This window comes from Gilliamella sp. CG16 (assembly GCF_046635785.1).
Classification (GTDB): domain Bacteria; phylum Pseudomonadota; class Gammaproteobacteria; order Enterobacterales; family Orbaceae; genus Gilliamella; species Gilliamella apicola_I.
The window spans coordinates 1-57,671 of record NZ_JBIDFL010000011.1; the positions used below are offsets into that span (position 1 = coordinate 1).

General features: G+C 35.8%; 52 protein-coding genes, 3 pseudogenes and 1 riboswitch (1 of these 56 running past the window's edge). Of the genes and pseudogenes, 40 read left to right on the plus strand and 15 right to left on the minus strand.

Going from position 1 to position 57,671, the window contains the following annotated elements; translation table 11 throughout:
- From ACGH47_RS09530 to pmrB, 16 genes are all read left to right on the plus strand, one after another.
- Positions 1 to 1,923: DUF2345 domain-containing protein (locus ACGH47_RS09530; protein WP_411623304.1), on the plus strand; the 1,923-nt coding region annotated here is incomplete at its 5' end.
- 3 nt (positions 1,924 to 1,926) lie between these two features.
- Positions 1,927 to 4,533, plus strand: a complete 2,607-nt coding sequence (locus ACGH47_RS09535) for a hypothetical protein (RefSeq protein WP_411623305.1) — start codon at positions 1,927 to 1,929, stop codon at positions 4,531 to 4,533.
- Positions 4,534 to 5,340: a hypothetical protein gene (locus ACGH47_RS09540; RefSeq protein ID WP_411623306.1), complete on the plus strand. Its 807-nt coding sequence runs from the start codon at positions 4,534 to 4,536 to the stop codon at positions 5,338 to 5,340.
- Positions 5,330 to 6,265, plus strand: a complete 936-nt coding sequence (locus ACGH47_RS09545) for a hypothetical protein (protein ID WP_411623307.1) — start codon at positions 5,330 to 5,332, stop codon at positions 6,263 to 6,265. Before ACGH47_RS09540 ends, ACGH47_RS09545 begins: the two co-directional genes overlap by 11 nt.
- A 1-nt stretch (position 6,266) precedes the next feature.
- Positions 6,267 to 7,079 (plus strand): hypothetical protein, encoded by an 813-nt coding sequence (locus tag ACGH47_RS09550; protein ID WP_411623308.1) that lies wholly within the window; start codon positions 6,267 to 6,269, stop codon positions 7,077 to 7,079.
- Complete coding sequence (locus ACGH47_RS09555) at positions 7,069 to 8,004, plus strand: hypothetical protein (protein ID WP_411623309.1); 936 nt, start codon at positions 7,069 to 7,071, stop codon at positions 8,002 to 8,004. The genes ACGH47_RS09550 and ACGH47_RS09555 overlap by 11 nt, the downstream gene beginning before the upstream one ends.
- Position 8,005: 1 nt before the next feature.
- Positions 8,006 to 8,812 carry a hypothetical protein gene (locus ACGH47_RS09560; protein ID WP_411623310.1) on the plus strand — a complete coding sequence of 269 codons (807 nt, stop codon included), beginning with the start codon at positions 8,006 to 8,008 and terminating at the stop codon, positions 8,810 to 8,812.
- Positions 8,802 to 9,734: a hypothetical protein gene (locus ACGH47_RS09565; protein WP_411623311.1), complete on the plus strand. Its 933-nt coding sequence runs from the start codon at positions 8,802 to 8,804 to the stop codon at positions 9,732 to 9,734. Before ACGH47_RS09560 ends, ACGH47_RS09565 begins: the two co-directional genes overlap by 11 nt.
- 30 nt (positions 9,735 to 9,764) lie before the next feature.
- Positions 9,765 to 10,025: a PAAR domain-containing protein gene (locus tag ACGH47_RS09570; protein ID WP_267380768.1), complete on the plus strand. Its 261-nt coding sequence runs from the start codon at positions 9,765 to 9,767 to the stop codon at positions 10,023 to 10,025.
- Positions 10,025 to 11,425, plus strand: a complete 1,401-nt coding sequence (locus ACGH47_RS09575; RefSeq protein ID WP_411623312.1) for a hypothetical protein — start codon at positions 10,025 to 10,027, stop codon at positions 11,423 to 11,425. The genes ACGH47_RS09570 and ACGH47_RS09575 overlap by 1 nt, the downstream gene beginning before the upstream one ends.
- Before the next feature lie 539 nt (positions 11,426 to 11,964).
- Positions 11,965 to 12,792: an ABC transporter substrate-binding protein gene (locus ACGH47_RS09580; protein WP_411623313.1), complete on the plus strand. Its 828-nt coding sequence runs from the start codon at positions 11,965 to 11,967 to the stop codon at positions 12,790 to 12,792.
- Positions 12,793 to 12,796: 4 nt separating this feature from the next.
- Entirely contained in the window at positions 12,797 to 13,522 is a 726-nt protein-coding gene (locus ACGH47_RS09585) for an amino acid ABC transporter permease (protein WP_411590519.1), read from the plus strand.
- 15 nt (positions 13,523 to 13,537) lie between these two features.
- Positions 13,538 to 14,221, plus strand: a complete 684-nt coding sequence (locus ACGH47_RS09590; protein ID WP_411623331.1) for an amino acid ABC transporter permease — start codon at positions 13,538 to 13,540, stop codon at positions 14,219 to 14,221.
- Between the two features lie 143 nt (positions 14,222 to 14,364).
- On the plus strand, positions 14,365 to 14,892 hold the full coding sequence (locus ACGH47_RS09595; RefSeq protein WP_267352451.1) for an undecaprenyl-diphosphatase: 528 nt from the start codon (positions 14,365 to 14,367) through the stop codon (positions 14,890 to 14,892).
- Positions 14,893 to 15,026: 134 nt separating this feature from the next.
- A complete protein-coding gene (gene pmrA / locus ACGH47_RS09600; protein ID WP_411623314.1) occupies positions 15,027 to 15,689 on the plus strand; it encodes a two-component system response regulator PmrA in 663 nt (220 codons plus the stop codon).
- 30 nt (positions 15,690 to 15,719) lie between these two features.
- On the plus strand, positions 15,720 to 16,823 hold the full coding sequence (gene pmrB / locus ACGH47_RS09605; RefSeq protein ID WP_267360153.1) for a two-component system sensor histidine kinase PmrB: 1,104 nt from the start codon (positions 15,720 to 15,722) through the stop codon (positions 16,821 to 16,823).
- Here pmrB and ACGH47_RS09610 read toward each other — a convergent pair.
- Positions 16,795 to 17,415: a YrbL family protein gene (locus ACGH47_RS09610; RefSeq protein WP_267380756.1), complete on the minus strand. Its 621-nt coding sequence runs from the start codon at positions 17,413 to 17,415 to the stop codon at positions 16,795 to 16,797. The genes pmrB and ACGH47_RS09610 overlap by 29 nt on opposite strands.
- Positions 17,416 to 17,689: 274 nt before the next feature.
- Between ACGH47_RS09610 and rplM the strand changes: the two genes are divergently transcribed.
- The 6 genes from rplM (at position 17,690) to glnE (ending at position 24,992) form a co-directional block, all read left to right on the plus strand.
- Positions 17,690 to 18,118, plus strand: coding sequence for a 50S ribosomal protein L13 (gene rplM, locus ACGH47_RS09615; RefSeq protein ID WP_034901369.1), 429 nt, complete (start codon positions 17,690 to 17,692; stop codon positions 18,116 to 18,118).
- A gap of 11 nt (positions 18,119 to 18,129) precedes the next feature.
- Positions 18,130 to 18,522 carry a 30S ribosomal protein S9 gene (rpsI, locus tag ACGH47_RS09620; RefSeq protein ID WP_034901366.1) on the plus strand — a complete coding sequence of 131 codons (393 nt, stop codon included), beginning with the start codon at positions 18,130 to 18,132 and terminating at the stop codon, positions 18,520 to 18,522.
- Positions 18,523 to 18,840: 318 nt separating this feature from the next.
- The gene (locus ACGH47_RS09625) at positions 18,841 to 19,473 is read left to right on the plus strand and encodes a glutathione S-transferase N-terminal domain-containing protein (protein ID WP_267352456.1); all 633 of its coding nucleotides are present in this window, start codon (positions 18,841 to 18,843) and stop codon (positions 19,471 to 19,473) included.
- Positions 19,474 to 19,520: 47 nt separating this feature from the next.
- The gene (locus ACGH47_RS09630; RefSeq protein WP_411623315.1) at positions 19,521 to 19,931 is read left to right on the plus strand and encodes a ClpXP protease specificity-enhancing factor; all 411 of its coding nucleotides are present in this window, start codon (positions 19,521 to 19,523) and stop codon (positions 19,929 to 19,931) included.
- A 153-nt stretch (positions 19,932 to 20,084) separates the two neighbouring features.
- Positions 20,085 to 21,029, plus strand: coding sequence for an inorganic triphosphatase (locus ACGH47_RS09635; RefSeq protein ID WP_411596864.1), 945 nt, complete (start codon positions 20,085 to 20,087; stop codon positions 21,027 to 21,029).
- A gap of 1,134 nt (positions 21,030 to 22,163) precedes the next feature.
- A complete protein-coding gene (gene glnE / locus ACGH47_RS09640) occupies positions 22,164 to 24,992 on the plus strand; it encodes a bifunctional [glutamate--ammonia ligase]-adenylyl-L-tyrosine phosphorylase/[glutamate--ammonia-ligase] adenylyltransferase (RefSeq protein ID WP_411623316.1) in 2,829 nt (942 codons plus the stop codon).
- A gap of 168 nt (positions 24,993 to 25,160) precedes the next feature.
- Here glnE and ttcA read toward each other — a convergent pair whose 3' ends face one another.
- Positions 25,161 to 26,057 carry a tRNA 2-thiocytidine(32) synthetase TtcA gene (gene ttcA / locus ACGH47_RS09645; protein WP_267360163.1) on the minus strand — a complete coding sequence of 299 codons (897 nt, stop codon included), beginning with the start codon at positions 26,055 to 26,057 and terminating at the stop codon, positions 25,161 to 25,163.
- 14 nt (positions 26,058 to 26,071) lie between these two features.
- Entirely contained in the window at positions 26,072 to 26,644 is a 573-nt protein-coding gene (gene yeiP / locus ACGH47_RS09650; protein WP_411623317.1) for an elongation factor P-like protein YeiP, read from the minus strand.
- Between the two features lie 116 nt (positions 26,645 to 26,760).
- Between yeiP and ACGH47_RS09655 the strand changes: the two genes are divergently transcribed.
- Positions 26,761 to 27,027 (plus strand): YkgJ family cysteine cluster protein, encoded by a 267-nt coding sequence (locus ACGH47_RS09655; protein ID WP_267360165.1) that lies wholly within the window; start codon positions 26,761 to 26,763, stop codon positions 27,025 to 27,027.
- 213 nt (positions 27,028 to 27,240) lie between these two features.
- Entirely contained in the window at positions 27,241 to 28,683 is a 1,443-nt protein-coding gene (locus tag ACGH47_RS09660; RefSeq protein WP_411623318.1) for an amino acid permease, read from the plus strand.
- Positions 28,684 to 28,805: 122 nt separating this feature from the next.
- On the opposite strand, the gene infA is transcribed toward ACGH47_RS09660, so the two are convergent.
- From infA to leuS, 5 genes are all read right to left on the minus strand, one after another.
- Positions 28,806 to 29,024 carry a translation initiation factor IF-1 gene (infA, locus tag ACGH47_RS09665; RefSeq protein WP_025315083.1) on the minus strand — a complete coding sequence of 73 codons (219 nt, stop codon included), beginning with the start codon at positions 29,022 to 29,024 and terminating at the stop codon, positions 28,806 to 28,808.
- A gap of 231 nt (positions 29,025 to 29,255) precedes the next feature.
- Positions 29,256 to 29,912: a nicotinate-nucleotide adenylyltransferase gene (nadD, locus tag ACGH47_RS09670; RefSeq protein WP_411604733.1), complete on the minus strand. Its 657-nt coding sequence runs from the start codon at positions 29,910 to 29,912 to the stop codon at positions 29,256 to 29,258.
- On the minus strand, positions 29,906 to 30,931 hold the full coding sequence (gene holA / locus ACGH47_RS09675) for a DNA polymerase III subunit delta (protein ID WP_411623319.1): 1,026 nt from the start codon (positions 30,929 to 30,931) through the stop codon (positions 29,906 to 29,908). Before holA ends, nadD begins: the two co-directional genes overlap by 7 nt.
- On the minus strand, positions 30,918 to 31,412 hold the full coding sequence (gene lptE, locus ACGH47_RS09680) for an LPS assembly lipoprotein LptE (RefSeq protein WP_267352465.1): 495 nt from the start codon (positions 31,410 to 31,412) through the stop codon (positions 30,918 to 30,920). Before lptE ends, holA begins: the two co-directional genes overlap by 14 nt.
- A 33-nt stretch (positions 31,413 to 31,445) precedes the next feature.
- The gene (leuS, locus tag ACGH47_RS09685; protein WP_411623320.1) at positions 31,446 to 34,028 is read right to left on the minus strand and encodes a leucine--tRNA ligase; all 2,583 of its coding nucleotides are present in this window, start codon (positions 34,026 to 34,028) and stop codon (positions 31,446 to 31,448) included.
- Between the two features lie 227 nt (positions 34,029 to 34,255).
- On the opposite strand from leuS, the gene ACGH47_RS09690 reads away from it, so the two are divergent.
- Complete coding sequence (locus ACGH47_RS09690; RefSeq protein ID WP_267360175.1) at positions 34,256 to 34,873, plus strand: hypothetical protein; 618 nt, start codon at positions 34,256 to 34,258, stop codon at positions 34,871 to 34,873.
- 474 nt (positions 34,874 to 35,347) lie between these two features.
- Positions 35,348 to 35,968, plus strand: coding sequence for a hypothetical protein (locus ACGH47_RS09695; RefSeq protein WP_065559308.1), 621 nt, complete (start codon positions 35,348 to 35,350; stop codon positions 35,966 to 35,968).
- 177 nt (positions 35,969 to 36,145) lie between these two features.
- Here ACGH47_RS09695 and bamD read toward each other — a convergent pair.
- Positions 36,146 to 36,868, minus strand: a pseudogene (bamD, locus tag ACGH47_RS09700) (outer membrane protein assembly factor BamD); the annotation flags it as partial.
- A gap of 89 nt (positions 36,869 to 36,957) precedes the next feature.
- Between bamD and rluD the strand changes: the two are divergent.
- Both rluD and pgeF read left to right on the plus strand, forming a co-directional pair.
- Positions 36,958 to 37,932, plus strand: a complete 975-nt coding sequence (rluD, locus tag ACGH47_RS09705) for a 23S rRNA pseudouridine(1911/1915/1917) synthase RluD (protein WP_411590537.1) — start codon at positions 36,958 to 36,960, stop codon at positions 37,930 to 37,932.
- A gap of 10 nt (positions 37,933 to 37,942) precedes the next feature.
- Positions 37,943 to 38,710, plus strand: a complete 768-nt coding sequence (gene pgeF / locus ACGH47_RS09710) for a peptidoglycan editing factor PgeF (protein WP_411623332.1) — start codon at positions 37,943 to 37,945, stop codon at positions 38,708 to 38,710.
- A gap of 354 nt (positions 38,711 to 39,064) precedes the next feature.
- Here pgeF and ACGH47_RS09715 read toward each other — a convergent pair whose 3' ends face one another.
- Together ACGH47_RS09715 and queD are read right to left on the minus strand one after the other, a co-directional pair.
- Positions 39,065 to 39,679, minus strand: a complete 615-nt coding sequence (locus ACGH47_RS09715) for a 7-carboxy-7-deazaguanine synthase QueE (protein ID WP_267380740.1) — start codon at positions 39,677 to 39,679, stop codon at positions 39,065 to 39,067.
- Between the two features lie 2 nt (positions 39,680 to 39,681).
- The gene (queD, locus tag ACGH47_RS09720; protein WP_267380739.1) at positions 39,682 to 40,104 is read right to left on the minus strand and encodes a 6-carboxytetrahydropterin synthase QueD; all 423 of its coding nucleotides are present in this window, start codon (positions 40,102 to 40,104) and stop codon (positions 39,682 to 39,684) included.
- Between the two features lie 3 nt (positions 40,105 to 40,107).
- Positions 40,108 to 40,153, minus strand: a riboswitch (PreQ1 riboswitch).
- A gap of 283 nt (positions 40,154 to 40,436) precedes the next feature.
- Here queD and clpB point away from each other — a divergent pair.
- Both clpB and ACGH47_RS09730 read left to right on the plus strand, forming a co-directional pair.
- Positions 40,437 to 43,007 (plus strand): ATP-dependent chaperone ClpB, encoded by a 2,571-nt coding sequence (gene clpB, locus ACGH47_RS09725; RefSeq protein WP_267352474.1) that lies wholly within the window; start codon positions 40,437 to 40,439, stop codon positions 43,005 to 43,007.
- Between the two features lie 341 nt (positions 43,008 to 43,348).
- On the plus strand, positions 43,349 to 44,152 hold the full coding sequence (locus ACGH47_RS09730) for a Cof-type HAD-IIB family hydrolase (protein ID WP_411623321.1): 804 nt from the start codon (positions 43,349 to 43,351) through the stop codon (positions 44,150 to 44,152).
- A 37-nt stretch (positions 44,153 to 44,189) separates the two neighbouring features.
- Here the strand turns inward: ACGH47_RS09730 and ACGH47_RS09735 are convergent, their stop codons facing one another.
- Positions 44,190 to 44,951 (minus strand): DeoR/GlpR family DNA-binding transcription regulator, encoded by a 762-nt coding sequence (locus ACGH47_RS09735; RefSeq protein ID WP_267352476.1) that lies wholly within the window; start codon positions 44,949 to 44,951, stop codon positions 44,190 to 44,192.
- Between the two features lie 242 nt (positions 44,952 to 45,193).
- Between ACGH47_RS09735 and alr the strand changes: the two genes are divergently transcribed.
- Together alr and mltG are read left to right on the plus strand one after the other, a co-directional pair.
- Positions 45,194 to 46,282 carry an alanine racemase gene (alr, locus tag ACGH47_RS09740; RefSeq protein ID WP_411623322.1) on the plus strand — a complete coding sequence of 363 codons (1,089 nt, stop codon included), beginning with the start codon at positions 45,194 to 45,196 and terminating at the stop codon, positions 46,280 to 46,282.
- A gap of 6 nt (positions 46,283 to 46,288) precedes the next feature.
- Entirely contained in the window at positions 46,289 to 47,302 is a 1,014-nt protein-coding gene (mltG, locus tag ACGH47_RS09745) for an endolytic transglycosylase MltG (protein ID WP_411596888.1), read from the plus strand.
- A gap of 99 nt (positions 47,303 to 47,401) precedes the next feature.
- Here the strand turns inward: mltG and ACGH47_RS09750 are convergent, their stop codons facing one another.
- Together ACGH47_RS09750 and ampD are read right to left on the minus strand one after the other, a co-directional pair.
- A complete protein-coding gene (locus tag ACGH47_RS09750; RefSeq protein WP_411623333.1) occupies positions 47,402 to 47,719 on the minus strand; it encodes a YqcC family protein in 318 nt (105 codons plus the stop codon).
- Positions 47,720 to 48,262, minus strand: a pseudogene (gene ampD / locus ACGH47_RS09755) (1,6-anhydro-N-acetylmuramyl-L-alanine amidase AmpD); the annotation flags it as partial.
- A gap of 200 nt (positions 48,263 to 48,462) precedes the next feature.
- Here ampD and ppdD point away from each other — a divergent pair.
- The 5 genes and pseudogenes from ppdD to ACGH47_RS09780 all read left to right on the plus strand — a co-directional run bounded on the left by ppdD (position 48,463) and on the right by ACGH47_RS09780 (position 53,311).
- On the plus strand, positions 48,463 to 48,894 hold the full coding sequence (ppdD, locus tag ACGH47_RS09760) for a prepilin peptidase-dependent pilin (protein WP_411623323.1): 432 nt from the start codon (positions 48,463 to 48,465) through the stop codon (positions 48,892 to 48,894).
- Positions 48,895 to 48,938: 44 nt separating this feature from the next.
- A pseudogene (locus ACGH47_RS09765) lies at positions 48,939 to 50,030 on the plus strand (GspE/PulE family protein); the annotation flags it as partial.
- On the plus strand, positions 50,027 to 51,202 hold the full coding sequence (hofC, locus tag ACGH47_RS09770) for a protein transport protein HofC (RefSeq protein WP_267380727.1): 1,176 nt from the start codon (positions 50,027 to 50,029) through the stop codon (positions 51,200 to 51,202). The pseudogene ACGH47_RS09765 and the gene hofC, both read left to right, overlap by 4 nt.
- Positions 51,202 to 51,951 (plus strand): prepilin peptidase, encoded by a 750-nt coding sequence (locus ACGH47_RS09775; RefSeq protein WP_267380726.1) that lies wholly within the window; start codon positions 51,202 to 51,204, stop codon positions 51,949 to 51,951. Before hofC ends, ACGH47_RS09775 begins: the two co-directional genes overlap by 1 nt.
- Positions 51,952 to 52,156: 205 nt before the next feature.
- On the plus strand, positions 52,157 to 53,311 hold the full coding sequence (locus tag ACGH47_RS09780; protein ID WP_411623324.1) for a M20 aminoacylase family protein: 1,155 nt from the start codon (positions 52,157 to 52,159) through the stop codon (positions 53,309 to 53,311).
- Between the two features lie 139 nt (positions 53,312 to 53,450).
- Here the strand turns inward: ACGH47_RS09780 and ygfZ are convergent, their stop codons facing one another.
- Positions 53,451 to 54,329 (minus strand): tRNA-modifying protein YgfZ, encoded by an 879-nt coding sequence (ygfZ, locus tag ACGH47_RS09785; RefSeq protein ID WP_411623325.1) that lies wholly within the window; start codon positions 54,327 to 54,329, stop codon positions 53,451 to 53,453.
- Positions 54,330 to 54,600: 271 nt separating this feature from the next.
- On the opposite strand from ygfZ, the gene ilvI reads away from it, so the two are divergent.
- The 3 genes from ilvI to ACGH47_RS09800 form a co-directional block, all read left to right on the plus strand.
- Positions 54,601 to 56,319 (plus strand): acetolactate synthase 3 large subunit, encoded by a 1,719-nt coding sequence (ilvI, locus tag ACGH47_RS09790; RefSeq protein ID WP_411598745.1) that lies wholly within the window; start codon positions 54,601 to 54,603, stop codon positions 56,317 to 56,319.
- A complete protein-coding gene (ilvN, locus tag ACGH47_RS09795; RefSeq protein ID WP_267352487.1) occupies positions 56,319 to 56,816 on the plus strand; it encodes an acetolactate synthase small subunit in 498 nt (165 codons plus the stop codon). The genes ilvI and ilvN overlap by 1 nt, the downstream gene beginning before the upstream one ends.
- 75 nt (positions 56,817 to 56,891) lie before the next feature.
- Positions 56,892 to 57,671: the beginning of an IgaA/UmoB family intracellular growth attenuator gene (locus ACGH47_RS09800; RefSeq protein WP_411623326.1), read on the plus strand. It continues 930 nt past the right edge of the window; only the first 780 of its 1,710 coding nucleotides appear in the window; the start codon lies at positions 56,892 to 56,894; its stop codon lies beyond the right edge, outside the window.

Here is a 57,671-nt window from a genome sequence, read left to right on the forward strand (position 1 = left end):
TATTTCGAAACGCATCCTAAGCACCACTGTGATGTTATCGTGATGAGTGATTATGAACAAGGACTGGAAGATGCCGGCAGTATTATAATCAAACAGCCAAGTGGACTGACAGATAATCAACGTCATAGCATATGGGACTTACAATTCAGTAGTAAAACCAAACCTAAGCAAGTTAGTGTTAACGACTACAATTATCGCATGGCAAACAGTCAACTACATGGCTCAGCCAATAGCCAGCCTAAAGATATCACAACCCATGGCGATGACTACCGTTATGAAGAGCATTATAAAGTATTGGGTGATAAACAAACCGTTGAAAGCGGTCAATGGTATGCGCACATACGTCACCAACACTATATATCAGAACAATTCATTATCTATGGTAAATGTAATGATTATCAACTGGTGCCGGGTCAACGTCTTATTATTGAAGAATGTCCGATTTATGACATAAAAGAAGGTATTATTATTATTGCTTCCGAAAGTCATGGTAATCGAACAGACTCTTACGAAACCCATTTTACTGCCATTCCATATGATGTATTAAAACCTTATCGCCCTTTGCCACTTCCTTGGCCACAAGTTAGCGGTACTTTACCGGCACGGGTAACCAGTCCGGATGATGATACTTATGGTTATATCGATACAAAAGGGCGCTATCGCATTAAATTCAATTTTGATTTAAAAAGTTGGAAAAAAGGCGAAGAAAGTTTATGGGTAAGACTGGCAAAACCTTATTCGGGTAATACGTACGGCTTTCATTTTCCGTTAATAGACGGTACAGAAGTGGCGGTTGCATTTACTAATGGTAACCCAGACAGACCTTATATTGCCCATGCTATGCATGACAGTACTCACCCCGACCATGTCACCACAATCAACAAACACCGCAATGTAATTCGTACACCAGCGAACAACAAACTGCGCATGGATGACAAACGTGGGCAAGAACATATCAAGCTTGCCACTGAGTACGGTAAAACCCAGCTCAACATTGGTCATTTAGTGGATAGCGAAAAACATAAACGTGGTGAAGGCTTTGAGTTACGCACTGATGAATGGGGGGCAATGCGTGCTGCTAAAGGGGTCTATATCAGCACCATATCGCAAGAAAAGGCTGAAGGTCAACAACTTGATATGAAACAATCAATCCAACAGGTAGAAAAATCTTTAGAGATTTCTTACACATTGATTGAATGTGGCAAATTAAGTGGTGCTGAACCGGCTGACATTAACGAACAACAAACACTGCTTAGCGCAACAAATCAATTACAAGAATCAACGGTCGTCATTCACGGTGAAAAAGGGATTGCCCAAACTTCACCAAAAAGTATTCAAAGTGCAGCCAGTGAAAATATTATTGTCACAGCAGGTAAAAATGCCAGCGTCAATATTTTAAAAAAATTATCCATGGCTGCTGGCGAAATGGTATCGATATTCGCACAAAAATTAGGGATCAAACTGATTGCGGCATCGGGTCGCATTCAAATTCAAGCGCAATCTGACGAAATGGAAGTAATATCCCAAAAAAATATGTTTATAACCAGTACCGATGGCAAAGTCACGATCAATGCCAATAAAGAATTATTACTACTCAGTGGTGGGGCAGGCATACGCATTAAAGATGGGACCATTGAGTTAATTGCACCAACCAGTATTTTACAAAAAACCGCACTATTGTCTTATTCTGGGGCGGAAAGTATAAAAGAAGTTACACCTTCTTTCCAAAAAGGCGATTTTGGGCGTAAGTTTAAGTTACGTGTAAATGGATCACCCACTCAAGTACTTAAAAATCATCCTTATCGAATTCATTTTAGTGACGGTAGTACACAAGACGGCATGACGGATGAAAGTGGTAACACCGAACAATTACCGATGACTGAATTAGATGATTTAAAAATTGAAATATTAACAAAGGAATGATGAATGTCGAATAAAACAGACTCAGATAAAGTACTTCATTCAGTTGAAAAGGTGAGTGGCGTTCCATCAAATTCGACCGATGCAATGTTGACCTGTAACGTTGATGTACCGGCACCATTACCTTGTATAGTTATTTTAATCCATGGGGTAAATGATATTGGTGAAGCATTTGAAAATCAGGATCAAGGTATCTGTAAAGGATTAAATAAGCGATTAGGTCGTTGTGATTTAATTCCCAATGAATGGGCGACGATTCAAGAGGAAAGTGACAACTTTGCACCAAGAATAGCAATAACCAAAAGTCACTACTCCCCAGTTATTCCCTTTTTTTGGGGGTATCGTCCGGTCGATAAACAAATGTATGATGAAGATCAACGCGCTTATGAAAAAAGACTCAAAGATCCGTCGGTGATTGATCCTGAATTACCCTACAGCAGTTATTGGCTAGATCGGGAATTTAAATTAGATACCGGTACCCTTGCTGTCGATAAACTCAATAGCGATAATTTTTTTAATTGGATCGATTATGGTTATCACCGTAATGGGGGGCCGTTTGCCAATGCGACCACCTCGATCCCCGATATGTATGGACCAGGCATGTCAGGTTTACTTGCCTTTGGCGGAAAAAAATTGACCCCTGAAGGTTCAAAAAGTTATGATAACCCGCATCGTATCTATTTTGCATTTGCGGCTTATCGGTTAGCAGAATTGATTAAAAAAATTAGGAAGGATACCGACGGGCAAGATATTCCGATTAATATTGTGGCGCACAGTCAAGGTACTATTATTACTATGCTGGCAACTTTTTTATTAGCAAAAGACAATGTTTTGCCTGCTGATTGCGTAATTTTGGCACACTCACCTTATGCCTTTGAACCGTCGTCTGCTGAAAAGGTATCTAAAGATTTGGCTATGGGCATTCAAAGTAAACAAAGTCGGGAACAGACGTTTATCAACTTTGTTAAAAAAATTAAAGATTTGCAAAAATTAAGAGGTAAGGAATTTACGCCTGAAACACTAAAAGAAAACTACATTATTAATACCACCGTTAACCCTGATGAAAAATATATGCAAGCCGACGGCAGCGAAAAGCAGTATGATCGCTTGGGCAAAGACGAGGAGATGTTTTATCGTGATAACTTCGGCAAAGTGTATCACTATTTTAGTCCCAATGATCACGTGGTTTCGTTATGGAATGTGCAAGGGATGGGGTGGAAAGGGATTCCTGATCATATCATTAAAGCGTGCCATGAAAATTTAAGGCAGCGAGTGTTTTCTCACCAAGTCATCGCCGGTAACAATCCGATCAATCCAAATTTTATTCTTCCTTTAGTGACCATGACCATTGACGAGCAAGACTACCCGCACTATATCAGTTTTGAGGATTATAAACAACGAGTTACGTATTTTACTGTCCGTGAAGAAAAAATAGCGAACGCAGTTGAATTACTTCCTGAACAGTTGCAAAAACTGAAGCAAGAACCGTTATTCAGCAAATTTGAGGGGATAATCGAACATGGTCAATATATTAAATACGGTCGCAAAGTGAGAGTGGTATATCGCCCGACTTTTGCCGAAATGTCAAAAGACCACCCAGAACAAACCTATAATAAGGTATCGGCTAGTGAAATGAAAAAACAGGGTGCAATGTGTTCAAGTCCGGACGTGCTATTGCGCGATAATCCAAGTTTAAAAATCAGACCCAATAATTCACTCGATGCATCGATACAAATGTTGAAATTTACAACGGCACAATGTGATAACTATGCTACCGGTGACATTCAAACTGCGCCTTTTATCCTTACAGAGCGGATTATCAATGGTGAAGAAGTGCCCGAAACCATGATTTATCAAGTTGATCAGCCCGGTGATAAAACTAAATTGAGCCGAGCCATACATTATGGGGATATCTACAATAAAAATCCTCAAAAAATAGAAAAACTAAAACAAGGGACAATCAAATTAACTGTGCCCCGACCAAGTTATATACCGCCGTCTAACCCGATTGATCTATTCGGGAAACCAGTTATTACCGATCCGGTTTTATTAAAAAAACTTAACGATGATTTGCAACTGTCGGATCGGGGGATTAAATATTTTAGGTATATCGGTAATAACGATATGGGTAAAGATAAAGACCAAATTCGAATTTATTATTATCTATCAAATCAACAATTAAAGGATGCCATTCGTGAACTGGTGGACAGTAAAAAGGATGAAAGTAGTCACCATTCAGGCATCACCAACAGCAAAGATGCACCGGCAAAAATTATGGCTTACGATCTAGCCCTTGGCGTGGTGAATGGCATTACCCCGCAAAAACAGCAACTACTTTTTGAATGGCGCGCTATAGCCGATTGGCGCCACCCCGAAAATAATGATACGGAAACAGTCTTATATAGTCGTTATGGCATTTTGCCAGACGATTTAAAAAAAGCGATGAATTATCCAACTAAACATATGCCAATTAAACAGGATTTGGTCGTCAATAGTTTTTATCATGTATCTCCCAATCCAATTGTGTATAGAGAATTAAAGAAAGAAAAATATCAAAAATTAAGCGAAGAGCCACAATGGCAATTACCCGATCCCGATATTAAGGAGCCTTAAATGTTAGCATTTTGTTATCTTTTAGTGACAACAGGGTTAGTCATTTACAGTTACGTCCAAAAAAAGCGAGGGTTAATGGCGATTAGCTATTGCGCTTTTATAATCTGTTTTTTGGCATTAATGCCGATACCGGGTCAAGACCGCACGGTTTTAGGAGCGCCCACTCAAATGGTGTTTAAATTTGACAACTACCGTTCGTTGCAGCTAACCGGCTTACGATGTCAAGGGCGGTTATATTATATTGACGAACAAAAACAGATCTATTCGGAATTAGCGCTACATTCAGCCCGAGCGCTAACCGAACCGTTTAGCCATATGCCCGAAGATTATATTTTTGTCCCTTTAAGAGATTATTCAGGGATTGACTATTCCCGTGACGGCGGGCGTACCTTTCAAACCACCCATTTTGAAACTTCGGATAAGGTAAAAGGGTATTACCGCCCAATGGTTGATACGGTTGAACAAATTGTGGTGCTGAATAATCAAATATTTGTGTTGGATAAAAACAGAGGCATATATCGCTCGCCGCAGCCTTATGGTACAAGAATTGGCTATGACTTATTATCGCCAACCAACCAAGCTATTTTAGAACGGCATACCCGTTATATGGGCCCCCGCTGGGACAATCCGCCTGCAAGCCTGCCAACAATGCCAGACCAGTATACGGGCTGGGACCGTTGGCAGTGTGACCCAAGTCTAAAGCAAGAGGTGATAATCCAAAGTCGCTTTAAACCGTTTCATCAATGGCAAAACAAGTTGCGAGCGGTAATAGGATTAAGTCATGACGAGGTAACGCATGAATCATAAATTAAAAGGGCTATTTTTGCTGCTGGTTGTGGTGCCGGCAATAATCTGGTTGTCAGTTTATTTGGTTGGGAGTTCTCGACCCGATCAGGTTAAGAAAGTGGGGTTAGATATTCCAATGGCTGAGCCACGAGAAGGATATGAAATCGTCTACCCATATATGTATGATTCTCCGAATGAACTCACAATAAGTACCATAACTCATTACGAAAAGGCAACATATTATTATTTAAGCCAAAAACGTCAGGTGGTTTATCGTTACGACGAACACCGCTATTTAGAGTTACAAGGTGAAAACTGTGAAGGGTTAATGTGGTATCACGATGATGCTAACAATATTCATACCCGAATCAATATTCCGTTTTTCACCAAAACACAATTGCCAACGTTTCACTATTACAATCCGGGCAAAAAATATATTGCTATTCCGGCAAATGATATGTCATTTGTTCTGTTTTCGTTAGATCAAGGGCGAACGTTTCACATTGGTGAAGTCACAAGCTATGCCGCAGTGCCGGCAGAAAAAGTCGAGCGTTTTATTGGGGTGGATGATAGTCCACTTAATGTAACATTTGAAGATATAAGAAAGAATGATTCAAATGGATTTACCAAAACCATCACCATTCCGGGCAATACCGGTTATTTTATATTAAAAAATGGTAATGTACTGTTTGGGGAAACCGTATTCTATGATAATGACAGGTTTGGAACAAAAAATCAGCAATCATTTCACTCTTTGCAAGATATCGACCTAAGCCTTATTCAGCAAAAAGATCCTAATTTATTAGGTATGCAATCATTTGGAGCATATTGGCGAATATATCACACATCTCATTATTTAGAACGGGTGCAAGCTGCACGAACTATTCAACCCGAACCTTACCAAGGCTGGGATAAGATTCGCTGTGTTGTCGGGGCGGAAAAGTAATATGTTAGCATTTTGTTATCTTTTTGTGACAACAGGGTTAGTCATTTACAGTTATGTCCAAAAAAAGCGAGGATTAATGGCGATTAGCTATTGCGCTTTTCTAATCTGTTTTTTGGCATTAATGCCGATACCGGGTCAAGACCGCACGGTTTTAGGAGCGCCCACTCAAATGGTGTTTAAATTTGACAACTACCGTTCGTTGCAGCTAACCGGCTTACGATGTCAAGGGCGGTTATATTATATTGACGAACAAAAACAGATCTATTCGGAATTAGCGTTGCATTCAGCCCAAGCACTAACCGAACCGTTTAGCCATATGCCCGAAGACTATATTTTTGTGCCTTTAGATGATTATTCAGGGATTGACTATTCCCGTGACGGTGGGCGAACCTTTCAAACTACGCATTTTCATGATACTTCGGATAAGCTAGAAGGATATTATTACCGCCCAAGGGTTGATACGGTTGAACAAATTGTGGTGCTGAATAATCAAATATTTGTGTTGGATAAAAACAGAGGCATATATCGCTCGCCGCAGCCTTATGGTACAAGAATTGGCTATGACTTATTATCGCCAACCAACCAAGCTATTTTAGAACGGCATACCCGTTATATGGGCCCCCGCTGGGACAACCCGCCTGCAAGCCTGCCAACAATGCCAGACCAGTATACGGGCTGGGACCGTTGGCAGTGTGACCCAAGTCTAAAGCAAGAGGTGATAATCCAAAGTCGCTTTAAACCGTTTCATCAATGGCAAAACAAGTTGCGAGCGGTAATAGGATTAAGTCATGACGAGGTAACGCATGAATCATAAATTAAAAGGGCTATTTTTGCTGCTGGTTGTGGTGCCGGCAATAATCTGGTTGTCAGTTTATCTGGTTGGGAGTTCTCGACCCGATCAGGTTAAGAAAGTGGGGTTAGATATTCCAATGGCTGAGCCACGAGAAGGGTATGAAATCGTCTACCCATATATGTATGACTTACCTAATGAACTCACAACAAGAACCATAACTCATTATGAAAAGGCAACATATTATTATTTAAGCCAAAAGCGTCAGGTGGTTTATCGTTACGACGAGCACCGTTATTTAGAGTTACAAGGTGAAAACTGTGAAGGGTTAATGTGGTATCACGATGATGCTAACAATATTCATACCCGAATCAATATTCCGTTTTTCACCAAAACACAATTGCCGACGTTTCACTATTACAATCCGGGCAAAAAATATATTGCTATTCCGGCGAATGATATGTCATTTGTTCTGTTTTCGTTAGATCAAGGGCGAACGTTTCACATTGGTGAAGTGACAAGCTATGCCGCAGTGCCGGCAGAAAAAGTCGAGCGTTTTATTGGGGTGGATGATAGTCCACTTAATGTAACATTTAAAGATGTAAGAAAGAGTGATCCAAATGGATTTATGAATACTATCGCCATTCCGGGCAATACCGGTTATTTTATATTAAAAAATGGTAATGTACTGTTTGGGGAAACCGTATTTTATGATAATGACAAGTTTGGAACAAAAAATCAGCAGTCATTTCATTCATTAAATGATATTGATCCAAGCCTTATCCAGCAAAAAAATCCTAATTTTTTAGGTATGCAACCATTTGGAGCATACTGGGAAATATATCACAAACCTAATTATTTAGAACGGGTGCAAGCTGCACGAACTATTCAACCCGAACCTTACCAAGGCTGGGATAAGATTCGCTGTGTTGTCGGGGCGGAAAAGTAATATGTTAGCATTTTGTTATCTTTTTGTGACAACAGGGTTAGTCATTTACAGTTATGTCCAAAAAAAGCGAGGATTAATGGCGATTAGCTATTGCGCTTTTCTAATCTGTTTTTTGGCATTAATGCCGATACCGGGTCAAGACCGCACGGTTTTAGAAGCGCCAACCCAAATAGTGTTTAAATTTGATAATTACCGTTCGTTGCAGCTGACCGGTTTAGGATGTCAAGGGCGGTTATATTATATTGACGAACAAAAACAGATTTACTCGGAATTAGCGCTACATTCAGCCCGAGCACTAACCGAACCGTTTAGCCATATGCCCGAAGACTATATTTTTGTTCCTTTAAGAGATTATTCAGGGATTGACTACTCCCGTGACGGTGGGCGAACCTTTCAAACCACCCATTTTGAAACTTCGGATAAGGTAAAGGGGTATTACCGCCCAATGGTTGATACGGTTGAACAAATAGTGGTGCTGAATAATCAAATATTTGTGTTGGATAAAAACAGAGGTATATATCGTTCGCCACAGCCTTATGGTACAAGAATTGGCTATGATTTATTATCGCCAATCAACCAAGCTATTTTAGATCGGCATACCCGTTATATGGGCCCCCGCTGGGACAATCCGCCTGCAAGCCTGCCAACAATGCCAGACCAGTATACGGGCTGGGACCGTTGGCAGTGTGACCCAAGTCTAAAGCAAGAGGTGATAATCCAAAGTCGCTTTAAACCGTTTCATCAATGGCAAAACAAGCTGCGAGCGGTAATAGGATTAAGTCATGACGAGGTAACGCATGAATCATAAATTAAAAGGGCTATTTTTGCTGCTGGTTGTGGTGCCGGCAATAATCTGGTTGTCAGTTTATTTGGTTGGGAGTTCTCGACCCGATCAGGTTCAAAAAGTGGGGTTAGATATTCCAATGGCTGAGCCACGAGAAGGGTATGAAATCGTCTACCCATATATGTATGATTTTCCAAATGAACTCACTATAAGTACCATAACTCATTATGAAAAGGCAACATATTATTATTTAAGCCAAAAGCGTCAGGTGGTTTATCGTTACGACGAGCACCGTTATTTAGAGTTACAAGGTGAAAATTGTGAAGGGTTAATGTGGTATCACGATGATGCTAACAATATTCATACCCGAATCAATATTCCGTTTTTCACCAAAACACAATTGCCGACGTTTCACTATTACAATCCGGGCAAAAAATATATTGCTATTCCGGCGAATGATATGTCATTTGTTCTGTATTCGTTAGATCAAGGGCGAACGTTTCGTATTGGTGAAGTGACAAGCTATGCCGCAATGCCGGCAGAAAGGGTTGAGCGTTTTATTGGTGTGGATGATAGTTCACTTAATGTAACATTTAAAGATGTAAGAAAGAGTGATCCAAATGGATTTATGAATACTATCGCTATATCAGGCAATACCGGTTATTTTATATTAAACAATGGCGATGTGCTTTTTGGGGAAACTGTATTATATAATCATGAAGCGCTTAGAACGTTTGAACAAGCCTTTCACTCTCTTAAAGGTATTGATCCAAGCCTTATCCAGCAAAAAAATCCTAATTTTAAAGGTATGCAATTTTTCGGAAAATATTGGCAAATATATCACAACCCCAATTATTTAGAACGGGTGCAAGCCGCGCGAAGCATTCGCCCCGAACCTTACCAAGGCTGGGATAAGATTCGCTGTGTTGTCGGGACGGAAAAGTAAAAATATATAAAAAAAGGAGTTATTAATATTATGAAAGGTGTGATTCGCTTGGGTGATCCCCATTCACATGGTGGAAATGTTATTAGTGCGTCAGGCGCTAAATTTGAGGGAAAACCGGTTGCTTTAGTTGGTGATCAAGTTTCGTGTCCCAAAAAAGGTCATGGGGTGAATAATATTGTTGAAGGCCATCCTACTTGGAAAATGTTTGATCGCAATGTAGCTGTGAATGGTTGTAAAACTGCTTGTGGTTGTTCTTTAATCTCAACTTTACCCGTAGCAGGAAGCGAATAATGCAGTGGAAATTTCCTAATATACCCGAAAAAGCATTGCCTAAAAACTTTTCTATCTTTTTATATTTATTAGTTTTTGTGGTAAGTATTGCTATTTTTGCTTTTGCTGTAGTACTTATCAATGCTGAAAACATATTACCTAGTCTAGGGTTAAGTTGCTTATATTTTGTTATTGCACCACTATGTTTTGGTTTGTCGATAACGGGGATAGTGTATAATATTTATCATCATAAATTACTTTACGTACTTTTTTTTAATAAAAAAATCGAAAGTAAACACGAACAGTGGCAAAATTGGACTCGTCAATCAATTTGGTTAGTTGATTCACAATATCTTACCGATATTGAAAATCTAGGCTTGAAAATTATGGGTTTAGAAGGTAGTCAACCAATGAACCCAGAAAAACAAGTTCCCATTTCGACTTTGCATAATTTGAATAGTTCAGCCTTTTTTTATGTATTTGAAAAAATACTGCTTCCAATGAAAAAGAAAATTAATCAATTTTCAAATATAAAAGTGCAATTGAATACATTAAACAATTCAGATTTAGCAATGACTAATTTGATTAATTTTTGTCATTCAAATAATATCAGTATTCGTGATTCAAATATCAGTGCATCAGATCAAATCCCTTCACCAAAAATGATTAATGAATGGGTAGATGAATATGATAATCAAACAACATTGATTATTAATTTGGTGTTTGATGTCAAAAATAGTTTACCTTTTAGTGAATATTGTTGCGCTTTATTGTTTTCAAATGAATATAAAGCGTCAAAACTTTCAAAATTAAGAGTATTTCGCCCTCTTACAACCAAATTAACGGATTTAAGTGACGATATTGAGTATCTAATTAAAGCTGAGCAAGTTGATAAAAAGCAAGTTCGACAATTATGGGCAGCGCATTTACCTTCTTCTGCATTGAATATTCTAAAAGGAACATTTTTAGATAATGACAGTGAGATCATTATTGAACCGAATAAGCTTTATCATTTGGATGAGAACTTAGGTGTTTTAGATGATAGCCACGCATGGTTGACGTTATCGCTTGCTGCCGAAGCCGTAAATCAAGGTCAAAAAGGGCAAATGGTTGTAGCGCAGTGTGGTGATGAGATTCATATCATGCAGTTGTATGATAAAAATATGCAGCCTTCAAATCAAAAAAATGAATTATTTATTTTACCGGTTGTTTATCTTATAAGTATCATTTCGTTACTGTTTACCCTGATTGCTTTAATTCCGGCTAACGAAAATATTTTGATGACCTGTTTTATCATTATTTTAATGGCAGCCGTTGCTTTAGCTTTTATCATTCCGGTTTCTCAATATGGAGAAATAAAAACTTATGAGCATGAATTCCAAGAAATATGGTCATCAGAATTGGCAAAACTTGATCCATAAATACCAAGTAGTCGTAATAAAAAATTGATGATAGCAATGATTATTTAAAGGTATTTTGATATGTTTAGTTTAAACTGAACTTACTATAACTAGTTCTTTTATAAATATAACGTTAAGTTAAAAGCATTTAAATAATCGTTATTATCCCTTCGATACTTTATTGATAAACTTAAAAAACCTATCAAGTCCAAAGGGGAGGGATAATGGCAATAATATATTTTCACTCAGTCACTGACAACGGTTGCCTTAATCGGCTCATTTTGGGTGGCGAGTTTGGCTTATGATAATTGAATTATTTCTTCGGCAAAGAGCAGAAATTTATCTTAGTTTTTATTTACTTTTTTGAGTGTCAAATCCGCCCGAGTGAGTGTAAATAGAATGTTCTCTAAATTCAGATAATTTTTTGCTTTACTTATAAGACTATAAGACATTTTTAAATATAACTTTAAGTTATAAGCATCTAAATAATCGTTATTTATCCCCCCAATACTTTATTGATAAACTTAAAACCCTATTAAGTCCAAAGGGGGATAATAACAATGAAATTTTTTACTAAGTCACTGTCGGCAGCGACATTAATCGGTTCATTATTGGTCGCAAGTTCGGCTTATGCTGATCGTCTTGATGATATCGAAAAAAAAGGGGTAATTAAAATTGCGGTATTTGATAGTAATCCACCCTTTGGATTTGTTGATGAAAACTCGCATAATATTGTCGGGTTAGATGTGGATTATGCCAATGAAATCGGTAAAGCTTTAAAGGTAAAGGTTGAACTTGTACCGACTAACCCTGCCAATCGTATACCATTATTAACTTCACAAAAAGCCGATTTAATTGTGGCTAATTTCACCGTAACTGAGGAGCGTGCCAAAGCGGTTGATTTTAGTTTGCCTTATTTTGCTACCGGACAAAAATTTGTGGCAAAAAAAGGGATATTAACATCACCAGATGATTTGAAAAATCTTCGTATAGGCGCCGATAAAGGGACAGTAATGGAAATTACTCTACGTGAAAAATATCCTACAGCTAAAGTAATTTCGTATGATGATACGCCGTTTGCGTTTGCCGCTTTACGTAATGGGGTGGTGCAAGCTATTACGCAAGATGATGCTAAATTAATTGGTTTACTTGCCAACGTACCCGAAGAGCAACGTGCTATTTTTGAAATCTCACCCTTTAGTATTACCCAAGAATATCAAGCGGTTGGCATTCCCAAAGGCGAAACTCGTTTAAAAGATAAAGTGAATCAAATCCTGTTAAATGTTGAAACAGACGGTGAAGCGGTGACGATTTATAATCGCTGGTTTGGACCTGAAACGACGTCAGCAATGCCTCGTGGTGATTTTAAAATCGGTAAAGGTCAATAGATAGATGGTTGAGCAATTACTTGAACCACGATATTTGTGGTGGCTGTGGGACGGTTTTTTAGTGACGCTTGCGATTTCGTTATTAACCATAATATTGTCAACTGTGCTGGGTTTTTTGTTAGTGATTGCTCAACAAAGCCATATCAAAATCATAAAAGGTTTGGTGACATTCTATAATGCAATTTTTCGTTATTCGCCTTTACTGCCTCAACTGTTTTTTTGGTATTTTGGTGTCGGTAATTTATTACCTATTGAATTTAAAGTGTGGTTATTTGATGAACCCCAAATTCAACTCTTTTTTTTAACGTTAAAAATGCCTTCTTTTGAGTTTATTATTGGTTTGATTGCTTTAACGTTTTATTCCAGTGCTTTTATTGCTGAAGAGTTTCGGGCTGGTATTTTAGGTGTGTCAAAGGGACAACAACAAGCGTCTTTAGCGTTGGGGTTAACGTGGTGGCAAACTATGCGGTTTATCATTTTACCACAAAGTGTGCGCATCGCTTTTCCGCCATTAATTGGGCAATATATGAATATTATCAAAAATTCATCATTAACCATGGCTATTGGCGTGCTTGAACTTTCTTATGTTTCTCGGCAAGTCGAAACGGAATCCTTAAAGACGTTTCAAGATTTTGCTATTGCAACCTTGTTATATATTTTAGCCATTGTAATAGTAGGAACGGTTGGCAATATTTATCAAGCAAGTCGGTTGCAAATAAGTAAAGGTTAGTCAGTTATGGATCTTATGGGATTTGCTGTTATTTGGAATAATCTGGGTTACCTGATGTGGGGTAACTTTCCTGGTGGCATGTTTTTAACGTTATTAATGAGTGTTGTTGCAATTGTTTTTTCAACTATTTTAGGCATAGTAGCCGGTGTTGGTTTAACCGTGCTAAAAGGGGGAGTGCGTCAGTTACTTATCATGCTTCTTGCTTTTTTGCGAGCAATTCCAGTCATTATGTTAATTTTTTGGACTTATTTTCTATTACCCGTGATTTTTAATGTCGATGTACCGGCTATTGCTACCGTGATCTTTGCTTTATCATTAATTGGAGCAGCTTATATTGGGCATTCTGTTCATGCCGGTATGAATGCTGTTGGTAAAGATCAGTGGCAAGCGGCTTATTCATTGGGGCTGAATAAAGCGCAAGTGATTATCGCAATTATTTTACCACAAGCATTAAAGATGATGTTGCCGTCGTTTATTAATCAGTGGGTTTCACTCGTTAAAGATACTTCTTTGGCCTACATTGTTGGTGTTGCCGAGTTTACCTTTGTGGCAACACAAATTAATAATCGTAGTATGGTTTATCCGACTGAGATTTTTTTATTTGTCATTCTGGTTTATTTTTTCATTTGTTGGTTGCTTGATATTACGGTTTCATTTTTGGCAAGATGTTGGTTGCATTATGGCATCGACCACAAATAAACATGTCTAACTTTTCAGTATGTAAATTAAACCCGTATAACGATAAGTCACTCATGTAAAATAGATTAAAGGGGTTATTAAGGTTTTTTTAAGGTTAATAGGTTACATTTTTGATATGAATAATTCAGTCTGTTCAACTTTTCATGTGGTATGATATTAATACTAAACTCTTTTTATTGATTAATGCTTCTGATCAAGCATCAAAATCTTTTATCTATTTTGCAATCTTTTGTGCTAATTATTTAATGTTTTTTCCAATTATCATGTTAGCTGGCTATTGGTTTTTGAAGCCCGATTATCGACAATCGATTGTTAAAATTATGGTTAGTTTAGTGTTAGCGCTATTGATTTCTTTTGTGATACGTCATCTATTTTATTCGCCTCGCCCTTTTGCGCTTGATGTTGGAACCCATTATCTGTATCACGAAACCAATAGTTCGTTGCCAAGCCAACATGCTGTTTTTGTATGGACACTGTTTTTTTCTATTTTTTTCAATACAAAGCAGCAAGTTAAAAAATTATATTATTGCTGTTTTATTGTTGCGTTATTGGTTTGTTGGAGCCGAATTTATTTAGGTATTCATTGGCCTTTAGATATTATTATTAGTTTTATTGTCAGTCTTTTATCGGCTTATTTTGTGTCTAAATCTTGGGTTGCTTTTCTTAAATGATTGAGTGTATTTATCGTTAATTCAATAAAGTTGAGTCAATAAATCCAGTAATTGAATTTTTTCGATATCACTATTTTTACGTTAATTAAGGAACATTTAATATGAATGTCCAATCGACAATAGGATAACATTTAATGAAAATACTTATTGTTGAAGATGATAGCCTTCTTCAAAAAGGACTCTATGATGGCATTACTTCTAACGGTTATGTGTGTGAAGTGGCATCTAATGGTAAACAAGCTGAACAGTTTATTCAATTTGGTCAATTTAGTCTGGTAATATTGGATCTGGGGTTACCTGATTGTGACGGTTTAGATTTGCTAACGCGTTGGCGTAAAAAACAGATAGATACCCCAGTGCTTATTTTAACCGCTCGAGATACCATTGAAGATCGAGTTGAAGGATTAGATCATGGTGCCGATGATTATCTTATTAAACCTTTTGCTTTAACTGAACTTTTAGCCAGAGTGAGAGCCTTAATTCGCCGTAATCAAGGCACTGCTGATAATCTTATTTGCTTTGGTTCAATTACCATTGATATTAAGCAACAAATTGTCACTCAACATCAGCGTGAAGTAACATTGACGCCTAAAGAGTTTATTGTTCTTTCTCGACTGATGTTAAAAGCCGGCGAAAAAGTACACCGTGATTTATTGCAAAATGATCTATATGATTGGCAAAGTGATCCAAGTTCTAATGTGCTTGAAGTTTATATTCATGGATTACGAACTAAATTAGGTAAAAGTTTAATCAAAACTGTACGGGGCTATGGTTATCAACTCAATAGCGACAATTAAATTATTATTTTTCTTTATTGAATGAAAAACATGATGATCTTTAAATCGTTAAATAATATTCGTCAAAGTATTCGTTGGAATCTTTTTTTCACTTTGGGGGCGATTATGCTCATTTGCCAGATCATTACGGTGTTATGGTTATGGCATGAAAGTAAAGAACAGATAGATGTATTGGTAAATTTGACCTTAAGTCAAAACAAAATTGATGAAGTGGTTGAACATGAAGAACTAGAAGCTATTTTTGCCTTATTTTGTTCTGCTTTTTCAATGATGTTAGTCACTTTATTCCTTGCGTATAAAGCCATTAAATGGATTACAAAACCCTTAGAAGTGTTAGAAAAAGATTTAAATGAACGAACCGAAGATAATCTGAGTCCTATTGATCCCATTAGTAATAAGCGAGAAATTAAATCCATTACCACTGTTTTAAATAAGTTGTTTGTCCGATTAAGTAGTACACTTGCTCAAGAGCGTCTTTTTACGGCTGATGTTGCGCATGAAATGCGAACACCATTAGCCGGTATCCGTTTGCATTTAGAATTATTAGAAACAACACATCATATCGATTGTCATGAATTAATTGATCGTATTGATCGTTTAGTTAATACCGTCGAACAGTTATTAATGCTTGCCAGAGCTAGTCAAAAATTTACTGTTGGACACTATCAAAAAATTAATTTTCATGATGATATTATGTTGCCGCTTTTTGAAGAGTTATCCGAGCAAGCATTCCATAAGCAACAAGCGATTCAATGGAACATACCTGATAAAAAACTGATGTTTGAAGGAGATACCACTTTAATTAGATTATTGATTCGAAATTTGGTTGAAAATAGTAGTCGTTATAGTCCACCCAATACCAAAATTGTCGTTAATTGTTTTAAAGATGCCGAAGGCATTATTATTAATGTCGTCGATGAAGGTAGCGGTATTGATGAGTCTAAAAGCGAAAAATTAACTCAAGCCTTTTTCCGTATGGATCGAAAACATGATGGAATAGGGCTTGGATTAAGTATTGTGAATCGTATTTCAAAGTTGCATCATGGATCGTTCACTTTAGAAAATCGTCATGATCATCATCAAGGGACCGTTGCTCAGCTACGTCTTACTGATTTACCTCATCAATTAAATTAGCCACCAGTGGATTATGCCAATTATCTTTGATGATTGATTTTAAAAAACGTTGCCATGTGCGCTCAATCTTCGATTTTGCAAAATAGGGTATATAGTTGGCAACCGGAATAAAGGTCGAATTACCAATATTATCTATAATGACAAGCCGATTTTTTTGTTCTGAAAGATGTTGAAATAATATATTTTTGCTTTTAATGGTCATCGTAATGATACGATTGTCAAGCAATGTCGACTTTAATGCTTTTAACAAAACAATTAATTCATCATAGTATTGTTGTGTTAATTGTTGGTCAGCAAGATATGTTTCGAGTGGTGTAGCGGTTTTGCCATCATAATTACGAATTAATTCGAAAAGATGACCTTCACCAAAATTTGTTTGCACAGGGCCATAATATTTGGCTAACGCATCCCACGAGATATTGCGTTTAATAAGATGTTTGTAATAGGCAATTTCGCGGTTAGTTTCTTGTTCTGCTCCGTCATTATAGTTGACTTTAATACATTGATCGGGATTAGTCGGATGGTGATAGCACTTCCTATGTAAGCCTTTGCTTATATAATCTTTATCGGTAAGTTGAATTATCTGAGTCATCTAAAATAATATGATTGAGTAAAATTAGTTTTAAGTTTAACAGCAAGCGTTTTTACTTGCTATAATTTTTTATGACAAAACCTAGCACTTTTACTATATTTCTGTATAATATTGCAACCCACGTTACAACAGTGTTCTTCCCAACGCTGTTTTCGGTTGTCAAGGTTAATATAACAACTCGAAGGGGTTAGTTACTTAATCATTGCAATCAAAAAGTGTAAATAAATCGGTTGATTTATTAACGTGAGATTAATTAAAAATTGGATAAATACGAATGAGTACTTTTTCAGCTAAACCAGAAACAGTTAAACGCGACTGGTATGTTGTTGATGCAGCAGGTAAAACGTTAGGTCGTTTAGCTACTGAGATCGCAAGCCGTTTGCGTGGTAAACATAAAGCAGAATATACACCACATGTAGATACAGGTGATTATATTATCGTTATCAATGCAGAAAAAGTTGCTGTAACAGGCAAAAAACGCACTGATAAGATCTATTATCGTCATACTGGTTACATCGGTGGACTTAAAGAAGCGACTTTTAAAGAAATGATTGAACGTCATCCTGAACAAGTCATCGAGATTGCTGTAAAAGGCATGTTACCGAAAGGTCCTCTTGGTCGTGCAATGTACCGTAAACTTAAAGTTTATGCTGGTAGCGAGCACAATCATGCGGCACAACAACCGCAAGTATTAGATATTTAAGGGGATAGAAGATGGCTGATAATCAATATTACGGTACTGGTCGCCGCAAAAGTTCTGCTGCTCGTGTGTTTATTAAACCAGGTAGTGGAAATATCGTTATTAACAAACGTTCATTAGAGCAATACTTTGGTCGTGATACAGCTCGTATGGTTGTGATGCAACCTTTAGAGTTAGTTGAAATGACTGACAAACTTGATCTTTACATCACTGTTAAAGGTGGCGGTATTTCAGGTCAAGCGGGTGCGATTCGTCACGGTATTACTCGTGCATTAATGGAATATGATGAAACTTTACGCTCTTCATTACGTCAAGCGGGCTTTGTTACTCGTGATGCACGTCAAGTTGAACGTAAAAAAGTGGGTCTACGCAAAGCTCGTCGTCGTCCACAATTCAGCAAACGTTAATTGCAGACGTTACAAAATTATTTCAAAAGCCCAGCATTGTCTGGGTTTTTTTTATGACTAAAATTTATCACACTTCCAATTACCAAAGTCTTTTTTTTCATTTCATCGGATTATTTAATTGTGAGCCAACTGTTATTGATAAATTGTATCGGTTTTAATTGACTTAAACATGGTAAATTGTCAAAGTTTTTCACAATTAAAACGATTATTTGAAGAAAGATGATAAGAAAATTAATTTTTTTTAACAATTTTGTTATCCAATTTGCTAGAATAGAAACTCTCTAAACCTATTTTAAATTTTGCATATTTGGAGTGAACATGGTTGTTGCTGTTAATAAACGTTCTGTAATGACATTATTTTGTGATACAACAGATATCTATGGTCATCAGATCCGATTTGTGTTGGCAGAAAAAGGTGTGACTGCTGAAATTGAGTTTGTAACTGCTGATAATTTACCTCAGGAGTTACTGGATCTTAATCCTTATGGTTCAATTCCAACGTTGATTGATCGCGATTTAACACTGTATGAGCCTCATATAGCGTTAGAATATCTCGATGAACGTTTCCCTCATCCACCATTAATGCCTGTTTATCCGATTGTGCGTGCTAATTCTCGATTAACGATGTATCGCATTAAAAGAGAATGGTACAGTGCCTATGAAACCATTATCGCCGATCCAAATAGTGATGCCGCTAAAGTCGCACGTAAAAATCTTCTTGATGATTTAGTCTCAATTTCTGTCATGTTTAAAGAAAAAGACTTTTTTATGAGTGATGATTTTACGCTATGCGATTGTTATTTCGCACCTCTATTATGGCGATTGCCAATACTTGGTATAGAATTACCTAAAGTTGCGGAAAAAAATTATTTAGCCTACATGGCAAGAATTTTTGAACGCCCAGCTTTTATCAGTTCATTAACTGAAGATGAGAGAAAAATTAGAGTATAATAATTTATCTGCTCTAATTTATTATGTGATTTTAGAAGGTAATCTAAATGGATCCAAACCAAATGACTGCTCGACGCCCTTACTTATTTAGGGCGTTTTATGATTGGATTGTTGATAATGAACTTACTCCTTATATCGTGGTAAATGCTTCGGTATTCGGTGTTCTTGTACCGCAAGAGTTTGTGAAAGATAATCAGATCGTGTTAAATATTGCGCCACATTCCGTTGCGCAATATATGGCAACAAATGAAAAAATTGAATTTAATGCGCGATTTTCGGGTGTGCCACAACATATTGTTGTGCCGATGTCAGCCGTAGAAGCCATTTATGCTCGTGAAAATGGCGTGGGCATGGGATTTGAAGACGAACCCGAATATAAACAGCAACGCGAAACCGATATTCAGCAATCTGATAAAGTCGAGAAAAAATCAACAAACCCATTCCGAGTAGTGAAGTAATAATTTAACCTAAAACGTGATAATAAATTCAGTTGAACAGTTGGTTAACTATAGAAAGTGATGATCAACTGTTTATTCCCACCTAATAGTGTATATTTATTTCATTAATCGGGATATGATATAGCAAATTAAATCATATTCCCGTTTAAATTCATGAGTAATGAAATTGAGTTAAAATTCCAGATAAATAATTGTGACATTGCTGATTTACAATCTTTTTTAAACCAATGGGCAAGTAGTGATGAGCTTGAGTTTTCGAGCTTATCGAACAATCAGCGTACATTTTCAACCTTATCTTTGTGTAACTGTTACTATGACACAGCGGATAATTATTTGCGAAATCATCATTGTGGATTAAGACTTAGAGTAACTGAAAGCAACGAAAGTAAACAGTACGAAATGACGTTAAAACGTGATAGTCATGCTATCGCCGGTTTGCATGAACGCGCTGAATATAATGTTGATTTAAGTTGTCCACAACTCGATTTATCTCTATTTCCTGTAGGCGTATTTCCTAACAATTGTGACATCGAAAAGTTACAGAAAAATTTACAACCACTTTTTACTACTAACTTTACCCGTCAAGTGTGGTTAATCTCGTTTGCGAATAGCGAAATTGAAGTTGCTTTAGATTTAGGCAAAATAACCTCAAATGGTAAATTTAAACCAATACAAGAAGTTGAACTCGAAATAAAACAAGGCAATAAACAAGATTTGATTAACTTTGCGATTGAATTAAGTCGTTTTAACTTACATCTTTTTTCGCAGAGTAAGGCCTCAAGAGGTTACCGTTTATTATTAAATAAACCTGTTACTTCTGAACTCTTTTCTGCACAAATTGAACAAGATTTACCAAATTTACTCAACTTTTGGCAACAAAATGAAGAGTATGCTTTAGAAAATAATGATTTCATTTATTATAAACAGTTACTTATTCAAATAAACGAAGTATTAATAAACCTAAATCTTCAAATTGAGCCAGATTTTGAGCAGTGGCAAATGGCGATACAACGTATTGACTCGATTGCAAAGTTTGCTTATAGCGAGGTAAACACAAAACTCAAACTTAAACTAATTTCTGAAATAAATGGAATATAGGTATAACAATGAAATTGGACAGGACTTTTTTTAAACTACCACTATTATTAGTTTTATTTTATTGGTTATTTAATATTTTATATATCATAGTCTATGTTACTGGATTTGATGATTATCCTTTATTGTCAGATATGACAAATAATCAATTTATTCGGTATGTAACTAGGCAAGTCGTAATCAACTTCTTCTTCCAAATACCTTGTTCGATTGTTTTATTTGTTGTTTCCATCGTATTATTTAATAAATACTCCATTCATCAAGTCAATTCGAGAAATATTATTAATACTTTACTTGTTGCTATTTTATTTGCCTCAATGGAGGTTGCAGGACGATCGCTTTTCTACAGTGATATCTTTTTATGGGTTAGATATAAACTTAATTATTCAAATTCTGTTATCTCTTCTTCGTCTCTAACTTATGAATTGATTAATTTTGTTAACATATTAATTAGTTATATTTTTATAACACTGTGGACTTATCTTAGTATCAAATTGTTTAATAAAAATTTTATTCGCAGCAATGACGTATTAACTCAATCTGAAAGTCAGCGGTTACATTTTGGGTTATTTATTTCGCTTTATAATTGTTATTTTAGCACGTTGTTATTTCCTCTAATTTTTTTCGGTTATTATCACAGTTTAACAAGTTCAATTATTAATCTAACAATTTTAGTTCTATTTTTATTCATGACTAATTTGATAGGCTATTTTTTGTTGAGAAAATGTTTTACAGGCGTAACAGAAATTTTAAACCTGAAAAAACTTATATTTAGTTCGCTATGTATATTTATTTTCAATTGTATCTTGGTTGCAATAATTTTTTGGGTATCTGTTTTTCTGTATGAATATTTACAAGCATTCTATAGATTCTCCAATAACTTTTTATTGTGTTATACATGGATAACGATAGCAATGGTGTTTATTTTAAGTTCGATACTGGTTAGAATTATGACTAAACTGTTATTTGATTCAAAAAAATAACATTAATATCACGCCATAATACAAGTTGTTATAGATGTATTGGTGAAAATGAGTTTTAAAGTAATATATAGATTATGTTTTCGGTTATAGTAAATGGCGTTGATGCAATGATCTAACAAATCAAACCCGATAATACCTTGTGTGAGACAGAAAAATGCCCCAATCTAATCTTTTTAAAGATCAAAAGCAACGCGTTATCAATCAGCTTCAACATTGCGATCCAGTACTGGTACAAGCAAACCTTGATATTTTAGTGCAAAGTAATTTTCTTGTTGAGGCATTTTCTCGTTTTCCACATTGGCTTGCTGATTTTGTACAAAACCCACCACTGGCAGATGAAAGACAATATTATCAATCTTGGTTAAATGAACAATTAGTTTCAGTCATAGATGAAGCCTCGTTAATGAAAATATTAAGGCAATTTCGCCATAAAATGCTAATTCGCTTAGCATGGTCTCAATTAATAAAGGCAAGCAGTGATGAACAGATTTTGTTACAACTCAGTGAATTGGCAGAAATAATTGTTGTAACGGCTCGTGATTGGCTCTATTCATTAAGTTGTCAAGAATGGGGAACGCCAAGCAATATGCAAGGAAAACCCCAACCGTTATTGATTTTAGGTATGGGTAAATTGGGTGGCGGCGAGCTAAACTTTTCGTCTGATATTGATTTGATTTTCACTTATCCAGAACAAGGACAGACACAAGGCGGACGTCGAGAATTAGATAATGCGGTTTTTTTTACACGTTTAGGACAACGTTTAATTAAAACGCTTGATCAGATTACAGAAGATGGATTTGTTTACCGTGTTGATATGCGTTTACGCCCTTTAGGGGATGGTGGTCCATTGGTTCTTAGCTTTTCTTCTATGGAAGATTATTATCAAGAACAAGGTCGAGATTGGGAACGTTATGCAATGGTGAAAGCAAAGGTATTAGGTGATCAGCATGATACTTATACCCAAGAACTCTATCAAATGCTTAAACCTTTTATTTATCGCCGTTATATCGATTTTAGTGTTTTACAATCACTGCGAAACATGAAAAGTATGATTGAACGTGAAGTCCGTCGTCGTGGCTTAAAAAACAATATTAAACTTGGCGCTGGCGGCATTCGGGAAATTGAGTTTATCGTTCAAGTCTTTCAACTTATTCGAGGTGGTCGAGTGGTTGGATTGCAGACACGTTCGTTATTAAGTGCTTTGCAGGTTATTGAACAAGAATCATTACTGAAACTCAGTGAAGTGATTTTACTTCGAGAAAATTATCTTTTTTTACGTCGTTGTGAAAACCTTTTACAAGCGATTAATGATGAGCAAACCCAAACTTTGCCAGACAATGAACTAGATCAAATGCGTTTAGCAATCAGTATGGGGTTTGACAATTGGGAAAATTTTGAACAAGACTTGGCAAAAAGAATGTTGATCAACCGTGAAATATTCAATGAATTAATCGGTGATGAACAGTCCGAATCCACCCAGTCTAAACAATATAATGATAAGTTTGATGATTTATGGGTACCAGACTTAGAATTAAGTGATGTCAAAGCGGTGTTACCTAACTATTGTGATCAAACGGCAAATCAGCTTTGTCAATTGTTGTTACAATTTCGCAATGATATTGGTAAACGGACAATAGGTGTGCGTGGGCGAGAAATCCTTGATCAACTTATGCCGAGATTATTAGAAATACTCTGCAATGAAAAAAATGCCTTAATTGTGTTAGCAAGAATTTTTCCTTTGTTAGTCAATATTGTTAGCCGTACCACCTATTTAGAATTATTACTTGAATATCCTACCGCTTTGAAGCAGTTAATTCGGTTGTGTAGTGCTTCTCCAATGATTAGTGATCAGTTGGCACATTATCCGATCTTGTTAGATGAACTGATCGATATTCATTCACTTTATCAAACGGTTGCCCCTAATGAATATAAAAGTGAACTTTATCAATATTTGCTTCGCATTCAAGTTGATGATGAAGAACAACAACTTGAAGCGCTACGCCAGTTCAAGCAAATGCAATTATTGCATATTGCCGCAGCCGATGTTGCGCATGTATTAACCACCATGAAAGTGAGTGATCATTTAACGTTTGTGGCCGAAGCTCTCCTTGATTTTGTTGTTCAAATGGCATGGAATCAAATGATAGCTCGATATGGCAAGCCAGAACATCTTACAGATGACCATAAAGGTTTAGTGGTTATTGCGTATGGTAAGTTGGGCGGTTGGGAGCTGGGTTATGGGTCGGATTTAGATTTAGTTTTTTTACATGACTGCCCTGTTAACAGTATGACTACGGGTGAAAAACAGATAGATAGTCGTCAATTCTATCTTCGCTTAGTTCAGCGTATTATCCATTTATTTAATGTACGTACCAGTTTTGGTATTTTGTATGAAGTTGACGTTCGTTTACGTCCGCAAGGGGAAGCGGGTTTATTGGCTTGCAGTTTAGCTGCTTTTGAGGACTATCAAATGGAAGAAGCATGGACTTGGGAGCATCAAGCATTAGTCCGCGCCAGAGCCATTTATGGCGAAGTTGAACTTATTGAGCGTTTTAAACAAATCCGACATAAAGTACTTTGTAAAGTACGTGATGAACATCAATTAAAAACCGAAGTTAGAGAAATGCGTGAAAAAATGCGTACTCATTTGGGGTCAACTCAACCAGATTTATTTAATTTAAAAATTGATCAGGGTGGAATAGGGGATATTGAATTTTTATCACAGTATCTTGTGCTTAATTACGCACATCATTATCCTAAAATGACAACTTGGAGCGATAACGTTCGGATATTAGAATTAGCTGCTAATTATCAGATTATGGAACAGGATGAAGCCCAAAAGCTCACTCAAGCTTATATAGATATGCGTAACGAAATTCATCAATTATCATTACAACTATTACCTAGCACGGTTGATAACACCTGTTTTGTTGAGGAAAAACAAATCGTCAATCAAAGTTGGTCTAAATGGTTAATGAATTAAAAAATATTAATGTTGATGATCAATTTAAAATTTATCGATAGAATAATCGATTGAATGTTATCAGTGAGTTAACGCTATTAAAATTGACGAAAAAATGATGTTTTAGATTTGTTATCCCACTAAAGTGTTGAGTGGGATAATTTTACAAAATAGCGATAATATAAAGATCTATTTAACTTCTTTCCATAAGATCATGTCTTGATCTTCAAGGTCGGATGCATCAAATCCAATCGGTTGGGGCATATCTTCGTGATCAAATGCTATATCTCCTCCATCAATTACGTGATCCCCCTTTTTAATTCCTTTGAAATCAAAAAGTGAAGTATCACAAAGATGCGATAGAGTAATATTTTGGGTTGCACGGAACATGGTTTCAATGCGTCCGGGATATTTTTTATCCCATTCATTAAGCATCTCTTTAATCACTTGACGTTGTAAATTGGGCTGTGAACCACAAAGGTTACAAGGAATAATTGGGAATTGCTTAATTTCAGCATATTTTGCAATGTCTTTTTCTTTGCAATACGCAAGCGGACGAATAATGATATGTTCACCTGAATCATTCATTAATTTGGGTGGCATTGCTTTTAGTTTACCGCCGTAGAACATATTTAAAAACAAGGTTTCTAAAATATCGTCACGATGATGACCTAAGGCAATTTTTGTGGCGCCCAGTTCGGTTGCGGTGCGATATAAAATTCCACGGCGCAGACGTGAACAAAGCGAACAAGTTGTTTTACCTTCTGGTATTTTTTCTTTGACAATACCATAGGTATTTTCTTGAACTATTTTATATTCAATGCCTAATGACTCAAGGTATTGCGGTAATACATGCTCAGGAAATCCCGGTTGCTTTTGATCTAAATTAACGGCAATAAGATCAAAATTAATAGGCGCACTGATCTTTAAATTTAATAAAATATCAAGCAAGGTATAACTATCTTTACCGCCTGATAAACAGACCATAATACGATCGCCTTCTTCGATCATATTAAAATCAGCGATCGCTTCACCAGTAAGGCGACGCAATCGTTTATGGAGTTTGTTTTGATTATAGGTTTTCATGACAAATTAATACGTTATTCTGATCGTCCCATAAAACGACGTTCGGCGATATGAATTTTGACCTTTTCATTGTTATCAATATATTCTGGAACTTGAATAACAAGTCCTGTTGATAATGTAGCTGGTTTAGTGCGAGCACTTGCTGATGCCCCTTTGATACTTGGTGAGGTCTCAATAATTTCTAGATCAACCGTTTGTGGTAATTCCAATGCAACGACTTCACCATCAGCCATGAGTACTTGAATGCCGTTCATGCCACCTTCTGGAATAAAAAGAAGTTCTTCTTCAATTTGTGCTTTTTTGAAAATAAATGGCGTATAGTCTTCATTGTCCATAAAGACATATTCATCACCATCGATATAGGAAAAGCTGACTGGACGTCGAAAAAGTTCAATGGTTTCGATAATATCGTCACCTTTAAATCGCTCTTCAACTTTACCGCCTGTCTTGACATCGGTAAAACGCATTTTATAGAGTGTACTTGCACCACGGGCACTTGGACTTTGAACATCAATGTCTTTAACCAGTAATAATTTGCCATTATAAGTGACGGCATCGCCACGTTTTATTTCATTTGCTTTTGCCATAATAGTTTCTTTGTAAGGTTTTAAAATTGAATTTAAAATTTAGCTCGCTATTTTACCGCTATCTTGCTATTGTCACCATCAAAATTTATCGATGTTCCTTAAATTAAAGGAATCTTATGACAGAATTGGTTAAATGTCGTCAAAATTGTGGGGCCTGCTGTATTGCACCTTCGATCTCGTCCATTATTCCCGGAATGCCCAATGGCAAGCCTGCCGGCGTGCCTTGTATCCATTTAGATAGTCGTTTTCAATGTCAACTCTTTGGACAATCCTCCAGACCAAAGGTTTGTTGTCGATTAAAGCCATGTATGGAAATGTGTGGCAATGATCGTGAACAAGCTTTAGATTATTTAACTCAATTAGAACAGGTCACTAGCGCCTAAATATTGCTAATATTTAACAAACTTGCGTTATTATTAGAATTATTTATCTCGTGTTGTTTTTTTTTTGATACACTTCACCGCATTTCATTATTTAATGATAAATATACACAATAATTAAGATAAATAGCGTTTTCTATCAATTTGTTAAAATAACCGATTAGAAACTGAAGTTTTCTTAATTACCTTTACTCTCTTTAAAAGAAGATTTTTGTTATGAAAAATAAATTAAAACGGGATTTAAAGGCTCGCCATTTAGCCATGATTGCAATCGGTGGTTCAATTGGGACAGGGCTTTTTGTTGCATCCGGTGCGACAGTTGCACAGGCAGGGCCTGGCGGTGCTTTGCTTTCCTATGCCATTATTGGTGTAATGGTGTACTTTTTAATGACCAGCCTTGGTGAACTTGCAGCATATTTACCTGTATCTGGGACATTTGCGACTTATGGCGCGCGTTATGTTGACGAGGCGTTCGGATTTGCGATAGGTTGGAATTATTGGTACAACTGGGCAATTACCGTCGCGGTCGATCTGGTTGCTGCGCAGTTGGTGATTTCGTATTGGTTTGATGCCGGAGCGTATAGTTGGCTTTGGAGTTTGCTATTCTTAAGCATTATCTTCTGTTTAAATTATATTTCTGTAAAAGGTTTTGGCGAAGCTGAGTTCTGGTTCTCATTAATTAAAGTTGTGACTGTTATCATTTTTATTGCAGTTGGCTTATTAATGATTGTCGGTATTTTACGTGGGAGTGAAAGCACTGGTTGGCAAAATTGGACTGTTGGTGATGCGCCTTTTGTTGGTGGCTTTTCTTCGATGATTGGTGTTGCTATGGTGGTTGGTTTTTCATTCCAAGGCACAGAACTCATTGGTATTGCAGCCGGCGAATCAAAAGATCCTGAAAAAAATATTCCTAAAGCCATGAAACAAGTTTTTTGGCGTATTTTGCTATTTTATATTTTTGCAATTTTAGTCATCAGTTTAATTATTCCTTATACCGATCCTAATTTACTTCGTAATGAGGAGACCGACATTAGTGTCAGCCCATTTACATTAGTATTCCAACATGCGGGCTTATTATCGGCAGCAGCCATAATGAATGCGGTTATTCTAACGTCAGTCTTATCCGCAGGTAATTCTGGTCTATATGCCTCGACACGTATGCTATATGCCTTAGCAAAAGAAGGAAAAGCACCTAAAATCTTTTCAAGATTATCTTCAACGGGTGTGCCTCGATTTGCATTATTAGCCACAACATTTGTTGCTATGTTATGTTTTTTAACATCAATGTATAAAGATCAAGAAGTTTATTTATGGCTTCTTAATATGTCGGGGATGACCGGATTTATTGCTTGGCTTGGGATTGCGATTAGTCATTATCGATTCAGAAAAGGATACATGGCTCAAGGTTTTGATGTGAATAAATTACCTTATCGTTCAAGTTGTTTCCCTTTTGGCCCTATATTTGCTTTTGTACTTTGTCTCACCATCACCCTTGGGCAAAACTATGAAGCATTTTTACAAGATACCATTGATTGGAATGGTGTAATAGCGACTTATGTTGGTATCCCGTTATTCTTTATTATTTATTTCGGTTATAAGATTGTGAAGAAAACTAAATGGGTGAAATACGAAGATATGGATTTTTCTCAAACGGATTAGTTTGAGAAAGTTGGTTAAAATTTTCTCTTCCGTCGACATTTATGTCGACGGAATTTTATTAAAAAAGAGAAAAATAACCCATAAGGTTAGTTAATTTTTAAATAACAAGTTTGATAACGATATTAGCGACTACGGAAGATGATACGTGCTTTAGAAAGATCGTAAGGCGTCATTTCAACAGTAACTTTATCGCCAGTTAAAATACGAATATAGTTTTTTCGCATTTTGCCAGAAATATGTGCAGTAACGACATGACCATTTTCAAGTTCAACACGAAACATCGTGTTAGGAAGAGTATCAAGTATGGTACCTTGCATTTCAATGTTATCTTCTTTTGCCATTGGGGCCTCTTAATAATAAAAACAAATTAACTATACACAACTCGTTTATGATATCCCTTTTATTTTTGAGGGAAAGAAAAGTCAACTTTGGATGCTTTTCTTAAATGACTAGTTCAGTATTTTATCATAAGATAAAATGATAGTGTGTATAAACATAAAAAAGCTCAACTTACAACATATAAGTATCGCCGCAAAATAATGCCGAAAAAACTCCCAGAAGTAAAGTCATTTCTAAATTTTCTTTGTCTGGTAAAGACCTTGTTGGTGGATATATTGCCAAACTTTTAGTGGTAATAGACCTTCACAACTTTGTTGATTCTTAATTTTTTGCCTGATTTGCGTTGCTGAAATATTTTCTAAAGGCGTATCAGAAAAATAGATACATCCTTGAGCAGAATCATGCAAATTTTTTATATTAGTCGTACGATTTTTATCAATCCATTGTTGAAATTCAACATTATCAGTTCTTGCGGCATAATTTGGTCGCTGACAAATAATCAAATGGCAATAATCGAGTAATGATTGCCATTTATACCAACTGGGCAAATTCAGTAATGAATCTTGCCCCATAATGAATGCAAGTGATGCGGTTTTCCCGTTTTCATGACGCCATTGCTTTAAAGTATCGATGGTATAAGAAGGTCGATTTACAGTGCTAGGAACAATTTCACGGGTGTCAACGGTAAACAAAGGTAAATCTTCAATGGCTAATGCTAACATTGCCAGACGCTGTTGTGTGGTTGCATCTGGTTGCGCTTTATGTGGTGGTATTTTATTGGGTAATAAAACTATCTGTGTCAAACCCACTTCTTGCGCTAATGAAATTGCAGTGCGTAGATGACCATAATGAATAGGATCGAACGTGCCACCAAATAAAGCGGTTAGCATTGATTTAATCCCATAAATTGCATCATCAAACTGGTCAAATTGTCCCAAATTTGCAATTGGCTATCGTGCTTTAAACCGATCTCAATATCGGTCAATTTTGCCAAAGTGGTAAATAAATTTTTGATATCACAACGCGTTAAATAGGCGGTATATAAAGCTCTTTTGTTTTGCCATATTTTATATTCATCAAACGCTTGTTTAAGCGATTTTTTTTCTGAAGATTTTTTTAAATTAATAAGTAGAATTAGCTCTCGTTGAAAAATTCGCATTAAAATCAGTGGTTCCAAATCATTCATTTTTAGTTGGTGTAATATATGTGTTGCACGTTTAGATTTATTGGCAACCATGGCATCAATCCAATGATAAGGCGTAAATACAGCCGAATCATTAATGTTATTTTCAACTTGATCATAACTAATGGTATGATTGGGATATAGTAATTTTAATTGTTCAATAATTTGTGTTAATGCGAGTAAATTACCTTCATAATAATAACAAAGTAGTTCAATCGCTTGTGGTTCGATGCTTATTTGTCTGTGCTGAAGATGACTTTTTATCCAATGAGGTAATTGTAAGGTATCGGGCGTGACGCAATTAACGACAACAAGTTTATCGTTTAACGCTTTATACCATGTTGCGTTTTCTTGGGTTTTAGTGATTTTGTTTAAACTGATTATTAGCGCAATTTCAGGGGTTAAAACGTCACTTAGTGTATTAAGCTTTGTTATTAAGGCTGTATTTAATGCATTATCACCAAAATCAAGAAAGATAAGCGTGTTATTCGAAAATAGATTTAATGCCTGACAACTGTCATAAATTGCTGACCAATCGGTTTGATTGTCTATCGTATATGTCAGTTGCTCATCGAATCCTTTCTGTTTGAAAGTATGACGCAATTGAGTTTGTGCATAATGTTGCAGATAGGGATCACTTCCTACTAATAAATAATAGGGTGATCCTAGGTGATTAGTAATTTGATCAGCATTGATTTTAATCATAACAACGTTATTTTTTGGCATCTACAGATTTTAATTTACCTATAATCTGTTTTGCTGCTTGCCTATACATTTCGTCTTCGATTAAATTTTGCTCTGCTGTTTTAGATAATGGCGTTGACGGATTATCAAAGAATGTACGGAATATCCGTACATTAATTGGATATATTTGCTTACCATTGATTACGGCTTGAGCATGGACGGTTAAAACTAATTGATATTCAGCAGCTTTACCGTCTTGATAAATCGATATGGTATTACGATCAATATTTTCATTGGTGATATTCAGTGTCGGATATTTGCCTGAAGCATCATCATTGACTAGTGTGATATGATTATCATGCAAGAGTTCTTTAACATATCTTGATAATTTACCGTAAGGATCATAACTTACGTAAGACATAGTTTTAAATCGTGCAGGTATCTCTGTTTCATTTTGCAAATGAAATCCACACCCTGTCAGTGATATTGCCATTAGCATGATTAAGACGATATATTTTTTCATAAGTATTACCACCAATTTTCGTTATTAACAATATTAACCAACAACCAAATTCAATAACTTACCTGGTACATAAATGACTTTACGAATAGTCACATCTGCCAAATATTTTTGTATATTAGGTTCTTGTTTAGCTTGTTCTACAACAAAATCTTGCTCAGCATTAGCAGGTACAGTGAATTTGCCCCGAACTTTACCATTAATTTGTACTACGATGAGTTTTTCATCTTCAATCATCGCTGATTCATCAGCAATCGGCCATGTTGCATCATCGATTGATTCACTATGCCCTAATGCTTGCCACATAATAAAACAGACATGCGGAATCATTGGATAAAGTAAACGAACAATCGCGTTTAAAGCTTCGTTCATTAATGCATAATCTTGATCGTTTTCTAAAGGTGCTTTTTGTAGACGATTCATAAACTCCATGACAGCAGCAATTGCCGTATTAAATGTTTGTCGACGTCCAATATCATCACTGACTTTGGCAATGGTTTTATGAAGTTCACGACGCAATGTTTTTTGTTCAGCATTCAATTGTGTCACATCTAATTTGACACTTTTGCCTTGCTGCGCATATTCATACACTAAACGCCAAACACGTTTAATAAAACGGTTAGCCCCTTCAACACCTGATTCTTGCCATTCAAGCGTCATATCAGCAGGCGAGGCAAACATCATAAATAATCGAACTGTGTCAGCACCATATTTTTCTACCATTTCTTGTGGATCGATGCCGTTATTTTTCGATTTCGACATTTTAGTCATACCTGCATGCACAAGTTCATTGCCTTTGCGGTCGATTGCTTTACAAATACGACCTTTTTCATCACGTTCAATGGTGACTTCGGTCGGTGATACCCAAATGCGTTCGTTTGTTGGACTGGTATAATAAAATGCATCAGCAAGTACCATGCCTTGACAAAGTAATCGTTTAGCTGGTTCATCAGAGCTGACTAAGCCAAAATCACGCATTAATTTATGGAAGAATCTAAAATAAAGTAAATGCATAATGGCATGTTCAATACCACCAACGTACTGATCGACAGGTAACCAGTAATTCGCTGCTTTTTCATCTAACATGCCCTTGTCATAGTGCGGACAAGTATAACGTGCGTAATACCATGATGATTCCATAAAGGTATCAAAGGTATCGGTTTCTCGTAATGCCGCTTGACCATTAACAGTCGTTTTTGCCCAATTTGGATCGGCTTTAATTGGACTTGTGATCCCATTCATTTCGACATCTTCAGGTAAAATAACCGGTAATTGGTCTTCTGGCGTCGGAATGGTGGTTCCATCTTCAAGGGTGACCATTGGAATTGGTGCACCCCAATAACGTTGACGGGAAACACCCCAATCACGCAAGCGATAATTGACTTTACGCTCACCAATACCCAATGCAGTCAATTTGTCGGCGATCGCATTGAATGCTTGCTCAAAATTAAGTCCATCAAATTCACCCGAGTTAAATAGCTTACCATGTTCAGTATAAGCATTTTCAGACAAGTCAGGAGCTTGCCCATCTTGATTTAAGATAACTGGTTTAATTGGCAGATTATATTTTGAAGCAAACTCATAATCGCGCTCATCATGTCCCGGTACTGCCATTACTGCACCAGTGCCATATTCAATTAAGACAAAGTTGGCAATCCATACTGGCACTTTATTACCCGTTAACGGATGAATAGCATAAAACCCAGTGGCGATGCCTTTTTTCTCCATTGTTGCCATATCGGCTTCTGCCGTTTTGGTATTTTTGCATTCTGCAATAAATTCAGCAATTTTCGGATTATTTTTCGCTGCTAATTGTGCTAATGGGTGCTCAGCGGCAACTGAGACAAAACTTACGCCCATTAAGGTATCAGGGCGAGTTGTATAAACACGCAATTTATCATTGTAGTTTTCTACAGCAAAATCAAATTCGACCCCTTCAGAGCGACCAATCCAGTTTCGTTGCATTGTTTTAACTTGTTCTGGCCAATCTTCAAGCGTATCTAAATCATTGAGTAGCTCTTCGGCATAGTCAGTAATTTTGATAAACCATTGTGGGATCTCTTTACGCTCGACGGGGGTATTACAGCGCCAACAGCAACCTTCAACGACTTGTTCGTTCGCCAGTACAGTTTGATCGTTAGGGCACCAGTTAACTGCTGAAGTCTTTTTGTAAACTAAACCTTTTTCATAAAGTTTAGTAAAAAACCATTGTTCCCATTTGTAGTATTCTGGTCGGCAAGTGGTGACTTCACGATCCCAATCATAACCAAAACCTAATAATTGTAATTGCTTTTTCATGTAAGCAATATTTTCGTAAGTCCATTTTGCTGGTGCGGTATTGTTTTTTACTGCCGCCCCCTCAGCGGGTAAACCGAAAGCATCCCAACCTATTGGTTGTAATACATTTTTACCATTTAGACGTTGATAACGTGAGATCGTATCACCGATTGTATAATTACGGACATGACCAAGATGCAAACGACCTGAAGGATAAGGAAGCATTGACAAGCAGTAATACTTCTCTTTAGATGCATCTTCAGTAACGTGAAATGTTTTGTTCTCTAGCCAATGTTGTTGAACTTTGGCTTCAATCTCATCTGGGCGATATTGTTCTTGCATGACGAATTAATGTCCTATCTATTATTGCTAATAAAAAATAATTTGCTAATTGTATTGGTTATTGGCACGTTTTACAAACGATATATGAAACAAGGAGAATGATTTGATACCAATATTTATAAGAATTAAAATCAATAGAGTTAACAAAATAAAAGAAATAAATCTTTGCTTCTCAATATATTTAAAAAAACTTAAGATATATTTCTAAAAAATATAAGGAATAGCTTATGGAAAATCGTACATTTGGATTTCGTTGTTTCACTCGTCGCTCATTTATTGTTTTAGTTATATCAGTTATTAGCTTTGCTTCATTTGTCGCAGGTTATCTCATTTTTTTATTTACCTCTGATGCTGTCATGCCTTTGATCCCCAAACAATATTTTATGGAGATTCTTTTTGGTGGAATCCTTGTGTTGAGCTTACTTTCTGGCGTTTTGTTTGCTATAAGTATTGTGAGTTTATTCCGTAAAAAAATGACGTTTAATGTCAATTCATATTCGATTAATATTGATGACCATAAAAAATTGAATCAAATGTTTCAATGGTCAGCATTACAAAAAGTAATAATGTTTAAAGTCGAAAACGCTGTTTGGATTAATCAGACACTTATCCTGGAATTTGACAATGAGCGTATTAATATGCAGATAGTAAAGGGAAGAATTCCACTATTATCCAAAAAAGATATCGATCAATTTTTTGAATTTACACAATATCTTCATGAACAAGTTCTCAAACCAGATTTTACATTATTCTCGGTGGATAAAACTTTATCATCTAAAACAGCTGAATTTCTAGTGGATGTTTCACATGATTTAGAATATCGTTACCTTTATATCAGAAAGTAGCTAATGCACATATGTTGTTTGTAAATTAGTGATAAAACAATGGCTATTGAATGGTTAAATAGCCATCAACTGTTTTGATAAACGTTAACTGTCTTTTAATTGGTCAATATAATAGCTATCATTAAACACACTTAAGATACGAGAAAGAATGATTTTTCTCTTCAACCGGTATATTTTCGAAATTGGTTTAAATAAGTTCATCGACTTTTGGGGCTTCAATCTCATCTAGGCAATATTGTTCTTACGTGATGAATATATGTCCTATCTATTATTGCTAATAAAAAATAATTTGGTAACTCTATTGGCACGTTTTATAAACGATGTAAGAAACAAGAAGAATGATTTGATACCAATATTTATATGAATTAAACACAATAAAGTTAACAATATAAATAAAAAGAAATAAATCTTTTCTTCTCAAAGTATTTAAAAAAAATTTAAGATATTTTTCTAAAAAAATATAAGGAATAGCTTATGGAAAATCGTACATTTGAATTTCGTTGTTTTACTCAGCGCTCATTTAAAAATTTAATGATACTCATTTGTTGCTTTGGTGTTTTAGTCCTTGGTTGTCTCATGTATTTATTTTTCTCTGATGCGATTATGCCGATGATTCCCAACCGGTACTTTGAGGTCATTTTTATTGTTGGACTGCTTGTTCCGGAATTATTTTCTATCTTTCTATTTGCTATATGTATTGCTCGCTTGTTCCGTAAAAAAATGACGATTAATGTCAATTCATATTCGATTAGTATTGATGACCATAAAACATTGAATCAAACGTTTCAATGGTCAGCATTAAAAACAGTAATAATGTATAAAAGTACCGTAGTGCTATATCAAACGATTATTTTGGAGTTTAACAATAAGCTTATTAATATGATGATGGCAAAAAGTATATATTTATCCAAAAAAGATATTGATCAATTTCTTCAATTTATACAATATGTCGAAGAACAAATTATAAAGCCAGATTTTACATTATCCTCATCAGATACAACTTTATCAACTAAACTTACCCAAGAACTAACAAAAGCATTAACAAATATAAATGATGATCATGGAGTATACCGTTATTTATATGTCAGAAGGTAACGAGGCAATGTTTCTTGATGATAAAATACTAATATGGCTATTTAAACAATTAAATAGCCATACTCGATTTTATACAAATTTGGATATGAAGTGATTAATGGTTAATTAGCCGCCATTAAAGACGCTAGTAAACCGTGAAAAGAATGACTTTTGTTGCTCTTTGGGCATATTTTCAAGATTAGCTTGAATGAGTTTATCAACATTTTCGACTTCTGCCGTTAACCCTAATTCTTGATAAGCATTGCGCATTAACAATAGAGCAGATTTTGTTGAATCTGTATCGGGAAATAGGGATAGCATTTGTGTCACACGATTAATGACAGCGACATACGCCCCACGTTTGGTGTAAAATTCAGCCACTTTTAACTGATAACGTGCTATTCTATTTTTTAAAAAAACTAAGCGTTTTTGTGCATCAGCGGCATAATAACTTGAAGGAAAACTGGAAACGAGGTAGGAAAAATCTTTAAAAGCCGTGATCGCATATTGGGAATCGCGATCTGAACGATCAACATTGAACCAACCTTGAATCATATTGTCATCTTGAGCCATATTAGATAGGCCACGCATATATATCACCCAATCAACATTTGGATGAGTCGGATTCAATTTTAAAAAACGGTCTATTAAGGCTACAGCTAGTGGTAAATCTGCAGTTTTGTAATATGCATAAATTAAATCAAGTTGAACTTGTTGAGAATAGGGACCAAAAGGGTAACTTTTATCCAATGCTTCTAAAACAGTAATACTTGATTTTAAATTACCACTATTAAGTGCATCTTGTGCTTTACTATGGAGTTCAACCTCTGATACATTTTCAACATCAGGCTTTGTTGATGTACAACCAATAAGCACACCACTTAATGCGATAGCCAATAACGAGTGTAAGCGTAATTTCATTCAGTTTCCAATCCAAAAAATAAACAATAACCGTTATGATTAGTATATAATACTCTAAAACATATCAGCTTAAAATAGATAAATTACATATGCAAGAATTAAAATTATCAAATCAAATTGAGTCAACTCAACTTGGGATGCGTTTAGACCAAGCATTATCAGAACTTTTCCCCGATTATTCTCGCTCAAGAATTAAAGACTGGATTATCAATAATAAAGTATTAGTAAACGATGTGATAGTTAATAAACCCAAAGAGAAAGTATTGGGTGGTGAAAAAATTATTATTCATGCTGAGATTGAAGAAGAGACTTATCATCAACCAGAAGATATTAAATTAAATATTGTTTATGAAGATGATGATATTTTAGTGATAAATAAACCACGTGATTTAGTTGTTCACCCTGGTGCAGGTAATCCAAATGGCACAGTATTAAATGCGTTATTACATTACTGTCCTGAAATTGCTCGCGTTCCACGTGCAGGTATTGTTCATCGGTTGGATAAAGACACGACCGGTTTGATGGTCGTTGCTAAAACTATCGTTGCCCAAACGCATTTAGTCGAATCGCTACAATTAAGAGAAATAACCCGTGAGTATGAAGCGGTAGCTATGGGTATTATTACGGCGGGAGGAACAATAGATCAGCCGATTACCCGACACCCTACCAAACGAACTCATATGGCTGTGTTTCCGACAGGAAAACCTGCTGTAACACATTATCGTGTTTTAGAAAAATATCGATTGCATACAAGATTGCGTTTACGATTAGAAACTGGACGAACACACCAAATTCGAGTACATTTAGCACATATTGCTCATCCTTTGGTCGGTGATCCTCTTTATGGCGGACGTCCAAGACCACCAAAAGGGGCAAGCGAAACACTTATTAACACATTACGAGAATTTGATAGGCAAGCATTACATGCAACCATGTTAAGGTTATATCATCCAATAACGGGTGAGCAAATGGAATGGCATGCGCCTATACCAGAAGATATGCAAAGACTAGTTGAAGCATTACAAGAAGATACAGAATTATATAAACATGAGCTGGATTGGTGAAAGAAAAATGATTAAATCGATTTATCCTTACTGGTTTGCGCCGAAAAATGTTCGAGCGTTGACCACAACACGAATGGGCGGTGTCAGTATGCCGCCATTTGAAAGTTTAAATATGGGAGGGCGTACCGGTGATAATATAAATGATGTTGCAGAAAACCGAAAACGCTTAATTACCGCTGAACAGATACCCAGCGAACCTTATTGGCTTAATCAAACTCATAGTACTGTCGCCCTTGATATTTCACAAATAAAATTACAACCCCCCACTGGAATCGTTAATAATAAACAAATATTTGAAGCTGATGCGGCTTATACTCATCAAGCAAAGCAAGTGTGTGTTGTGTTAACTGCCGATTGCATGCCTTTATTATTTTGCTCTTCGAAAGGCGATGAGGTCGCGGCAGCGCATGCGGGTTGGCGAGGATTGTGCAATGGAATTTTAGAAGAAACCGTTAAAAAATTCTCCTGTAAACCATCCGAAATTATGGTTTGGATGGGACCAGCCATAAGTGCCAAAAAATATGAAGTAGGAGAAGAAATAAAAAAACAATTTGAGGCCATCGATCCAGAAGCAAAAAGTGCATTTAAATTAATCAATATACCAGAGCAAAAATATTTGGCCGATCTCTACTTAATTGCCAAACAACGTTTGAATTCAACAGGTGTAAATAAAATATTTGGTGGTGATTATTGTACTTATACAGAACAAGATAAATTCTTTTCTTATCGACGAGAAAACCGAACAGGAAGAATGGCATCAATGATTTGGTTTGAGTGATATTTAAAAAAATGGTGCAAACATTCTCAGATTAGCTGGCAAATAAAGAAACCAATCATGACGTTCCTCAGTTATTCTATCTTGGTGACTAAAAAATATAAAACTTCTCTTCTGCCAGCTAAATAATCATTCTTACGTGTTTAACTGAGTGAAGTTAAGTTAATTTTCATTAAAAATTTATCTTTCATGTTTTGAGCAAGTTAATCTTGGCTAATAGTATGCAAAATTCAAACATGTTATTCTTATTTTCGTAACAAAAACTTTATTAAATTATTAAGTTATATAACCATCACAATCGTTCAGGGCAAAATTATGAGCCGTTAACGGTAAACAGATGTGCTTTTTCGTGATTAATTATTCAATATTAGCAAATTTATGCGTTTGGATATTCAGTAACCATTTATTTTCAATACGATTTTGATTAATTTGTCCAAGTAATATGATTGTGTCATGCATGTTAAACTCGCCATTTCTTTCACAAGGCGATAAGTAATAGCGTTTAGCTTGAATATTTTGTTCTATATATTGGCAAAACGAAATGAAGTCAGGATGATTTTCAGCAACGATTCTCACTTCATTAGCAATTGACTGAACTATTTTTTGATAACGTGATTGATAGCAAAACTTAGGACTGAGAGCAATATAGTCAATTAAAGCGTCGACTTTGCCTAAACCATTACTTTCAATAGCAATAAAATAACCCGCTTGTTTAAGGGGTAAGAGTAATTTAGATAGATCTTTAACTAAGGTTGGCTCGCCACCCGTAATAATGATATTTTTGCTTTTATACTGTTTCACTTTGTCGAGAAGTTGATCTAATGTGAAACGGGTATATTGGCGAAAATTGGTATCACACCAACAACAATTTAGATTACAACCTGCCAAGCGAATAAAAATGGCGGGCATACCGGTATTATAACCTTCGCCTTGCAGTGATTCGAAGATTTCAACAATACGAAACTCAAGCATAGTTAACCCCGTTGATACTCGCAGTATGAGCTTGGGGTTTCCCACAGTTTAATCTTGGATATGGGTAAATAGTTCGATAAACAATCAAAAATGTATTGACTCATTCCTTCAGCGGTTGTGCGACACGGAAAAGCAAATGTTTTTCGATCCATTTCTTGCAATAAGGTAGCAATACGGCATTCATTAACATTATTTTGGTGGTAAAGATAAGCATGATCGAGCGGATCAATAATATGTTTTTTTACAATGGATTTGAGATCAGCGTAATCCATTACCATATCTTCGCTGGAACCCTTATTAATGAGTTCACCACTAATTTCGACGACTAATCGGTAAGTATGACCATGCAGGTTATGACATTTTTTGTTATGCCCGTCTAACATGTGACAAGCATCAAATTGGAACTCTTTGGCAATTTTGAACATTTTACATTCCTAGTTTTTTTTCGTGGGATGGATCACGAACCACGGTTAGTTAACCTAACAGAAGAAAGCGGTTAATATAATAGATATCAAGTTATTTGTCACCTTTCAATGATTATCTGAAACTAGATATTCTATTTAGGATGCGATTGTAAATATATTTAAATTTATCATTTTTAGGTCTAAAATGTTTCACGTTAGTCAGTTTTTATTATCTGTAAAAAAATTCTTGACAAGCTCTTGAAATTTTTCCTTCCACACTCATTTAGTCATTATGCAAATGGAATAAGTGTTTAATCATTTATGCCAAATTTATTGCTAAGGAGATAGATAATATGAGGTTAGATAAACTCACAAACAAATTTCAACAAGCTTTAGCTGATGCGCAGTCTTTAGCATTAGGTAAAGATAATCAGTATATAGAGCCTATCCATGTACTTTCAGCAATGCTTAATCAAGAAGGCAGTAGTGTTAATCCATTATTGGCAGCTGCTGGGGCAAATAATGCCATTTTACAACAAGAATTAAATCAATCCATTGACCGATTACCTCAAGTGCAGGGTGTCGGTGGCGAAGTTATCCCTTCTCAAGATTTAATTAAAGTTTTAAATTTATGCGATAAATTATCTCAAAAAAATGGAGATAGTTATATCTCTTCAGAGCTATTTATATTAGCTGCATTAGACGAAAAAGGGAGCCTTGGCGATATCCTAAAAAAATCGGGTGTCACTAAAGATAAATTTCTTCAAGCAGTCAATCAATTAAGAGGAAGCGACAACGTGAATGATCCAAATGCAGAAGATCAACGTGGTGCGTTGAAAAAATACACTATTGATTTAACACAGCGTGCAGAACAAGGTAAACTCGATCCAGTTATTGGGCGTGATGAAGAGATTCGCCGTACGATACAAGTGTTACAACGTCGTACCAAAAATAACCCTGTGTTAATTGGTGAACCAGGTGTGGGTAAAACTGCGATTGTTGAAGGATTAGCACAACGTATTGTGAATCGTGAAGTCCCCGAGGGATTACGTAATAAACGTGTCTTATCCTTGGATATGGGAGCCTTAATTGCTGGTGCTAAATATCGTGGTGAGTTCGAAGAGCGTTTGAAAGCTGTTCTTAAAGATATCGCTAAAGAAGAAGGTCGTATTATTCTGTTTATCGACGAAATTCACACTATGGTCGGTGCAGGTAAAGGCGATGGTGCTATGGATGCCGGAAACATGTTAAAACCAGCATTAGCTCGTGGTGAATTACACTGCGTTGGGGCAACAACACTTGACGAATATCGTCAATATATTGAAAAAGATCCTGCATTGGAACGTCGTTTTCAAAAAGTTTATGTGGCTGAACCGACTGTTGAAGACACCATTGCCATTTTGCGTGGTTTGAAAGAGCGTTATGAATTGCATCATCATGTTCAAATTACCGATCCAGCCATTGTGGCTGCGGCAACATTATCGCATCGTTATATTTCAGATCGTATGTTGCCAGATAAAGCTATTGACTTGATTGACGAAGCTGCATCGAGTATTCGTATGCAAATGGATTCTAAGCCAGAATCATTAGATCGTCTTGAAAGACGTATCATTCAACTTAAACTTGAGCAACAAGCGCTTAAAAAAGAGTCGGATGATGCCAGTAAAAAACGACTTGAGATGTTAAATAATGAACTTGCTGAAAAAGAAAAGGATTATGCGTCACTTGAAGAAGAGTGGAAATCAGAGAAAGCTGCACTTTCGGGCACTCAGAATATCAAAGCAGAGTTGGAAAAAGCTCGCACTGAGATAGAACAAGCTCGTCGAGCAGGGGATTTAAACAAGATGTCGGAATTGCAATATGGCAAAATTCCGGAACTTGAAAAGAAACTCGCAACAGCTACGCAATTAGAAGGTAAAACCATGAAATTATTGCGTAACAAAGTGACCGATAACGAGATTGCCGAAGTATTATCGAAAGCGACGGGTATTCCTGTTTCGAGAATGCTTGAAAGTGAAAAAGATAAATTATTACACATGGAAGACGCTTTACATAAACGTGTTATTGGGCAAGATGAAGCTGTTGTCGCTGTAGCAAATGCTATTCGTCGTAGCCGTGCTGGTCTTTCTGATCCGAATAAACCGATTGGGTCTTTCTTATTCTTAGGTCCAACAGGTGTGGGTAAAACCGAACTTTGTAAAGCATTGGCAAACTTTATGTTTGATAGTGAAGATGCCATGGTACGGATTGATATGTCTGAATTCATGGAAAAACATTCCGTTGCTCGCTTAATTGGTGCGCCTCCTGGTTATGTTGGTTATGAAGAGGGCGGATATTTAACCGAAGCCGTACGGCGTCGACCTTATTCAGTGATTTTACTGGATGAAGTGGAAAAAGCGCATCCGGATGTCTTTAATATTTTATTACAAGTCTTAGATGATGGTCGCTTAACTGACGGACAAGGTCGTACAGTGGATTTCCGCAATACGGTTATCATCATGACATCTAACTTGGGTTCTGATTTAATTCAAGGACAAGTTGAGCTTAGTTATGACGAAATGAAAGCATTAGTTATGACCGTGGTAACTAAACATTTTAGACCTGAATTTATCAACCGTATTGATGAAACGGTGGTCTTCCATCCACTGGGTCAAGAAAACATCAAAGCGATTGCTAGAATTCAATTGGCACATGTTGAAAAACGCTTAGATGAACGAGGTTATGAAATGGATATTTCTGATGCAGCGTTAGAACATCTTGCTAAAGTTGGTTTCGATCCAATTTATGGTGCAAGACCGTTAAAACGCGCTATTCAACAAGAAATTGAAAACCCATTAGCACAACAAATATTGTCCGGTAAATTAGTACCAGGTAAAACCATTCATTTGGATTTAGTGGGTGATAATATCGAAGCTAAACAGTAATCAACAAATAAACCGACCTTAATGGTCGGTTTTTTTTATTGTACCGATCCGTCACTTTAACAGTGTATATTGCGGTAAATAAGTCATCGACAATTTTAGATCTATCAATAATCAATCGATCCATTCTCGTTTTAACTCATTTGCACTAATAATAACTTTAACATATTAATAATATTGAGTATTTCCTAATTGAAAAACATCAATAGAATTTAAATGACTTCATTTTTTGTGATCATGATCTCATCCTGAACGATTACAATATTGCCAAATCGATCATAAAACATCATAATCAATCATATCTTGATTGATTAAATGAAATTGCAATGAGAAAGGATATTAAAATGATTAAATTGATTATAAGTGATCTAGACGGGACATTTTTAAATAGCCAAGGTGATTATGACCGTCAGCTATTTTCGCAAGTGTATGCACTCATGGCTGAACAACAAATTCATTTTGTGGCATGTACCGGTAAACAATGTGAACGGGTTGAAGAACTCTTTGGTGATTACAGCGACAAAATCTGGATAGTCGGTGATAGCGCAACGACCATAAAACATAAAGGTGAATTTATTTATCGCTCATTCATCCCTAATGAACTAGGGCAGCGTATGATAAAAACCTTGGAACAAGTTAGTAAAGAGCACGTTATCATTGCTTGTACTGCTCAAGGAGCCGTCATCAAAGCCCATTTACCTGAACGATTAAAAGCTAAAGTCCGAGGTTCATATGCAACAATAATTGAAGTGGATGATCTGACTCATATCGCTGATGACTTTATCAAAATCACTGTATATGATGAAAAAGGACAATGTTTACAAACTCGACAGCATTTAACCCCTTTTGAAAACCAAGCTTATATAGTGGTATCTGAAGCTACATGGATTGATATCACTCAGCATGATGTTCATAAAGGGAATACTATCAAAAAATTACAACAACTACTTAAGGTAAATTATCATGAAACCATGGCATTTGGTGACGGTTACAACGACATAGAATTACTTGAACAAGCGGAGTATAGTTTTGCAATGCGTAATGCATTTGAAGAAACCAAAGCTGTCGCTAAATTTATCACCGGTTTCAATGATGATAGTGCGGTACTGAATACGATAAAGCAACTAATTGAATTGCAAAGCAAATGATGGCATGCTCAGATTGAGTTGATGACAGCTGAATCTATTAAGCGATTTCTATTTTGAGATTAAAATCTTCAAAGCCCTCAATTTTGCTATCTCGACTAGCGATAATGATATCTATATCTTCACAAGTGGCAACTTTATAGCGAGCAACTTGTTGCATTTTGTCGGCAATCACTGCGGCTATAACCTCATTGCTTTGCGTAATGACTTCTTTTTTGAAGCAGGCATCATCATAATAAACTGCGCTTAACCCCGCATGCGGGTCAAGTCCACAAACGCCAATAAAGGTTTGATCAAAGACCATATTTCGGATTTGATTAACGGTATCAGCGCCCATTGTTCCCCCCGTTAACGGATTAACTTTGCCACCTAATAAAATGAGCTCGCCATTGGTACGGCTACTTAAGACCGAAGCAATTTGAGGAGAATTGGTGACAATCGTTAATGTCAAATTTTGTGGGATATAACTTGCCATTGCTAAATAGGTGGAACCAGTATCAATAAAAATGCAGGAATTATTTTTGATTAATTTTGCACATTTTATTGCTACTGAAGATTTTTCGTCTACACATTGATTAATACGAGTTTCAAATGTGGCTGATTGTTTTAAATGGCTAACTGCTCCACCATATACACGCTTGCAAACACCGTCACGGGCTAGTTTTTGTAAATCTCGACGAATCGTGTGTTCTGAAACCCCTAACAATTTAATTAAATCAGCACTGACAACACGCCCTTTTTCAGTCAAAAGCTGCCGGATAAAAGATTGGCGTTGTTCAGGGAATGCATTATAATCAATCATCTAATATCCTTTAAAAAATTATGCTGATTTCTAAAAATATCTTTAATGATCATACCGTTTTTAAGCGAATTATCCTATGATTTTTTAAAAGGATAAATTACTTATGCCCCCGAATTTTTTAATTAACTTATTGATTGTGTGGTTTTTTTGTATTAAAACTTGATTAACCTTTCATATTTTATTTGTTATTATTTAGAACAGAAATTAAAATATCTTTTTTTACCTGAGTTAGGTTGGAAGTAATGTCTATTGCTGTCGTTAATGTTAATCGTCAAGCTATTCTGCATAATATTGAGTATGTGAGACGAAATTCACCTAATAGCTCCTTAATGGCTATTCTTAAAGCAAATGCTTATGGTCATGGGATTGCTGGCATTGCTCAATTATTATCCGATAAGGTCGACTACTTTGGGGTTGCAAGACTTTCTGAAGCGCTTTTGTTACGGCAAATTGGGATCATTACCCCCATTGTTTTGTTGGAAGGTTTTTTTCCACATGATGAAATAACGGATTTAATTGATTTTAATTTGCAAACTGTGGTTCATTCAAGTTGGCAAATTGATGCGTTAAATGCGATTAAAATTGAAAATCAAATCACAGCTTGGTTCAAAATTGACACAGGTATGCATCGTTTAGGGTTTCGGTTTGATGAGGCTCAAGGTGAATTTAATCGATTAGCAAGTTGTTGCGTTGTGCGTAAACCATTAAATATTATCAGTCATTTTAGTTCTGCTGATGATTTTTCTTCCAACCAAACGTCAAATCAATGTTTGCTGTTGGACGAATTTGTTGAATCAATTTCTAACAAATCATTGCTTGATAAGCAATCTATTGCTGCTTCTGGCGGTATTCTTGCTTGGCCAAATTCACATCGTGATGTGATTCGATTAGGTATTGCTTTGTATGGCGTTTCTCCTTTTGAGAATCCCATTGCCGAATTACACCCAGCTATGACGTTTAAGTCAGAGCTAATTGCAGTAAGAAAGCATAAAAAGGGTGAATCTGTGGGCTACGGGCAAATTTGGACAAGTCATAAAGAGACAAAATTAGGTGTTGTTGCAATGGGGTATGGTGATGGATATCCTCGCGGTATACCCGAAAATACGCCTGTGTTAATTAATGGTAGACGTGTTCCTATTGTGGGGCGTGTTTCAATGGACATGATTATTGTTGATCTGGGACTGAATAGTTCGGATAAACCAGGCGACGAAGTCATTTTTTGGGGGAAGGAATTGCCGGTAGAAGAAATTGCTAAACATACAGGTATTAGTGCATATGAGTTATTAACGCGCTTAACTACACGAGCTAAGGTTCACTATATAGATAAATAAGTTATGATTAAAAAAATATTTTTATACACGTTTTTGGCAATAATTTTAGTTGTTACCGCTTCGCTTGCGTTGGGTTACTATTTTTTACAACAGTTTTCTAAACAGCATATTCATGTTAATGATGATAATAAAGTGTTTATTATCAAAAAAGGAACGTCAATACATCAGTTAGTTGAACAAATAGATCAAGCAAATTTAATGGATAGGGCTTATCTACTTCCTTATTTGTATAAATTAAATCCTGAATTAAGTACTATTAAAGCTGGGGGATATAAATTAGAACCCCATATGACAGTTGATGAATTTTTAAAATTATTAGTGTCAGGCAAAGAAAGCAGTTTTACGCTAAGATTTGTGGAAGGGAAGCGAGCCAATGATTGGTTAAATACCATAAAAAATACTCCTTACATTCAACAAACTTTGGTTGATAAATCAAGCGATGATATTGCAAAAATTTTAGGTATTGAGGGGCCTCTTGAAGGGTGGCTTTCGCCAAATACTTATCTTTATACGGTCGACACCTTAGATATTAATATTTTAAAACGTGCTCATCTCACTATGAAAAATAACTTGCAAAGAGTGTGGGAAAATCGTGATAGTGGGCTGCCATATAGCACACCGTATGAATTACTTATTATTGCCTCAATTATTGAAAAAGAGACTAGTCTCAGTTCTGAACGTGCGAATGTCGCATCTGTTTTTGTTAATCGATTAAAAGCAAAAATGAAGCTGCAAACCGATCCTACAATTATTTATGGTTTAGGTGATAAATATACGGGTAAAATTAGACGTATTGATATGACCGATAAGACTAATCCTTATAATACCTATGTCATTAATGGTTTACCACCTACGCCTATTTCAATGCCAAGTTTAGCGTCGTTAGAAGCTGCGGCACACCCTGCTGATACCAAATATCTGTTTTTTGTCGCTAATGGTAAGGGCGGACATACGTTTACGACGAATTATAATAGCCATTTAAAAGCGGTCAATGAGTATCGAAATAAGTTAAAAAAATAAAAATTGTGTTCTTTATTAAAATTACCGCGTGCAGAACGCGGTAATTAACTTCTCAGATCTATTCAATATCACTTTTTCATATGTTTAAGCCACCATTAACTATTTGGATTGGGTCAATTCATCAAGTTGTTTTATCAGATCTAACAAATGGTCAATATTGTTCTCTGACTCTTTTAACGCTTCTTCAAAATAGGGGTGTAACGCAAAGGGGGGAATAGCCGAATTGGCATCAATTATAGCTCGAATTCGGGGTATAAAAATCCATTGTAGCCATTCGTATGACTTCATGGTATCAAGTGCAAAAGGTTGTTGACTTAAAAAAGCATCCTGACTGGGTGGTAAGGCTTGCCATAAATCTATTTTTTTTAACGCTTGCTCAATTCGTTCTAATTGATCTTTAATTAAGTTAGCTTGCATTTTATTAGCAAGCAAATGCCTATAATATTGCCAATCAAAATAAGGCCCAGGATCTGTTTTACGTTCTGGTGCAATGTCACTGTGTCCGGTGATATTGTTAAGTGGATAAGTTTGTTGTAGTAGAAGGGTGACTTTTGCCAGTTGTTGATATTGCACTTCGGTAAATTTTTCACTATCACATCCTTCCAATTCGATTCCTATTGAAAAATCATTACAATTTTCTTGTCCTTCAAATGCTGATATACCTGCATGCCATGCTCGTTTATCAAAAGCTACAAATTGAATTATCTCACCGTCACGACGAATAAATAGGTGACTTGATACCTGTATTTGATAGATATCGGCAAAATAAGGGTGTTCATTTGGATCAAGCTGACCTGTGAACAGCTGTTCTACATAAGGGCCACCAAATTGATTGGGCGGAAGGCTTATATTATGAATCACTAATAATGAAATGGGTTTATCACTTGGTCGATCATTATAAAATGGTGAAATGACCTGTTTTACACCTTGTAACCAACCATTAACTATCTTTAAGGACATATCGACTCCTTATCTTATAAAACTTTGTTATCAAATTACTGATTTGTGATTTGACTTCCAATAATTTAAATAATGATGAAATCAGAAAAACAATTATTGTTATCCTTTTTCCATACTTGGCATACCGTTATTATTTCATTTTTTTTAAACGCTATAAAGTTGCTTGTGTTTCGTTAGCAATTTAATAACAGAGAATGAATATGAACAAACAATCGGGATTTTCCTTATTTGAACTCATGATAGCAATTATAGTAATTGCTATTTTAACGGCAATTGGTTTGCCTGCTTATCAAGGTTATGTAAAAAAAGCAGCCATGACCGATATGCTACAAGCCATGACCGCTTACAAAACAGCGGTAGAAATATGTGTAATTGAGCAAGGTGGATTAGCAAATTGTAATAATGCAAATAATGGTATTCCAATGACTAAATCAACCAATTATGTCACCTCAGTGACAGTCACAAATGGGATGATTGAATTAGTTGGACAAAATGCCTTATCTGGCTTAACAGTAACGATGACACCGACGCTGAATATAACCCATGGTAATGTTGATTGGTCACGTACCTGTGTAACTAATCCTGTTGATGTAAGCTTAAATAGTGTATGTGAAGATATCTTTAAATTTTAAATTAATGCAACAATAAAATGGTTTTAGTCATGCAAGAAGATCAACTAGTCGACAGTATTGATAAATTATTGCTTAGAGCTTTAAAAAAACGTGCTTCGGATATTCATTTTGAACCTTATCAACAAAGTTATCGCATTCGTATGCGGATTGACGGTGTATTGCATACCATACTGGCTCCTCCTTTAACACTGGCAAAGCAAATCGTTGCCAGATTGAAAATAATGGCAAAGTTGAATATTGCAGAACAGCGATTACCCCAGGATGGGCAATTAGTAATAGATCGTTATGCTATGCGGATTTCAACCTTACCGGTCATGAATGGTGAAAAAGTGGTGTTACGCGTACTTGATAATCATGTTTCACCGCTGTCGATTCACGATTTAGGATTAACGGATCGGGATCTTGTTCAGTTTCAACAAATATTAAATTACCCACAAGGATTAATATTAGTTACAGGACCGACAGGTAGCGGTAAAACGGTAACGCTGTATAGTGGACTGAAAACATTAAACCTGCCTCATTGTAATATCTGTAGTGTTGAAGATCCGATTGAAATACCGGTTGAAGGTATTAATCAAACATCTGTAAATATGAAAATTGGGTTAAGTTTTGCAACCATTTTACGTGCTTTGTTAAGGCAAGATCCTGACGTGATGATGATTGGTGAAATTCGTGATCATGAAACAGCAGAAATAGCCATTCAAGCTGCCCAAACCGGACATTTAGTCCTGTCTACCTTACATACTAATTCAAGTATAGAAGCAATAACACGTTTGAATCAAATGGGAATAGAACGATATCTCATCTCTGCTAGTGTTAAATTAATCATCGCTCAACGATTAGTACGTAAGTTATGTTGTCATTGTAAAGTGGTGGCGAGCGAGCTGATTAGGCTAGGACAAAAGCCGATTCCACATTATGTCGCAATCGGATGTGAGAACTGTGTAGGTGGTTACTCAGGACGAATAGGGTTATATGAATTTTTAACTATCACCCCTGAAATTCAACACCAAATTTTAAATCAACAGGTTATAACACCTTCAAATCAAATTTCTTTAAGGCAATCAGCTGAACAATTAATACAGCAAGGGATAACGACCTTAGCAGAAATAAATAGAGTATTAGGTGAAACATGAAAAGGCTCTATTATTGGTACGACATCAATTTTGTAGAACATAAAATTATAGCGGCTTCACAAAACGATGCGCGGCGGCAATTATTATTGCAAGGTGATATCGCTATAAAATTCAAGGCAGGTCACTATGTATTTTCAAGTAGTTTTAAGCGTATTGAATTATTTATCTTGACAAAACAACTGGCTACCATGCTAAAAGCTGGATTACCTTTGCTTGAAATTTTGCATTTACTTGCGCATGAACACCCTAAACAGCATTGGCAATGTTTATTGACGGAAATTGCAGGGCAACTAGCTAAAGGAGAACGACTATCAACAGTACTAACTCAACATCAATCTGTCTTTCCACCACTTTATGCTGAAATTATTGCAACAGGGGAATTAACAGGACAACTTGATTTGAGTTTTGAACAATTGGCTTTTCAAATAGAGGCATCAATTAATTTACAAAAACGACTAAAAAAAGCATTGCGTTATCCATTATTCCTTTTGTTTATGTCAGTTGTTGTAACACTAATTATGTTATTGATAGTATTACCTAAATTTGTAGATATTTATCAAAGTTTTGACGCTGAACTTCCCTTTTTTACATTATTAATTATTGATTTGTCTTACTATATTCAGAATAACTATGGGAAATGGGTCGGCATGATTGGTTTGTTTTGGCTTATTTATCATTATCACTTAAAAAAATCTTACGCCCCAAAAATGGATAAATTAATATTGAAATTACCATTCTTGAATTCGTTAATTCATACTTTGCATTTAACCCAAATATTTCAGACTCTTTCGATAACTCAAATAGCAGGTATTCCTATATTGAGTGGGTTGAATGCGGTTGCAACAATTATGCAAAATTACCATTATCGTCATGTTATTTATCAAATTATCGCCGGAATTGAACAAGGCTATTCATTCAGTGCTGTTATCGAGCAGCAAAGTTTATTACCTCCATTGTGCAGTCAATTGATCTTGGTTGGTGAAGAGTCAGGTACATTAGATTTGATGCTAAAACAACTAGCAGAATATTATCAGGAACAACATCAAACGCTGACTGATAATATGATACAGTTGTTTGAACCGCTATTGATGTTAATTCTAGGTTTGATTATTGGTAGCTTAATTATTGCCATGTATTTACCGATTTTCCAATTGGGGGATGTTATTCATTGATGATTTGGTTAATTATTGGATTGGGAATGTGTTTGGGAAGCTTCATTCATGTGGCTTACTGTCGTTTTAAGCCTATCTATTCAGGGTATGAATATTTAATTGCTATTTCTTTTCATCGCTCTCGTTGTCCACATTGTCACAAACAACTTAGATTTTGGCAACTGTTTCCTGTTTTTTCATGGCTATTACTGAAGGGACAATGCTGGGCGTGCAAAGGGAAAATTCATTATCGTTATATCGTATTTGAGATTTTATTTGCGGTTATTTTTGCTATTCTATTTTTGACAAAAGGCTGGACTTTAAATACGATTTTATTAATGATATTAGCGTGTTATTTTGTCTTATTGGCAATGATAGATCTAAAATATTATTTATTGCCAGATCTATTTACTCAACCCCTACTATGGTTAGGGATTTTAGCTGGCTATTTTAATCTGTTTGGCATTACGTTAAATAAAGCGATCACTGGCATTATTTGGGGTTATTTTTTATTAATTGTCCCTAAAGAATTATTTTATTTGCTGACCAAAAAACAGGGACTAGGGCAGGGTGATGTTAAGTTATTGGCTGCTTTAGGCGCATGGATATCTTATGAAGATCTTCCCTTGTTGTTAGTTTTTTCATCATTTTTAGCTATCGTTTATTATCTTATTTTGCGTTATGGATTAAGTGATCAATCAATAACTGTAATTCCATTTGGTCCGTTTTTGTTAATGTCGGGTTATTTGATTTTGTATTACCATGTGTGAGTTTTTTCAGTTATATACTGTTTTCAAAGCCGTTTTAATGTTTGATTGAAAATAGAGGCGTTTAACTAGTTTTAAATGTGAAACTTATAACTAAAATTAATAATCATAGTAAAATTAGTTATTTTTATTAAGAATGATATCGTATTATAGTGGCTATTAATTCGAGGTATAACTGGTAAATCAATTAGTCAGAAAGGAATAATTAATGGACTCAATTACACAACTAAAAAATGAGATGATCTCATGGCGTCACTATATTCACTCTCATCCCGAAACTGCATTTGAAGAAACTAATACCACTCAATTTATCATTGAAAAGTTGAAATCATTTGGTATATCAGAATTATACACTGACTTTGCACCCACAGGGGTTGTTGGCATCATAAAAGGTAATAAAGAAGGGCGGATGATTGCTTTACGAGCTGACATTGATGCCTTGGATATTACCGAAGAGAATAATATTGATTATTGTTCAACAATACACGGAAAAATGCACGCTTGTGGTCATGATGGTCATACAGCAACGTTATTGGGAACGGCAAAATATTTGAGCCAGCATCGTGATTTTAGTGGAACGGTAGTTGTCATCTTCCAACCAGCCGAAGAAAACGAAGGGGGTGGCCGTGTAATGGCGGAAAATGGGCTATTTGATAAATTGCCTATTGAAGCAGTATATGGAATTCACAATCAGCCCAATATGGCATTAAATCATTTCTATATTAATCACGGTGCAATAATGGCATCTTATGATATCTTTGAAATTAATGTGACAGGTGTTGGCTCACATGCAGCGGCACCACATCTGGGTAAAGATACAATTTTAACTGCAACACAAATCGTCAATGGATTACAAAGTATTGTGAGCCGTAATGCCGATCCTCTTAGCTCCTTAGTTGTCAGCGTAACACAAATTCATAGTGGTGATACTTGGAATGTATTACCTCAACAAGCTGTAATTCGAGGAACGGTTAGAGCATTTAGTTCCGATGTTCAGGACATGGCTGAATCAAGAATCAAACAGATAGCACAGGGCATCGCATCAACTTTTGACGCCAAAGCGGAAGTCAATTATCAGCGCCGATATCCTGCTACCATAAACTATGCTAAGCAGGCGGATATTGCCATTAGCGCTGCAAGAAAAGCGGTGGGCGATGATAATGTAACGATTGATCCTCCTCCTTCAATGGGATCTGAAGATTTTGCCTTTATGTTACAAAAGGTTCCTGGTGCTTATGTTTGGTTAGGTGCAGGGCAAGGAGCAAATTTGCATAATCCTGCTTATAATTTTAATGATGAGCTATTAACAACGGGTGTAAACTATTTTGTGCAAATTGTTTATCAAGAGTTAGGTAAGGGATAATTAAAGATTTCATTGATAGCTAGAATATATTTATCTATATTCTAGCTATTCTTATCAATTCAAATTGTTTAATTTTAATGAATATAAATTGAAAAATCGATATCGTTTTTAATTGGAATGATTAATAGCAACTAATTAATCAATGAAAATTTAGCTTGCTTGTTGATTGTCCTTTAATTCTAAAGTCAGTATTGATATCTATACCATTAGGTAGTACTACTTGTACATACACATCATGATTTTGATTAAGTTTTAGTGATGCTAACACTTTCCCCCCTTCTCGCCAATTTCCTTCTATTTGATATTCTATCGTATCACCAATGATAGGTAGTACATCACTTTTGCCAGATAATAGATAAAGTCCACGTTTATTAGTGCCACGAAATTGCGCTCTAGCAACCATTTCTTGTCCGCAATAACAACCTTTATCAAAACTAATGGCATTATAGAGTTGTAAATTACACGCTTGCGGTAATAAACTTTCTGTATTTTCACTATCAATAATGGCATAGCCTGCTTCTAAATCAAGTTGTAACCATTTATTGCTTGGTTGTAAATGACTTTCAATAGGCTGTGGTGTAATGACAATGATTCGGGGGTGAGGTAACATTAATTTAATATAAGTAGTGTCATTATCATTAACACAATTATCATCATTGAATTTTGATAGTATTTGCGCTGGTAATGCATCAGCCATAATCCCATACATATTTAAATCTTGTTCCTTTTCAATCGTCACTTTGGAAAAAATAGCATATTTTTTTAGTTCGGTAATTTGCTTTTCTGCAACACTTTTACGCAATAAATAATATATCTCAGCACCGCGCATAAATAATAATAGATTACTCCACATTCTCCCTTTAGCATCACAATGAGCAGCAAACAATGCTGAGTGCTCGGAAAGATTTTTCATATCAATAGTCACTTGACCTTGTAAATATTTAAGATTGTCTTCTCCTGTCACTTTTACTAATTGCCAATCAGTAAGCGAGATAGGTTCCAAAGAATAATTGCTCATGATAATACCTTTTAGGAATAATATGTCGGGTTTAGATAAGACTTAAATAGACTTTTCCAAAGTGTATAGAAAAAACATAAAAATAACAATAAAACACAAAAATTATATTTTGCGTTAAATTTTTTAACAATATGTTTTATATTGACTTTTATTAGCATTTGTTTACGCTGTTATCGTATAAAGAAAATTAATAACCTTATACAGTTTATTGATTTAATGTAGTAGTTAATGCAAAATAAATGACTAATTTGTAATATTGGAGGCAACAATGATGGCAAAACTGTCAGGCGCAGAAATGGTCATTCAATCTTTGATTGATCAAGGAGTAAAACAGATATTTGGTTATCCCGGTGGTAGTGTTCTTGATATCTACGATGCAATTCATACTTTAGGTGGCATAGAGCATATATTAGTTCGTCATGAACAAGCCGCTGTACATATGGCTGATGGTTATGCTAGGGCTACAGGTGATGTTGGTGTTGTACTCGTAACATCAGGGCCTGGAGCGACCAATACCATTACTGGTATTGCGACTGCCTACATGGATTCTGTGCCATTGGTTGTTATTTCCGGTCAAGTAGCAAGTAACTTGATTGGCAATGATGCCTTCCAAGAGTGCGACATGGTCGGTATATCACGCCCGATAGTCAAACATAGTTTTCTAATAAAAGACAGTAAAGACATTCCTGAAATTATTAAGAAAGCTTTCTATATTGCGTCAACAGGTAGACCTGGCCCGGTTGTGATTGATCTGCCAAAAGATATTGTTAATCCTGCAAATAAATATAATTACCATTATCCTAAATCTGTCTCAATGCGTTCATATAATCCAACTATTCAAGGACATAAAGGACAAATTAAAAAAGCATTAACGACATTATTGGCAGCTAAAAAACCCGTTTTATTTATTGGTGGCGGAGTAATTAGCGCCGGTGCAAGTGATGCTATTAAACGTTTAGCCGAAAAATTGAATCTCCCTGTTGCGTCAACATTAATGGGGATAAGTGCTTTTCCTGGTACAGATAAACACTATTTAGGCATGATTGGAATGCATGGGGTGTATGAAGCCAATATGGCGATGCATAATGCCGATGTAATATTTGCTGTTGGTGCCAGATTTGATGATAGAACAACCAATAATGTTGAAAAATATTGTCCGAAAGCAAAAATAATACATATTGATATTGATCCAACATCAATTTCAAAAACAATTTCTGCCACTATTCCTGTTGTGGGTGATGCTAAAGTAGTGGTTGAAACGATGTTATCCGAACTTAATGAATTGCAAGCTGATCGTGATCTTGATGCATTAGTGGATTGGTGGAAACAAATTGATCATTGGCGTTCACGTCGCTGTTTAGCTTATAGTCATGAAGGTGAAAGCATCAAACCACAAGAAGCAATCGAAGTTTTATATAAATTGACTCAAGGTAATGCATTTGTCACTACTGATGTAGGTCAACATCAAATGTTTACTGCTTTGTATTATCCTTTTGATAAACCTCGTCATTTTATTACTTCTGGTGGTCTAGGTACCATGGGGTTTGGTCTTCCGGCTGCGCTTGGGGTGAAACTTGCTTTTCCAGATCAATGTGTCGTGTGTGTAACCGGTGATGGTAGTATTCAAATGAATATTCAAGAACTTTCTACCGCTTTACAATATGGTTTACCGGTTATTGTTTTAAATCTAAATAACCGTTTTTTAGGCATGGTTAAACAGTGGCAAGATATGATTTATGCTGGGCGACATTCTTGTTCGTATATGGAATCATTGCCTGATTTTGCAAAAATAGCGGAAGCTTATGGTCATGTTGGTATGGTCATTACCAAGCGTGAAGATCTGGAAACAAAACTTAAAAAAGCCTTGTCAATTAAAGATCGATTAGTCTTTATTGATGTCATGACCGATGCAACTGAACATGTCTACCCAATGCAAATACGTGGTGGAGCAATGAACGAAATGTGGCTGAGTAAAACGGAGAGAACCTAATGCGATATATTTTATCAATTTTAACAGAAAATGAACCCGGGGCTTTATCTCGAATTATTGGTCTGTTCTCACAACGTGGTTTTAATATTGAAACCATTACGACAGCACCGACAGAAGATCCGACCATGCACAGAATGACCATTCAAACAACAGGTGATGAACATGTGCTAGAGCAGATTCAAAAGCAGCTTCATAAACTTGTCAATGTTTACCGTGTACATGATTTAACCGAAGGGCCTCATGTTGAACGAGAAATTATGTTAGTGAAAGTGGCTGCTAAAGGGTCTGATGCACGAGATGAAGTTAAACGTTGTGCCGATATTTTTAGAGGCTCGATTGTCGATGTTACCGCAACGCATTACATTGTTCAATTATCGGGTACAAGTGAAAAACTAGATTCTTTCTTAGCGTCGATACGTGAAACTTGTCATATTGTCGAAATGGTTCGATCGGGAATTATTGGATTATCGCGTAGTGAAAAAACAGCAAATCACTAAATAAAAGAATCAGATTGACCAATTTTATCAGTTAAATATAACTATAATAATGTTTCATAAGGAATAAGTCACAAAATGAATATATTTGGTTTAATATTAGTCATTCACATTTTGGTTTTGATCGTTTCGTCGATTAGAAAAAACTTCAAAAGTAACAAAAAAAAGAAAAAGTTAATTGAAAAAAACTATATTGTTGATCTTAGGCCTATTAGGCAATTGTCCACACTAGAAGAACGTCTTATAACACCTTATCTAAAAACAACAAAACATTTATCTTCAGAGGTAAAAGAATCGTCATTAATAAATTCAGATGTAATATCAATATCTGGCAAATTAGTCAAACAAAATATCAATCACTATGTTGGCGAAACACTTTTTTATAAAATTAATAATATTGATGTCATTATCCCCTATGATATGGATCGTTTTATCTTAGATGATAATGTGGCTGAAGTAGTTTTCACTGAAGATTATGCCATTGTGATTAGGTTAAATGATCACGATATTCGTTATGCAGCGCATCAAAATATCATCAATGAAAAAAAATTAGAAAAAGATGATTTGGAGTATTGGGCAAGTGAATTGTTTGATGTTCAACATCCAGAAAATTATAATCATAATCATGACAATGAGACTATAAACAATCGCATTGAAAATCAACAAAAATTTGGTTATGAAATTTTAATGACGCGGCAAGAAACACCGTTAGAATCAGCGTATCGGAATAAAAATAATAAAGGGATAGTTGCGGTATTTTTTTGCTTTTTAACAATTAATTATTTTTTAGATTTTTGGCAAAGTAATGAACTATTTGATCTGTTTTTATTTGGCATAAATTTGCTAGCAGTTATCTAT

Coding starts and splice junctions, on each gene's coding strand:
- ACGH47_RS09535 (WP_411623305.1), top strand. CDS start 1,927: ATGTCGAATAAAACAGACTCAGATAAAGTACTTCATTCAGTTGAAAAG.
- ACGH47_RS09540 (WP_411623306.1), top strand. CDS start 4,534: ATGTTAGCATTTTGTTATCTTTTAGTGACAACAGGGTTAGTCATTTAC.
- ACGH47_RS09545 (WP_411623307.1), top strand. CDS start 5,330: ATGAATCATAAATTAAAAGGGCTATTTTTGCTGCTGGTTGTGGTGCCG.
- ACGH47_RS09550 (WP_411623308.1), top strand. CDS start 6,267: ATGTTAGCATTTTGTTATCTTTTTGTGACAACAGGGTTAGTCATTTAC.
- ACGH47_RS09555 (WP_411623309.1), top strand. CDS start 7,069: ATGAATCATAAATTAAAAGGGCTATTTTTGCTGCTGGTTGTGGTGCCG.
- ACGH47_RS09560 (WP_411623310.1), top strand. CDS start 8,006: ATGTTAGCATTTTGTTATCTTTTTGTGACAACAGGGTTAGTCATTTAC.
- ACGH47_RS09565 (WP_411623311.1), top strand. CDS start 8,802: ATGAATCATAAATTAAAAGGGCTATTTTTGCTGCTGGTTGTGGTGCCG.
- ACGH47_RS09570 (WP_267380768.1), top strand. CDS start 9,765: ATGAAAGGTGTGATTCGCTTGGGTGATCCCCATTCACATGGTGGAAAT.
- ACGH47_RS09575 (WP_411623312.1), top strand. CDS start 10,025: ATGCAGTGGAAATTTCCTAATATACCCGAAAAAGCATTGCCTAAAAAC.
- ACGH47_RS09580 (WP_411623313.1), top strand. CDS start 11,965: ATGAAATTTTTTACTAAGTCACTGTCGGCAGCGACATTAATCGGTTCA.
- ACGH47_RS09585 (WP_411590519.1), top strand. CDS start 12,797: ATGGTTGAGCAATTACTTGAACCACGATATTTGTGGTGGCTGTGGGAC.
- ACGH47_RS09590 (WP_411623331.1), top strand. CDS start 13,538: ATGGGATTTGCTGTTATTTGGAATAATCTGGGTTACCTGATGTGGGGT.
- ACGH47_RS09595 (WP_267352451.1), top strand. CDS start 14,365: ATGTGGTATGATATTAATACTAAACTCTTTTTATTGATTAATGCTTCT.
- pmrA (WP_411623314.1), top strand. CDS start 15,027: ATGAAAATACTTATTGTTGAAGATGATAGCCTTCTTCAAAAAGGACTC.
- pmrB (WP_267360153.1), top strand. CDS start 15,720: ATGATGATCTTTAAATCGTTAAATAATATTCGTCAAAGTATTCGTTGG.
- ACGH47_RS09610 (WP_267380756.1), bottom strand. CDS start 17,415: ATGACTCAGATAATTCAACTTACCGATAAAGATTATATAAGCAAAGGC.
- rplM (WP_034901369.1), top strand. CDS start 17,690: ATGAGTACTTTTTCAGCTAAACCAGAAACAGTTAAACGCGACTGGTAT.
- rpsI (WP_034901366.1), top strand. CDS start 18,130: ATGGCTGATAATCAATATTACGGTACTGGTCGCCGCAAAAGTTCTGCT.
- ACGH47_RS09625 (WP_267352456.1), top strand. CDS start 18,841: ATGGTTGTTGCTGTTAATAAACGTTCTGTAATGACATTATTTTGTGAT.
- ACGH47_RS09630 (WP_411623315.1), top strand. CDS start 19,521: ATGGATCCAAACCAAATGACTGCTCGACGCCCTTACTTATTTAGGGCG.
- ACGH47_RS09635 (WP_411596864.1), top strand. CDS start 20,085: ATGAGTAATGAAATTGAGTTAAAATTCCAGATAAATAATTGTGACATT.
- glnE (WP_411623316.1), top strand. CDS start 22,164: ATGCCCCAATCTAATCTTTTTAAAGATCAAAAGCAACGCGTTATCAAT.
- ttcA (WP_267360163.1), bottom strand. CDS start 26,057: ATGAAAACCTATAATCAAAACAAACTCCATAAACGATTGCGTCGCCTT.
- yeiP (WP_411623317.1), bottom strand. CDS start 26,644: ATGGCAAAAGCAAATGAAATAAAACGTGGCGATGCCGTCACTTATAAT.
- ACGH47_RS09655 (WP_267360165.1), top strand. CDS start 26,761: ATGACAGAATTGGTTAAATGTCGTCAAAATTGTGGGGCCTGCTGTATT.
- ACGH47_RS09660 (WP_411623318.1), top strand. CDS start 27,241: ATGAAAAATAAATTAAAACGGGATTTAAAGGCTCGCCATTTAGCCATG.
- infA (WP_025315083.1), bottom strand. CDS start 29,024: ATGGCAAAAGAAGATAACATTGAAATGCAAGGTACCATACTTGATACT.
- nadD (WP_411604733.1), bottom strand. CDS start 29,912: ATGCTAACCGCTTTATTTGGTGGCACGTTCGATCCTATTCATTATGGT.
- holA (WP_411623319.1), bottom strand. CDS start 30,931: ATGCCAAAAAATAACGTTGTTATGATTAAAATCAATGCTGATCAAATT.
- lptE (WP_267352465.1), bottom strand. CDS start 31,412: ATGAAAAAATATATCGTCTTAATCATGCTAATGGCAATATCACTGACA.
- leuS (WP_411623320.1), bottom strand. CDS start 34,028: ATGCAAGAACAATATCGCCCAGATGAGATTGAAGCCAAAGTTCAACAA.
- ACGH47_RS09690 (WP_267360175.1), top strand. CDS start 34,256: ATGGAAAATCGTACATTTGGATTTCGTTGTTTCACTCGTCGCTCATTT.
- ACGH47_RS09695 (WP_065559308.1), top strand. CDS start 35,348: ATGGAAAATCGTACATTTGAATTTCGTTGTTTTACTCAGCGCTCATTT.
- rluD (WP_411590537.1), top strand. CDS start 36,958: ATGCAAGAATTAAAATTATCAAATCAAATTGAGTCAACTCAACTTGGG.
- ACGH47_RS09715 (WP_267380740.1), bottom strand. CDS start 39,679: ATGCTTGAGTTTCGTATTGTTGAAATCTTCGAATCACTGCAAGGCGAA.
- queD (WP_267380739.1), bottom strand. CDS start 40,104: ATGTTCAAAATTGCCAAAGAGTTCCAATTTGATGCTTGTCACATGTTA.
- clpB (WP_267352474.1), top strand. CDS start 40,437: ATGAGGTTAGATAAACTCACAAACAAATTTCAACAAGCTTTAGCTGAT.
- ACGH47_RS09730 (WP_411623321.1), top strand. CDS start 43,349: ATGATTAAATTGATTATAAGTGATCTAGACGGGACATTTTTAAATAGC.
- ACGH47_RS09735 (WP_267352476.1), bottom strand. CDS start 44,951: ATGATTGATTATAATGCATTCCCTGAACAACGCCAATCTTTTATCCGG.
- alr (WP_411623322.1), top strand. CDS start 45,194: ATGTCTATTGCTGTCGTTAATGTTAATCGTCAAGCTATTCTGCATAAT.
- ACGH47_RS09750 (WP_411623333.1), bottom strand. CDS start 47,719: ATGCAAGCTAACTTAATTAAAGATCAATTAGAACGAATTGAGCAAGCG.
- ppdD (WP_411623323.1), top strand. CDS start 48,463: ATGAACAAACAATCGGGATTTTCCTTATTTGAACTCATGATAGCAATT.
- hofC (WP_267380727.1), top strand. CDS start 50,027: ATGAAAAGGCTCTATTATTGGTACGACATCAATTTTGTAGAACATAAA.
- ACGH47_RS09775 (WP_267380726.1), top strand. CDS start 51,202: ATGATTTGGTTAATTATTGGATTGGGAATGTGTTTGGGAAGCTTCATT.
- ACGH47_RS09780 (WP_411623324.1), top strand. CDS start 52,157: ATGGACTCAATTACACAACTAAAAAATGAGATGATCTCATGGCGTCAC.
- ygfZ (WP_411623325.1), bottom strand. CDS start 54,329: ATGAGCAATTATTCTTTGGAACCTATCTCGCTTACTGATTGGCAATTA.
- ilvI (WP_411598745.1), top strand. CDS start 54,601: ATGGCAAAACTGTCAGGCGCAGAAATGGTCATTCAATCTTTGATTGAT.
- ilvN (WP_267352487.1), top strand. CDS start 56,319: ATGCGATATATTTTATCAATTTTAACAGAAAATGAACCCGGGGCTTTA.